The sequence below is a fragment of the Campylobacter concisus genome, assembly GCF_003048575.1.
Taxonomy (GTDB): domain Bacteria; phylum Campylobacterota; class Campylobacteria; order Campylobacterales; family Campylobacteraceae; genus Campylobacter_A; species Campylobacter_A concisus_U.
The window spans coordinates 230,687-288,357 of sequence record NZ_PIRZ01000002.1 but is presented as its reverse complement, the minus strand read 5'-3'; the positions used below and the strand labels follow the sequence as shown (position 1 = coordinate 288,357).

Annotated in this window: 50 protein-coding genes and 1 tRNA gene (2 of these 51 running past the window's edge); 32 read left to right on the top strand and 19 right to left on the bottom strand. The window is 36.6% G+C overall.

The genetic code is table 11. The features are described 5' to 3' along the window. Window positions 1–638, bottom strand: partial view of a phosphoribosylaminoimidazolesuccinocarboxamide synthase gene (gene purC, locus CVS84_RS03640; protein ID WP_107691198.1) — the 5' portion only. Its footprint begins 73 nt before the window's first position; the window shows 638 of its 711 coding nt (coding positions 1–638); it begins with the start codon at window positions 636–638; its stop codon lies off the left edge, out of view. 17 nt (window positions 639–655) lie between these two features. Next, a complete protein-coding gene (locus CVS84_RS03635) occupies window positions 656–1,972 on the bottom strand; it encodes a S41 family peptidase (protein WP_413784322.1) in 1,317 nt (438 codons plus the stop codon). Window positions 1,973–2,179: 207 nt separating this feature from the next. On the opposite strand from CVS84_RS03635, the gene CVS84_RS03630 reads away from it, so the two are divergent. Beyond that, window positions 2,180–4,753 carry an ATP-dependent Clp protease ATP-binding subunit gene (locus tag CVS84_RS03630; protein WP_107691196.1) on the top strand — a complete coding sequence of 858 codons (2,574 nt, stop codon included), beginning with the start codon at window positions 2,180–2,182 and terminating at the stop codon, window positions 4,751–4,753. A 105-nt stretch (window positions 4,754–4,858) separates the two neighbouring features. Here CVS84_RS03630 and CVS84_RS03625 read toward each other — a convergent pair whose 3' ends face one another. Continuing rightward, window positions 4,859–6,397, bottom strand: a complete 1,539-nt coding sequence (locus tag CVS84_RS03625; protein ID WP_107691195.1) for an inorganic phosphate transporter — start codon at window positions 6,395–6,397, stop codon at window positions 4,859–4,861. Window positions 6,398–6,527: 130 nt separating this feature from the next. Between CVS84_RS03625 and CVS84_RS03620 the strand changes: the two genes are divergently transcribed. Next, entirely contained in the window at window positions 6,528–7,430 is a 903-nt protein-coding gene (locus tag CVS84_RS03620) for a disulfide bond formation protein DsbA (RefSeq protein WP_107691194.1), read from the top strand. A gap of 30 nt (window positions 7,431–7,460) precedes the next feature. Then, the gene (locus CVS84_RS03615) at window positions 7,461–7,892 is read left to right on the top strand and encodes a GatB/YqeY domain-containing protein (RefSeq protein ID WP_107691193.1); all 432 of its coding nucleotides are present in this window, start codon (window positions 7,461–7,463) and stop codon (window positions 7,890–7,892) included. Window positions 7,893–8,392: 500 nt separating this feature from the next. Here CVS84_RS03615 and CVS84_RS03610 read toward each other — a convergent pair whose 3' ends face one another. Genes CVS84_RS03610 through CVS84_RS03590 form a run of 5 tightly spaced genes read right to left on the bottom strand, consistent with a single transcriptional unit; the run spans window position 8,393 to window position 15,446 of the window. Further along, window positions 8,393–8,884 carry a flagellar protein gene (locus tag CVS84_RS03610; protein ID WP_107691192.1) on the bottom strand — a complete coding sequence of 164 codons (492 nt, stop codon included), beginning with the start codon at window positions 8,882–8,884 and terminating at the stop codon, window positions 8,393–8,395. Between the two features lie 4 nt (window positions 8,885–8,888). Further along, window positions 8,889–10,235: a TolC family protein gene (locus CVS84_RS03605; RefSeq protein WP_107691191.1), complete on the bottom strand. Its 1,347-nt coding sequence runs from the start codon at window positions 10,233–10,235 to the stop codon at window positions 8,889–8,891. A gap of 1 nt (window position 10,236) precedes the next feature. Next, window positions 10,237–12,165: a MacB family efflux pump subunit gene (locus CVS84_RS03600; protein WP_107691190.1), complete on the bottom strand. Its 1,929-nt coding sequence runs from the start codon at window positions 12,163–12,165 to the stop codon at window positions 10,237–10,239. After that, window positions 12,166–13,359, bottom strand: a complete 1,194-nt coding sequence (locus CVS84_RS03595) for an efflux RND transporter periplasmic adaptor subunit (RefSeq protein WP_107691189.1) — start codon at window positions 13,357–13,359, stop codon at window positions 12,166–12,168. Window positions 13,360–13,412: 53 nt separating this feature from the next. Further along, window positions 13,413–15,446 (bottom strand): ATP-dependent helicase, encoded by a 2,034-nt coding sequence (locus CVS84_RS03590; protein WP_107691188.1) that lies wholly within the window; start codon window positions 15,444–15,446, stop codon window positions 13,413–13,415. 64 nt (window positions 15,447–15,510) lie between these two features. On the opposite strand from CVS84_RS03590, the gene pbpC reads away from it, so the two are divergent. The 8 genes from pbpC (at window position 15,511) to CVS84_RS03550 (ending at window position 29,801) form a co-directional block, all read left to right on the top strand. Next, window positions 15,511–17,679, top strand: a complete 2,169-nt coding sequence (pbpC, locus tag CVS84_RS03585) for a penicillin-binding protein 1C (RefSeq protein ID WP_107691187.1) — start codon at window positions 15,511–15,513, stop codon at window positions 17,677–17,679. A 1-nt stretch (window position 17,680) separates the two neighbouring features. Further along, the gene (locus CVS84_RS03580) at window positions 17,681–22,801 is read left to right on the top strand and encodes an alpha-2-macroglobulin family protein (RefSeq protein WP_107691186.1); all 5,121 of its coding nucleotides are present in this window, start codon (window positions 17,681–17,683) and stop codon (window positions 22,799–22,801) included. A 122-nt stretch (window positions 22,802–22,923) separates the two neighbouring features. Then, window positions 22,924–25,548, top strand: coding sequence for a valine--tRNA ligase (locus CVS84_RS03575; RefSeq protein WP_107691185.1), 2,625 nt, complete (start codon window positions 22,924–22,926; stop codon window positions 25,546–25,548). After that, entirely contained in the window at window positions 25,548–26,504 is a 957-nt protein-coding gene (locus CVS84_RS03570) for a methionine ABC transporter ATP-binding protein (protein WP_107691184.1), read from the top strand. The genes CVS84_RS03575 and CVS84_RS03570 overlap by 1 nt, the downstream gene beginning before the upstream one ends. Beyond that, a complete protein-coding gene (locus tag CVS84_RS03565; RefSeq protein ID WP_107691183.1) occupies window positions 26,504–27,178 on the top strand; it encodes a methionine ABC transporter permease in 675 nt (224 codons plus the stop codon). Before CVS84_RS03570 ends, CVS84_RS03565 begins: the two co-directional genes overlap by 1 nt. A 256-nt stretch (window positions 27,179–27,434) precedes the next feature. Then, window positions 27,435–28,217 (top strand): MetQ/NlpA family ABC transporter substrate-binding protein, encoded by a 783-nt coding sequence (locus tag CVS84_RS03560; protein WP_107691182.1) that lies wholly within the window; start codon window positions 27,435–27,437, stop codon window positions 28,215–28,217. A 76-nt stretch (window positions 28,218–28,293) separates the two neighbouring features. Next, a complete protein-coding gene (locus tag CVS84_RS03555) occupies window positions 28,294–29,073 on the top strand; it encodes a MetQ/NlpA family ABC transporter substrate-binding protein (RefSeq protein ID WP_107691181.1) in 780 nt (259 codons plus the stop codon). A gap of 137 nt (window positions 29,074–29,210) precedes the next feature. Next, window positions 29,211–29,801, top strand: coding sequence for a DedA family protein (locus CVS84_RS03550; protein WP_107691180.1), 591 nt, complete (start codon window positions 29,211–29,213; stop codon window positions 29,799–29,801). A gap of 73 nt (window positions 29,802–29,874) precedes the next feature. On the opposite strand, the gene murI is transcribed toward CVS84_RS03550, so the two are convergent. After that, window positions 29,875–30,663, bottom strand: a complete 789-nt coding sequence (gene murI, locus CVS84_RS03545; RefSeq protein WP_107691179.1) for a glutamate racemase — start codon at window positions 30,661–30,663, stop codon at window positions 29,875–29,877. A gap of 92 nt (window positions 30,664–30,755) precedes the next feature. On the opposite strand from murI, the gene CVS84_RS03540 reads away from it, so the two are divergent. Both CVS84_RS03540 and murG read left to right on the top strand, forming a co-directional pair. Then, a complete protein-coding gene (locus CVS84_RS03540) occupies window positions 30,756–31,916 on the top strand; it encodes an FtsW/RodA/SpoVE family cell cycle protein (RefSeq protein ID WP_107691178.1) in 1,161 nt (386 codons plus the stop codon). Continuing rightward, window positions 31,913–32,935, top strand: a complete 1,023-nt coding sequence (murG, locus tag CVS84_RS03535) for an undecaprenyldiphospho-muramoylpentapeptide beta-N-acetylglucosaminyltransferase (RefSeq protein WP_107691177.1) — start codon at window positions 31,913–31,915, stop codon at window positions 32,933–32,935. The genes CVS84_RS03540 and murG overlap by 4 nt, the downstream gene beginning before the upstream one ends. On the opposite strand, the gene CVS84_RS03530 is transcribed toward murG, so the two are convergent. Both CVS84_RS03530 and CVS84_RS03525 read right to left on the bottom strand, forming a co-directional pair. Next, the gene (locus CVS84_RS03530) at window positions 32,927–33,661 is read right to left on the bottom strand and encodes an imidazole glycerol phosphate synthase (RefSeq protein WP_103619260.1); all 735 of its coding nucleotides are present in this window, start codon (window positions 33,659–33,661) and stop codon (window positions 32,927–32,929) included. The genes murG and CVS84_RS03530 overlap by 9 nt on opposite strands. 71 nt (window positions 33,662–33,732) lie before the next feature. Then, window positions 33,733–33,809: transfer RNA gene (locus tag CVS84_RS03525), tRNA-Arg, on the bottom strand. 110 nt (window positions 33,810–33,919) lie between these two features. Here CVS84_RS03525 and CVS84_RS03520 point away from each other — a divergent pair. From CVS84_RS03520 to CVS84_RS03510, 3 genes are read left to right on the top strand one after another with little or no spacing between them, the layout of a single operon-like run. Beyond that, complete coding sequence (locus tag CVS84_RS03520) at window positions 33,920–34,105, top strand: hypothetical protein (RefSeq protein ID WP_054196631.1); 186 nt, start codon at window positions 33,920–33,922, stop codon at window positions 34,103–34,105. A 50-nt stretch (window positions 34,106–34,155) separates the two neighbouring features. Further along, window positions 34,156–34,986, top strand: coding sequence for an adenylosuccinate lyase (locus CVS84_RS03515; protein WP_107691176.1), 831 nt, complete (start codon window positions 34,156–34,158; stop codon window positions 34,984–34,986). A gap of 36 nt (window positions 34,987–35,022) precedes the next feature. After that, on the top strand, window positions 35,023–35,766 hold the full coding sequence (locus tag CVS84_RS03510; protein ID WP_107691175.1) for a hypothetical protein: 744 nt from the start codon (window positions 35,023–35,025) through the stop codon (window positions 35,764–35,766). Here the strand turns inward: CVS84_RS03510 and CVS84_RS03505 are convergent, their stop codons facing one another. From CVS84_RS03505 to CVS84_RS03480, 6 genes are read right to left on the bottom strand one after another with little or no spacing between them, the layout of a single operon-like run. Further along, complete coding sequence (locus tag CVS84_RS03505) at window positions 35,767–37,017, bottom strand: RNA polymerase factor sigma-54 (RefSeq protein WP_234411893.1); 1,251 nt, start codon at window positions 37,015–37,017, stop codon at window positions 35,767–35,769. Window positions 37,018–37,020: 3 nt separating this feature from the next. Next, window positions 37,021–37,749: an LPS export ABC transporter ATP-binding protein gene (lptB, locus tag CVS84_RS03500; protein ID WP_103600362.1), complete on the bottom strand. Its 729-nt coding sequence runs from the start codon at window positions 37,747–37,749 to the stop codon at window positions 37,021–37,023. Further along, window positions 37,742–38,140 (bottom strand): tRNA (adenosine(37)-N6)-threonylcarbamoyltransferase complex ATPase subunit type 1 TsaE, encoded by a 399-nt coding sequence (gene tsaE / locus CVS84_RS03495; RefSeq protein WP_107691173.1) that lies wholly within the window; start codon window positions 38,138–38,140, stop codon window positions 37,742–37,744. Before tsaE ends, lptB begins: the two co-directional genes overlap by 8 nt. Then, window positions 38,140–38,385 (bottom strand): RNA-binding S4 domain-containing protein, encoded by a 246-nt coding sequence (locus tag CVS84_RS03490; protein ID WP_072594226.1) that lies wholly within the window; start codon window positions 38,383–38,385, stop codon window positions 38,140–38,142. The genes tsaE and CVS84_RS03490 overlap by 1 nt, the downstream gene beginning before the upstream one ends. A 33-nt stretch (window positions 38,386–38,418) precedes the next feature. Further along, the gene (locus CVS84_RS03485; RefSeq protein WP_107691172.1) at window positions 38,419–39,246 is read right to left on the bottom strand and encodes an alpha/beta hydrolase; all 828 of its coding nucleotides are present in this window, start codon (window positions 39,244–39,246) and stop codon (window positions 38,419–38,421) included. Then, on the bottom strand, window positions 39,240–41,339 hold the full coding sequence (locus CVS84_RS03480; RefSeq protein ID WP_159070063.1) for a TonB-dependent receptor domain-containing protein: 2,100 nt from the start codon (window positions 41,337–41,339) through the stop codon (window positions 39,240–39,242). Before CVS84_RS03480 ends, CVS84_RS03485 begins: the two co-directional genes overlap by 7 nt. 201 nt (window positions 41,340–41,540) lie before the next feature. Here CVS84_RS03480 and CVS84_RS03475 point away from each other — a divergent pair, with 201 nt between their 5' ends. The 16 genes from CVS84_RS03475 to CVS84_RS03400 are packed head-to-tail and all read left to right on the top strand — an operon-like array spanning window position 41,541 to window position 57,108. Continuing rightward, a complete protein-coding gene (locus CVS84_RS03475; protein ID WP_107691171.1) occupies window positions 41,541–42,764 on the top strand; it encodes an argininosuccinate synthase in 1,224 nt (407 codons plus the stop codon). Between the two features lie 24 nt (window positions 42,765–42,788). Continuing rightward, window positions 42,789–43,235, top strand: a complete 447-nt coding sequence (gene rplI, locus CVS84_RS03470; protein ID WP_107691170.1) for a 50S ribosomal protein L9 — start codon at window positions 42,789–42,791, stop codon at window positions 43,233–43,235. After that, window positions 43,236–43,769: an ATP-dependent protease subunit HslV gene (gene hslV, locus CVS84_RS03465; RefSeq protein WP_021084582.1), complete on the top strand. Its 534-nt coding sequence runs from the start codon at window positions 43,236–43,238 to the stop codon at window positions 43,767–43,769. Between the two features lie 8 nt (window positions 43,770–43,777). Further along, window positions 43,778–45,100, top strand: a complete 1,323-nt coding sequence (hslU, locus tag CVS84_RS03460; RefSeq protein ID WP_107691169.1) for an HslU--HslV peptidase ATPase subunit — start codon at window positions 43,778–43,780, stop codon at window positions 45,098–45,100. Beyond that, complete coding sequence (gene era / locus CVS84_RS03455) at window positions 45,097–45,966, top strand: GTPase Era (RefSeq protein ID WP_107691168.1); 870 nt, start codon at window positions 45,097–45,099, stop codon at window positions 45,964–45,966. Before hslU ends, era begins: the two co-directional genes overlap by 4 nt. Before the next feature lie 59 nt (window positions 45,967–46,025). Then, window positions 46,026–47,546: a C4-dicarboxylate ABC transporter gene (locus CVS84_RS03450; RefSeq protein ID WP_107691167.1), complete on the top strand. Its 1,521-nt coding sequence runs from the start codon at window positions 46,026–46,028 to the stop codon at window positions 47,544–47,546. Then, complete coding sequence (locus tag CVS84_RS03445; protein ID WP_107691166.1) at window positions 47,543–48,190, top strand: pilus assembly protein PilO; 648 nt, start codon at window positions 47,543–47,545, stop codon at window positions 48,188–48,190. Before CVS84_RS03450 ends, CVS84_RS03445 begins: the two co-directional genes overlap by 4 nt. Next, a complete protein-coding gene (locus CVS84_RS03440) occupies window positions 48,190–48,603 on the top strand; it encodes a hypothetical protein (RefSeq protein ID WP_199906101.1) in 414 nt (137 codons plus the stop codon). Before CVS84_RS03445 ends, CVS84_RS03440 begins: the two co-directional genes overlap by 1 nt. Beyond that, on the top strand, window positions 48,581–50,101 hold the full coding sequence (gene mshL, locus CVS84_RS03435) for a pilus (MSHA type) biogenesis protein MshL (protein WP_107691165.1): 1,521 nt from the start codon (window positions 48,581–48,583) through the stop codon (window positions 50,099–50,101). Before CVS84_RS03440 ends, mshL begins: the two co-directional genes overlap by 23 nt. Then, window positions 50,094–50,921: an ATP-binding protein gene (locus tag CVS84_RS03430; protein WP_107691164.1), complete on the top strand. Its 828-nt coding sequence runs from the start codon at window positions 50,094–50,096 to the stop codon at window positions 50,919–50,921. Before mshL ends, CVS84_RS03430 begins: the two co-directional genes overlap by 8 nt. Continuing rightward, the gene (locus tag CVS84_RS03425) at window positions 50,914–51,792 is read left to right on the top strand and encodes a transformation system protein (RefSeq protein ID WP_107691163.1); all 879 of its coding nucleotides are present in this window, start codon (window positions 50,914–50,916) and stop codon (window positions 51,790–51,792) included. Before CVS84_RS03430 ends, CVS84_RS03425 begins: the two co-directional genes overlap by 8 nt. After that, window positions 51,789–52,328, top strand: coding sequence for a hypothetical protein (locus CVS84_RS03420; RefSeq protein WP_054196614.1), 540 nt, complete (start codon window positions 51,789–51,791; stop codon window positions 52,326–52,328). Before CVS84_RS03425 ends, CVS84_RS03420 begins: the two co-directional genes overlap by 4 nt. A gap of 9 nt (window positions 52,329–52,337) precedes the next feature. Then, entirely contained in the window at window positions 52,338–54,089 is a 1,752-nt protein-coding gene (locus CVS84_RS03415; protein ID WP_054196613.1) for a GspE/PulE family protein, read from the top strand. Further along, window positions 54,086–55,324, top strand: coding sequence for a type II secretion system F family protein (locus CVS84_RS03410; RefSeq protein ID WP_107691162.1), 1,239 nt, complete (start codon window positions 54,086–54,088; stop codon window positions 55,322–55,324). Before CVS84_RS03415 ends, CVS84_RS03410 begins: the two co-directional genes overlap by 4 nt. A 21-nt stretch (window positions 55,325–55,345) precedes the next feature. Next, window positions 55,346–55,846 (top strand): PAS domain-containing protein, encoded by a 501-nt coding sequence (locus tag CVS84_RS03405; protein WP_107691161.1) that lies wholly within the window; start codon window positions 55,346–55,348, stop codon window positions 55,844–55,846. 2 nt (window positions 55,847–55,848) lie between these two features. Further along, window positions 55,849–57,108 carry a methyl-accepting chemotaxis protein gene (locus CVS84_RS03400; protein WP_107691160.1) on the top strand — a complete coding sequence of 420 codons (1,260 nt, stop codon included), beginning with the start codon at window positions 55,849–55,851 and terminating at the stop codon, window positions 57,106–57,108. 9 nt (window positions 57,109–57,117) lie between these two features. Here CVS84_RS03400 and CVS84_RS03395 read toward each other — a convergent pair whose 3' ends face one another. Then, window positions 57,118–57,612, bottom strand: a complete 495-nt coding sequence (locus CVS84_RS03395) for a SixA phosphatase family protein (protein ID WP_107691159.1) — start codon at window positions 57,610–57,612, stop codon at window positions 57,118–57,120. Next, window positions 57,612–57,671, bottom strand: partial view of a ferritin-like domain-containing protein gene (locus CVS84_RS03390; protein ID WP_107691158.1) — the 3' portion only. It continues 750 nt past the right edge of the window; the window shows 60 of its 810 coding nt (coding positions 751–810); its start codon lies off the right edge, out of view; its stop codon occupies window positions 57,612–57,614. Before CVS84_RS03390 ends, CVS84_RS03395 begins: the two co-directional genes overlap by 1 nt.

Here is a 57,671-nt window from a genome sequence, read left to right as displayed (position 1 = left end):
TTGTCAAGTTTTTCATTAGTTTTAGCATCCCAGAATCTACAACTATCAGGGCTTATTTCATCAGCTAAAATGATATTGCCGTCTTTGTCGATACCAAATTCTATTTTAAAATCGACTAGCTTTAGATCTCTTTCGGCAAAAAATTTAAATAATATAGAGTTAATCTCTCTTGCTGTATGTCTTAGAGTTTGAAGATCTTTTTCACTCTTTACTAATCCCATGATAATACAGTGCTCATCTGTTACTAATGGATCGTGCAAATCGTCGTTTTTATAGTAAAACTCAACAAGCGTAAAAGGTAAAACTGTGCCTTCTTTTATGCCAAGTCTTTTGCTTAGTGAACCAGTTGCAATATTTCTAACAACGACTTCAAGAGGTATGATTTCACATTTTTTGACTACTTGCTCAGTGTCGCTGATAGTCTCAACTAGGTCAGTCACGATGCCTTTACTCTCCAAAAGCTTAAAAAGCTGTGTTGAAATTTTATTATTTAATGCGCCTTTACCAGCTTCGTTGCCTCTTTTTTGAGCATCAAATGCTGTTAGATCGTCTTTAAATTCAGCCACAAGCAAATTTGCATCATCTGTGGCATACATTTTTTTACCTTTTCCCTCGTAAATAAGTTCTCTTTTTTGCATGGAGATCTCCTTCTAATTTATTGTTTTATTTTTAAAATTTTGATCGTGTCAATTGCCGTTTTTAATTGAATATCTTCATCAACTTTTTTTTGCGTAATTATCTTTTTATCATCTTTTGCTTCAGTTTTATTGCCCTCGCTTGTAGGATTTATCTTGTTTAGCTCGCTTTTTAGGTGCGCTTTTAGCTCACTTTCTTTGATGCTAAACGCACTATCGTCGCTTTGTGGCACTTTACCAGGATGCACGACTACATCAGGTGTTACGCCAACTGCTTGGATAGTTCTGCCACTTGGCAAGTAGTATCTTGCGATAGTTAGTCTTAGTGCTTCGGTGTCGTCTATTGGTAGGATTACTTGAACGCTTCCTTTTCCAAAGGTATTTTCACCGATTATTACAGCACGTTTATGATCTTGAAGTGAGCCACTTACGATCTCGCTAGCACTAGCACTTCCGCCATTTACTAGTGCAACAAGTGGTAGTTTTGAAAGAGTTTTACTAGCACTTGCTTTATACTCTACATTTTCAGATGCGTCACGACCTTTTTGAGAGACTATGACGCCGTTATCTACAAAAAGATCAACTAGATCGACAGCTTGATTTAAAAGTCCGCCAGGATTGTTTCTAAGATCAAGTATGATGCCACTTGCTTTTGGATATTCTTTGATCGCATCTTTTACCTTTGTAACAACATTTTTATCAAAATTTGTAACACGTACGTAAAGAATGTTGTCATTTTCTATCATTTTTGCATAGACAGACTCAACCTTTATAAGATCTCTTATAATCTTTACATCAAATGGTTTTTGCTCACCTTTTCGTAAAATTGTGATAGTTATTGGAGTTTTTGGCTTGCCGCGCATTTTATTTACAGCTTCATCTATTGTTGTGCCGATAGTTGAGTTGCCATCTATTCTTAAAATAATGTCGCCTGATTTTATACCTGCTTTATCAGCTGGGGTATCTTCTATCGGTGAAATAACGGTTAGTGCGCTATCTTTTATGCCAACTGTTATGCCAAGGCCACCAAATTCTCCACTTGTTTGCACCTGCATATCTTTGTAAGCTTTTTCATTTAAAAAACTTGAGTGGGCATCTAAATTTTGCATTAACCCTGCTATGGCTTTATCAATGATCTCTTTAAATTTAATGTCATCAACATAGTATTTTTCAACAGTTGAAATTGTTTTTGTAAGCTTTGAAAGTGCTTCAAGCTTCGCACTTGCTTCGTCTTCACTCTTTGCAAAAAGTGCATTCACTGCTACGCTTGAGATAAGCAAAGCACCTGTAATTTTTAGTGCAAAAAATCTACTAAATTTATTCAAAATTTCTCCTATAATTTTTGGCTCAATTCTATTAGCTTTTGGCTAAAAAAAGTATAAATTTAAGCTTATATTTTTGCTTTTAGATAGTTTTTGATACAAATTTATAACAGCAAATTTTAGCAATTAAATAAAAAGAGTGACAAGCATTATAAAAATACTTGACAATATAAGACTAAAGTTATATAATGGCGACCATATAAAATAATCCAAGGAGATTTAATGGCTGACATAACAGAAAATTTAACAGCTCAGATGCAAGAAACTCTTGAAAAAGGTATTAGCTTAGCGATATTTTCTAAAAATCCACAAGTTGTACCACTCCATATTTTTTGGGCTTTAATTGCAGATAGTAACTCTATCTTAAATCAAGTATTTAATAAAATGAATGTAAGTAAAGATGCTGTCGAGCTTGAAGTAAAAAGTAAAATTTCTTCACTTCCAAGTAGCTCAAACGTTACAAAAGATAACGTTTCAGTTTCAAGAGAGCTTATAAATTCGCTTGAAAACGCAAAAGCTTTGATGGTAAGCATGGGCGATAGCTACATAGCTGTTGATACATGGATCATCTCATCTCTTGAGCTTAGTGAGATCAAGCAAATTTTGAGTAAATTTTGCGATATTTTAGAGGTTAAAAAGAATCTTGAGAGCATAAGAGGCGGCAAAAAAATAGATAGCCAAACTGGCGATGATACGCTTGATAGTCTAGAAAAATTTGGCATAGATCTCACGCAAAAAGCACTAAATAAAGAGCTTGACCCAGTTATCGGTCGTGATGAAGAGATCACTAGAATGATGCAAATTTTAATAAGAAAGAGCAAAAACAACCCTATCTTACTTGGTGAGCCAGGCGTTGGTAAAACAGCCATCGTTGAGGGTCTAGCTCAAAAGATAGTGGCTCGTGACGTGCCAACAAGCCTTGCAAACAAGCGTGTCATTGCGCTTGATATGAGCGCAGTTGTAGCTGGAGCAAAGTATAGAGGTGAGTTTGAAGATAGATTAAAAGCTATCATAGACGAGGTTAAAAAGGCTGGCAATATCATACTTTTTATAGATGAAATTCATACAATAGTTGGAGCAGGTGCGAGCGAGGGCGGAATGGATGCTGCAAATATTCTAAAACCAGCCCTTGCACGTGGTGAGCTACACGCTGTTGGTGCGACAACACTAAAAGAGTATAGAAAATACTTTGAAAAAGATGCAGCACTTCAAAGACGCTTCCAACCAATAGACGTCAAAGAGCCAAGCGTAAATGAGGCTTTGCAAATTTTACGTGGTATAAAAGAGCGTCTTGAAGTTCATCATGGCATCACGATAACAGATAGTGCGCTAGTTGCTGCAGCAAGGCTTAGTGATCGTTACATAGCAAACCGCTTCTTGCCAGATAAAGCGATCGACCTTATTGATGAAGCCGCAGCTGAGCTAAAAATGCAAATAGAAAGCGAGCCATACGAGCTTTCAAAGATAAAACGTGAGATCGTAACGCTTCAAGTAGAAAAAGAAGCTCTAAAGATGGAGGATGCGGAGAAAAATAAAGAAAGACTTAGCGAGATCGAAAAAGAGATAGCTGACCTAAATGAGAAAAAGCTAGCACTTGATACTAAATTTGAAAACGAAAAAGCTGTTTTTGGCGGAATTTCAAAAGCTACAAAAGAGATCGATAGCTTAAAATCACAAGCTGAGATAGCAAAAAGAAATGGCGATCTTCAAAAGGCTGCCGAGATAGAATACGGCAAGATAGCTGACGCTAAAAAGCACAAACACGAGCTTGAAGAAAAATGGGAGAGCATGAAAAAAGAGGGCGTGCTTCTTAAAAATCAAGTCGATGAAGAGCTTGTAGCTGAAATTTTGAGCAAATGGACTGGAATTTCAGTTAAGAAAATGCTAACAAGCGAAAAAGAGAAATATCTGCGCATCGAAGAGCATCTAAGAGAGAGTGTTGTCGGTCAAGATGACGCACTACACGCACTTGCACGTGCTGTTAAGAGAAACAAAGCAGGGCTAAATGAGGGTCAAAGGCCGATTGGTTCGTTTTTATTTCTTGGACCAACAGGCGTTGGCAAAACTCAGTCTGCTAAGGCTTTGGCTAAGTTTTTATTTGACGATGAGAAGGCACTTATCCGCTTTGATATGAGCGAGTATATGGAAAAACACAGCGTGAGCAGGCTTCTTGGTGCGCCTCCAGGATATGTGGGCTACGATGAGGGTGGTCAGCTAACAGAGGCAGTTCGCAGAAGACCATACTCAGTCATACTTTTTGACGAGGTTGAAAAGGCTCACAAGGACGTATTTAACATACTTCTTGGCATACTTGATGATGGACGTGCGACTGATAATAAGGGTGTAACGGTTGATTTTAAAAACACGATCATCATTTTAACTTCAAACATCGCTTCAAGTTTCATAATGGAGCTAAAGGGTGAAGAGCGTGACGTTGCTGTTAAAAATGAGCTTAAGAACTACTTTAAACCAGAGTTTTTAAACCGTCTTGATGATACCATCATCTTTAATCCTTTAAATGAAGAGGGCCTAATCTCTATCGTTGAAATCATGTTTAAAGAGCTTGAAAAAACCCTTCATAACCGTGGTATCAAAGCGGTTTTGAGTGAGGAAGCCAAGAAATTTATTGCAAAAGCCGGATTTGACATAGTTTATGGTGCAAGACCACTAAGAAGGGCGCTTTATGAGCTAGTTGAAGACAAGATAGCTGACATGATATTAAAAGATGAGCTTGAAACTGGCGATGAGATCACCATTGATAGCGATGGCGAGAAGATCATCATTAAGAAAAAATAACTTCAAATTTGCTTGGCAGGTTGGATCAACTTGCCAAGCTCTCATATAAAATTTATACAAAAAATATCTAAAAAATAGGGCGGTTTTTGCTACTTAAAAATATGACTAAACGCCTAAAAATTTAGCAAGGGCAAAATAAAATATAGCTGATGAGATAGCAGCTGCTGGAAGCGTGATGAGCCAAGCAAGAATGATTGGTCTTACCATTTTCCAGTTTGCATTTTTATTTACGATACCGATGCCTAAAACTGCGCCTATTAGGATATGAGTTGAGCTAACTGGTATGCCAAGCTTTGTGGCTAGAAGTATGACGATACTTGAGGCAAGCTCCGCGCTAAAGCCAGTTGTAGGCAAAATTTCAGCTAGTTTTGAGCCAATGGTTGTGATAACCTCTTTACCTAAAAACCAAAGTCCAACGACAAGTGAGATACCAAAGGTTACCATTGCGATGCTAGGTATCGGTGAGCTTTCGTTTATAGAGCCAGTTTTTAGCACGTCAAGTACAGCTGCAAATGGTCCAACTGCATTTGCGATGTCGTTTGCGCCGTGTGAAAATGCAAAAGATGAAGCTGTAAAAATTTGAAACCATGAAAAAATTCTATTGATGCTCTTTTCGCTATCGTTTTTGCTCATGACGTTTATGATAGCAAGGCTTGCAAGATATGCTAGAGCTCCGATAACAAAGATAATCCAGATAGTTTGGATGATGCTAAAGGCTAAATTTATATGCCCAAGCCCTTTAAAAAGCATCATCGATGAGATCACCATTGCGGCAAATCCAGCGATGATTGGGATATGTTTTTTCATTGCTTTAAAAGTGTCTATCTCTTTTTCACCATCTTTCATAATGCGAATTTTTGAACGGTACTCGCTGTATTCAGTGGTTTCGATCTCGTCCTCATCGATAACTGCGATCTTTGAAAGAGTAGCTATTTGCTCCTCAGCCGGCTTCGTTTTTAGTGCCTTTATAAAGCTTTCTTTATAAGCTTTTCGCTCAGCTTTTAGAGCTTTTAGATTCATTTTAAGTTCATGTGTTGGCTCAATAATCTTACTTTTTACGTAGCCAAATATAATGTAAGACATCACGCCGCCAAGCAGTGGTGAGATGACCCAACTAACGGCGATCCTACCGATCTCGCCCCAAGAGACCATGTTAAGTGGCTCAGGATCTTTTATCATAACCCCCATAGCAAGTCCTGCGCCAACGATGCCGCCAACGATCGAGTGAGTGGTCGAGACTGGTAGACCTTTTTTAGACGCGTAAAAGAGCCAAAGCCCAGAGCTAAGAAGGGCTGAGATCATGATGATGACAAATTTCATCGGATTTAGATCGCTTGGAAATTTCACGATCTCGTTTCTAATGGTATTAGTAACCTCAGATCCTGCAAATATCGCACCGCTAAGCTCAAAAATGGCTGCGATGATGAGAGCTTGCTTAAGCGTAAGAGTCTTAGCGCCAACGCTTGTGCCAAAGCTATTTGCAACGTCATTTCCACCGATATTAAAGGCCATAAAAAGACCAAACATGCCAGCGATCAAGAATAAAAAGTAGTTATTTGTCGGGATGTACTGATAGCCCCAAACGAAAAATCCAACGCTACAAATTGCAAAAATAACAAATGCCAATAAGTTATCTCGAAGCAATCAAGCCCCCTTATAAGGTTTTTGATAGGGATTATATCTTGAAAAATATTAAAGTTTTTAGAATTTTTCAACTTTAAATGATACTAAATTATCATATGTTAGAATCTACAAAAAATTTTAAGGATAAATTTTGGTTATAGCGATCGATCTTGGCTCAAACACATTTCGCGTAGCGCTTGTCAAAAAAGAGCAAAATGGCTTTAGTAATGAGCAAATTTATGAAAAGATAGTAGGAGCTGCTAGAGGGCTAAATGAAAGTGGCAAGATAGCAGATGAGTCCAAAAATAGGCTCTTTGAAGCGATAGCAGAGGCTAAAAATAAATTTGATTTTGATAAATTTACATGCGTAGCAGTCGCGACTGAGGCTTTTAGAGTGGCGTCAAATAGCAAGGAAATTTTTAGCGAGATAAGAGAGAAATTTGGCATAAATTTTCATATCATCAGCGGTAAAGCAGAAGCAAAGCTTACATTTTTGGGTGTTCAAAATGCTTTTAAAAAGCTTGGAATAAATGAAAATTTTAGCGTCATTGATATCGGTGGAGCAAGCTCAGAGATCGGCGAAGATGGAAATTTTATGAGTTTTAAATTTGGCATTATTACATTTTTTGAAAAATTTAAAACACTTGATTTAATGCAAGAAAATGCAAAATTTTATACAAAAGATGCAAGAGAATTTTTAAATAGCTTAAAAAATAAATTTATCGTACTGACTTCCGGTGTACCAACTACTATCGCAGCACTACGACTTGGACTTAACTACGAGAACTATGATCCAAAAAAAGTAAGCGGATTTGAGCTTAAAAACGACGATCTTGCTTGGTTTGTAGGTGAACTTTCAAAGATGAATGATAAGAGCGCTGATCTGGCGGTTGGAATAAGTAGAAAATATCCCCTCATCGCTGGAACCTTACTTTTAGAGGAGCTTCTAGGCGAGCAAGAAGCAAAATTTTTAGTTATTGACGATGGTCTTAGAGAGGGTATTGGGGTGGCCTATCTGCAAGGAAAATTTCAAGAAATTATCACAAATTTTTAGTTAATATTTCAAAAATTTAAAGGAGAGGAAATGAGTATAAGAGAGCAAATTTTAGCTGATATAAAAGAGGCTATGAAGGCAAAAGATGAGTTTAAAAGAGATACTTTAAGAACGCTAAATGCAGCACTTAAGCAGGTCGAAGTCGATCAAAGGGTTGAAATGACTGATGAAGTGGTACTTCCGCTACTTCAAAAGGAGATCAAAAAGAGGGCTGACTCGGTTGAGCTTTATATAAAAGGTACCAGAGAGGATTTGGCTAAAAAAGAGCAGGGCGAGATCGAGCTTATTAAGGCATATTTGCCAGTACAACTAAGTGATGAAGAGCTAAAGGCAAAGATCAAGACTATCATCCAAAAAACTGGTAAAAACCTTGGTGCTGTGATGAAAATGGCAAAAGATGAAATCGGAGCGAGTGCTGAGGCAAAGCGCATAAGCATGATCGCAAAAGAGCTTTTGGCTTAAAATCTATAATCTTATAAAACTTTTAATTTTGAAAACTTACTTGTAAGTTTTCAAAAAAACAAAATACGACTTTCATTTTAAAAAGATAATTTTAAAAGCATAATACTTATATGAATATGTTTAAGGGTAAAATACAAGCTTTTTTATATATTTGTATTGAAAACTATAATTTTCAAATTATTATTTTAATTTTCTTATTTTTTCTTTTAGATGAATTTAAATATTGATTTATAGGCTTATTTTGGATTTTATCTTTTGTATGATTATAATTTATCCATTAAATTTGACATAAAAATATTTGTAAGAAAATTAGTTAAATTTTACACTTTTCAAAAAATGTGAAATTTGTATTTATCTTATATATAACTTAAAATTTGATCTACCCTATTTTGAAAAAGTGAGCAAGAGCTATCTTTGGAGTTTGTGGTTCTTGCTTTTAAGCGCAGAGCACTAACCTTGCAAAAACTGCGATAAATGTACATAAAGCGCTCGCTCAAGAATTAAATTTTATCGTCAAAAAGTGTGCGGATATCCAGTGTGTAGTTTTTAAGCATAAAGATCGGCGAGTCTAAAATTTCAAGCAAGCCATCATCAAATGAGAGAAATTCCACTACTCTTTTGCGCCTATTATCAGTTTTTATGCTCATATCGGCTAGGTGCACTACCTTTACGATCTGCATTTTATCTGCCATCCATTCAGAAAAAGCTAGAAATTTAGAGTCCTCTGAAAACAAAAAGCAAGCAGTCGCCCTTTCGCTAAGTAAAATTTGAAGCGCATCGTCATCTTTAACTAAATTTTGATCAAAATTTGATAGTCTTTTTTCGTGGCTTGAAGGCTCATTTTTTAATTTTAGACAGTGCTTGCTATTTATAAAAAGTCGTAGCTCGCCAAGGGTTGGAGCGCCCATAGCGACATCACAGCCTTCAAATTTGGCGCTAAATTTGCCATCACTGCTACACGCATTTGCCTCATAGTCCCAAGCCGAGCTCATAAATTTACCTATTAAATTTGCCTGCCATGGCTTTGTAGATATTTAGCTCGTCTTGTAAAAGCGTGTATTTTGCTTTTAATAGCCCTATTTTAGCCTCTAGCTCACTATTTTTTGCCTCTAAAAACTGCTTTAACTCAACCTTGCCATAAGAGTATTTTAGCTCGTAAATTTTTGAAATTTCTTCGTAGTTTTTTATCTGTTCTTGGTAGTTAGCAAGCAGCACTTCATCGTTTAGGTAGCCTTTATAAAATGCGTCTACCTCGTTTAATGCGCTATTTAGAGTGCTTATGTAGTTTAGCTTTGTAAGCTCGAAATTTGCCTCGCTTACTTTTAAATTTGACTTTAGTTTGTGGTAGTTTAAAAATGGTAAATTTAAAGCGATGTTGCCATTTAGAAATTTAAGGCTAAATGCGCCCTCTTTTGTGCTTGAACTACTTTTGATGCTAGCTCCTAGCGTGATGCTTGGATAGAATTCTTTTTGACTAGCTTTATAGTTTAGGATGCCCTCTTCTATACGGTAAATAGCTGCTCTTAGGTCCGGACGGTTTGCTATGGCGCTTGTTGGCACTTCTAGATCAACACCCACTTTTTTTACAGGACTTAGCGTGAGGCCCTCAAATTTAAGCTCAAAATCCGGCCTCTCATTTAGCAAAATCCTAAGCATTTTCTTGGCTACGACTAGCTCTTTTTTGGCATTTTCTATCTTATTTTGAGCGCTTAAAAGCTGTGAGTTTATCTGTTTTAAGCTTAGCGCCTCCTCTTTGCCAAGCTCAAATTTAAGCCCAACTATCTCATTTAGTTCATTATAAATTTCTAAAATTTGCTCATAAGTTTTAATGCTCTCATTTAGATATAAGATCTGAAAATACGCGTCTGTTACGGAGTTTATCACGCTTAGCTTGCTAGCTTCCAGATCAAATTTAGTAGCCTCTGCCTCAAACATCGCTACGTCTTTGCTATTTGCTAGCTTTTGCCAAAGATCAATCTCGTAGCTAAGCCCAATGCTTGAGCCAAAATTCCTACTAGAAGCGCCGCCCTCTTTTATATTTTTGTTGCTTGATGCCTCAACGCCAGCGTTAAAGCTTGGGATTAAATTTGCCTCCAAAATTCCAGCTTGAGCGAGTGCTTTATTTACATTTATCGCAGCTTTTGTAAGGTCGGTGTTGTTTTTAAGTGCTAGATCAATGAGTTCATTAAGATAGTTTTGGTGATACTCTTTCCACCAAGAAGTGTTTAAATTTAGCTCCTGGCTAGCGTTATCTTCAAATAAAATTTGCTTATAGTTTTCATCTATATTTTTAATAGCGCAACCGCTTAAAACGAGCACTAAAGCTAGGCTTAGAAATTTCATATTACTCCCTTGAAAGCGCATCTATTGGATTTAATTTTGAGGCATTTTTGGCAGGCATGTAGCCAAAGATGATACCAATGGCCATCGATGTAACAAGCGCGAGCACGATCGAGCCATTTGAAAAGATCATGCTAAAACCGTCTAAAAAGTTGTTAAAGATGTAGCCTATAGCGTAGGAAAAGGCTATGCCGATAGTACCGCCTATTAGGCAAAGTAGCACCGCCTCTATCAAAAACTGCTGCAAGATGTTGCTCTGTCTGGCTCCGATCGCCATTTTGATGCCTATCTCTTTGGTGCGCTCGGTGACTGAGACAAGCATGATATTCATCACGCCTATGCCACCAACTACTAGTGAAACTACGGCTATGCTTGAGATGAGAAGGCGCATGGTTGAGATCGTCTCTTCGATAGTCTGCTTGATGCTATCAGAATTTCTAGTAAAGAAGTCTTTTTTCCCGTGTTTTATTGTTAAAAGATCAGTCAGGCTCTTTTCTGCGATTTGAGCATTTACGCTTTCATTTACTTTTACGGTTATTGAGCTAATAAATTTATCGCCCGTTATCTTGTTTATCACGGTCGTATATGGAGCATAAATTTTAAGTGAGCTAGCATCGCCGATTTTAAACTCATCTTTTTGCAAAACGCCTATAATGCGAAGTGGCTTTTTATTAAAAAGTATGATCTTACCGATCGGATCTTCGTTTTTAAATATGCTATTTTTGGTGTTTTGATCTATTAATGTGACAGAATCTGAGTTTAAAACCTCGTCGTCATCGTAAATTCTTCCTTTTTCTAGCTTTAGTCCATTTACGTCAAAGCTCCCTACTCCACCACCTTTTAGTGTCGCTGTTAAGGAGATATTTTCATATGTTAGTACGCCTGAAGTACTTGTGTTTGGAGTGACTGAGTCAAGAAATGACTGCTTTGAGAGCATATTTGCATCACTTATAGAGAGCGTTTTTACCCTACCTGAGAGCATATCGCCAAAGCCTTTTCCTGGCATGATATCGATCGTATTTGTGCCGATCTTTCTGATGCCAGCTAAAATTTGCTCCTGTGAGCCTTTACCAAGAGCTACGACGCTAATGACCGCCGTGATGCCAATAATAATGCCAAGCATGGTTAAGAGCGATCTTAGTTTATGAGCCAGCATCGCATTTACCGACATTTTAAAGCTTTCAATTAGCTGATCTTTATAGTAGGTAAATTTGCTCTTTTCTGGCTGGTTTTGCTTTTTGGCCTCAAAAATTTCACTATTTTTTACGTTATCATTTACGATGTTGCCATCTTTTATCTCGATCACACGACTCGCGTACTCGGCGATCTTTGGATCGTGCGTAACGATGATGATGGTGTGACCTTTTTTATAAAGATCCACTAAAATTTCCATCACTCTTAGCCCACTTTTACTATCAAGCGCTCCTGTTGGCTCATCAGCCAAGATGATCTCACCACCATTCATAAGTGCCCTTGCTATGGAGACCCTTTGCTGTTGTCCGCCTGAGAGTTTATTTGGTAAATTTTTAGCCTTTTCGCTAAGGCCAAGAGAGTCTAAAATCTCCATCCCTCTTTTTTCTCGGTCGCTCTTATTTGCCCCTGCGTAGATGCTTGGCAGCGCTACATTTTCAAGGGCATTCATCGTGCTAAGTAGGTTGTATCTTTGAAATATAAAGCCAAATTTATCTCGTCTAAGCTTGGCAAGCGAGTCGCTATCAAATTTAGATATATCTTTGCCATCTAGCAGGTACTGCCCGCCACTTGGGCTATCAAGGCAGCCAAGGATATTCATAAGTGTTGATTTGCCAGAGCCAGACTGACCGATAATGGCTATAAATTCGCCCTTTTTTATCTCTAAATTTATGCCATGAAGAATTTCTATCTCATTATCGCCTAGCTTAAAGCTTTTTGTGATGTTTTTTAGACTTATCACTTAAAACTTCTTATTTTCTTTTTCGATCATCTTGGCTATTTCGCTTGCTGAGCCTTGTGATGTGATGATCTCATCACCCTCATTTACGCCACTAATTATTTGCGTATCGAGGTTGTCTTTTATGCCAGTTTTTACCACTGTTTTTACCGCTTTGCCATCTTTTAAAACATAGACAAACGTGCCGTTTTCATCTCTTTTAATGCCGATGCTTGGTACGATGATAGCATCCTTTACGTTTGCTATTAAAAGCTCATTTTGCGTGGTCATGCCTATTCTTAAAATTTTATCTTTATTTTCAACTATGCTTTGCGCGTAATAATAAACAGCTGAATTACTTGAAGTGCTTGAGCTTGTGGATTTGCTACTACTGCTAGAGCCGTAGTTACCATCGCTTAATGTCGTTAAGCCAGGGTCGATTGAGCTAACCGTCGTTTGAAATTTTTTTGTTGGCTCAGAGAGGATCGAGTACTCAACTGGCGTGCCGACTTTTATCTTTGTGATGTCGCCCTCAGCTATTTGCATCTTCATCTTGACATAGCTAAGATCTGCGATCTTTACGATAGTTGGCGTAGTTTGATTGGCATTTACGGTCTGTCCCTCTTCGACCTGCACGCTTACTATTATGCCATCTCTTGGGGCGGTGATCTTTGTGTAGCCTAAATTTATCTTAGCAGTACTTAGCTCGATATTTGTCTGCTTGATCTGAGCTTCAAGCTCCTTTATCTTTGCGCTATTTGTGCTATAAGTATTTTTTGCACTTTCAAATTCTTGTTTTGAAGTGGCATTTTTGGCAAAAAGTGCATTTTCTCTATCAAACTGCGTTTTTGCAATGTCTAGAGCCACTTTTGCGCTTTCAAGCTGAGCTTTGTAGATGGCTAGTTGTGCCTCTTTATTATCGATGTTATTTTGCTGGGTCGAGCTATCGATACTTGCGATCATATCGCCTTTTTTGACCTGATCTCCAAGCTTAACGTAGAGTTTTTTTATCTGGCCGCTCACCTGAGCACCCACATCAACTAGCTCGGTGGCAAAAATTTCTCCGGTCGCATCGACCTTTTTGCTAAATGAACCTTTCTTTGCCTTTTTGGTGATAAATTCCACCTTTTCATCTTTTATCTTAAAAAAATTATCATAGATAAAATATCCACCGACGCCCAAAATAAGCAGTATTATTAAAATTTTAGACTTTTTCATCACTTCTCTTTGTAAAAAATTGGTAAATTCTACTTCACAAGAGTAAACACTCTTTAAGCTTCCTCTTTTGCCATGCCAGCCTCTATCAAAAACCTACTTGGTTGGTAGGTCACCTTCTTTATCTTGTCGTATTTTGCATAGCTAAGATATAGCTCGTCTTTAGCCCTTGTTACTGCTACGTAAAAGAGGCGCCTCTCTTCTTCTAGGCTGCCGCCCATGCTCATTAGCTTTAAATTTGGAAAGCGGTTTTGCGCAAGATCGACGATAAAGACTTGGTCAAACTCAAGCCCCTTGCTCGCATGCACACTAAGCAAGCTAACGCCCTGCCCTTCGCTCATCTCGTTGCTACCAAGGGCTAAGAAGTTGTAAAATTTACTGATATCTTGATACTTTTTAGCTAGCTCGCTTAGTACCACGCTCTTTGCCATTATGCGCTCTTTGACCTCTTCTTTGAGTGCTAGATCAACATTGCCGTTTTTTAGAGTTGCTCTTTTTGTGCTGAGATTTTCAGCGATTAACGAGTAAATTTTGCTAGTTTTTATCTCATTTATCATCGTGGCTGGCTTTGAGACGTTTCTCATGCCTCTTAAAAAGTTGTAAATTTCATATAAAAACTGCGCCCCACTCTCGCTTAGCTTTTGTAGTTTTAGCACAGGATGACCTAGAAATTTATCGCTAAAGCCAAGTTTAGAAAACCTTGAAACTTCGGCAAATTCATCAAGATCGTCAAAAAGACCAAGCTGGTAGTTTCGCCTTTTGTTTGATGAGATATTTACGCTCTCATCTGGCTCAACTATCCCTTTTATCAAATTTCCATGCCCAAGCTTAAGCAGCGCGTCAAAAATTTCTTTGCTAACTGCGCTGCCAACGCCCTTTGCGTATTCGCAGATGTGGATAAATGCCATTATATCTTTTGGATTGACATAAATTCCCATGATGTCGATGAGCGCCTTGATCTCACGGCTCTCAAAGAAGCTCACCCCGCCCTTTCGCTTTGAGCCGATGCCTCGCTCTTTTAGCGCGACCTCGATGCCATCAGCTGATGAGTTATTTCTAAAAATTATGGCGATATTTTCTCTATTAAATGGCGAAAGTGAGATGATATCGGCGATATTTTGATACTGATCAAAAAGCTCGTTATATACTAGCAGTCTTGGAGACTTGAAATTCCCCTCACGGCTAACTGTGAGGTGCTTTTCATAAAGCCTTGGATTGTTGTTTATCACCTTGTTTGCAAGGGCAAGTATGCTTGAGCTTGAGCGGTAATTTACATTTAAAGCGTAGATATTTGCGTTTGGAAAGCGGTCTTTAAATGAGCCAATGATCTCGATATTTGCACCGTTAAATGCATAAATGCTCTGATCAAAATCGCCCACACAAAATAGGCTCTTTGTCCTAAACGCGTCTATTAGGCTGCCTTGAAGCGTGTTTGTGTCTTGATACTCATCGATCAAAATTTCATCATAAGCTAAATTTGCCCCTTTTTTTAGCTCGTCGCGCATTTTTATGAGAAGGTCGTTAAAATCAGCGTAAGAAAATTTAGCCTTTTCAGCCTCAAACTCTTCTAAAATATCTTCATAAATTTCAGCATAAACGCCCTGCTCTTCGCTCTTATCGCTTATCCACTTGCCAAAAGTAGTGCCTTGCTCGCTATTTTGAAAGAGCGAGTAAAGGTCATATAGATAAGCCCCGCCATAAGGCTTGACATCGCTTAAATGGTAAAATTTACGCCTCTCAACAAGACTTTTTAAAAGCGTCTTTAGCTCGCTTGGCTGCTTTAGCGTGACGCCTTTATCAAGGCTTTTTAAAAGCGAAAATGAGACCGAGTGGAAGGTACCCGCGGTGATTTTTGAGGTAATTGATTTGTCAAAATATCTATTTAAACGCTCTATCATCTCGCTGGCTGCTTTGTTGGTGAAAGTTAGAAGCAAAATTTTCTCTGGTGCAACGCCTAAATTTAGTAGATGAGCGATGCGCGCGACTATGGTACTGGTTTTGCCAGTGCCAGCTGAAGCGATGATTAGATTGTGTCCAAAAGGCGCAGTTGCTGCGGTGTATTGTTCTTTGTTTAACCTAGATAAGGGCATTGTTTCCTCTTTTTAAAAAGGCCTAATTATAGCTACTTAAACTTTAACAGCTATAATCACGCCGATGAAAAAGTTTAAATTTCTAAAATTCCTTGCCCTATTTTTGGCTTTAATGGTCGGTGTTTTTTTGCTCTTAGATCAAATTTATCCACTAAATTTAGACGCACTAAAAAAAGACGAAGCCAAAATTTTGCTTGATAAAAATGGAAACATTATAAATATGAAGCTTAGCAGCGACGGAATTTGGAGATTTCACGAGCAAAGCTTCCCAAACTCGCTAAAACAATGCGTTGTGCTTTTTGAAGATAGATACTTTTACTACCATTTTGGAGTAAATTTTGCCTCCATTTTTAGAGCATTTTTCCACAACCTAAGAAGTGACAACCGCATAGGCGCCAGCACTATCACGATGCAAGTAGCTAGGATGCTTGAGCCTGGAGATAGGAGCTATAAAAATAAGATAAAAGAAATTTTTAGAGCATTTCAGCTCGAGCTTCACTTTAGTAAGGATGAAATTTTAAATTTATACCTAAATTTAGCCCCATATGGCGGCAATATCGAGGGTGCAAAGGCGGCAAGCTTTTTTTACTTTGGCAAAGAGCTAAACGAGCTTAGCTACGCTCAGGCTGCACTTTTAAGCACGATACCTAAAAATCCAAATAAAAATAGACTAGACCGCGTTTCAAACATAAACGCCCTAAAAAACAGGGTCATAAAGATGCTTTACAAAGCAAAGCTAATAGATCTTAGCGCCTTTAAAAGAGCGCAGGCTGAGCCATTTAAAAATGTAAGAGCAAAAGCTATCGTAACCGCGGAAGATTATGCAAATGTCGCTTTTAAAAACCAAATTTCAAAGGCGAGTTTGGATCTAAATTTACAAAAAGATATGCTTAAAATTTTAAAAGATACGATGTTTTCGCTAAAGGCTAAAAATGCAAACAACGCAGCAGCCGTGGTCATTGATAATAAAAAAATGAGTGTTGTTGCCTTCATCGGCTCGCATGATGAGCATGCGCGTGACGGTAAAAACTCAGCCCTAAATATGAAGCGAAATACCGGCAGCACGCTAAAGCCTTTTATCTACTCGCTTGCGCTTGATAGCGGGCTTATCACGCCAAATTCGCAGTTAATTGATACGCAAATTTATATAAAAGAGTATGCCCCAAAGAATTTTAGTAATGATTTTTTAGGTATCGTAAGCGCGAAAGATGCTCTAAATTTCAGCCTAAATATTCCGGTTATAAATTTAAACTTAAAACTAAAAGACAATTCGCTTTACGAACTACTTGAAAAGGTAAATTTAGTAGATGAAGATAAAGAGTATTATGGAGCTTCTATAACGCTTGGAAGTACTGAAATGAGCCTGCTTGATCTTGCTCATCTTTATACTATTTATGCAAATGACGGTATTTATAGACCGCTTGAGTTTGCTGGCAAAAACTACAAAAATGAAGAGAAAAATATAACTCTCATTTCACCTCAAAGTGCCTATTTGACCGCTAAAATGCTAAGCGAAGCCTCAAGATCATATCTAAAAAATGCTTGGCAGTACGCCCAAAATACGCCAAAGATCGCTTTTAAAACAGGAACAAGCGCAAACTCACGTGATCTTTATGCCATAGGCGTTGATGAAAATTACACAATTGCTATTTGGATTGGAAATTTTAATGCCAGCAAAACTGATAAATTAACAGGACTAAATGACGTATCAAAGAGTCTTTTTGATATGTTTAAGATAATCGCTCAAAAAGAGAAGTTAAGATTTATGAGTGAGCCAGATGGCATAGAAAAGCTGCCAACCTGCCTTGATGCCTTTAACTATGAAAAGTGTAAAAAAATGGCGCTTGATGATAGGATAAAGGGTGTAGATTTAAAAGATAAATGCGAAAGTTTAAGAGGCGAAGAGCTTGATTTTTTGGTTAAAAATGAGCTTTTGGATAAAGAAGAGATACAAAAAAGTCCTTGTGCTGAAATTTTTAAAGATAAAAAGCCAGTTTTTGCCTATCCGTATGACGGTGAAGAGATAGTGACAGATGAAAATATTACACAAGTTATGGTAAAATGCTACGCGTTTTTAGGCGATGAAATTTACCTAAAAATAGATGATTTGAACTTTTCTAAGATAGAAAATGCAAGTGAAAAAAAGTTTGATCTAACTCTTGGTGAGCACAGCATAAAATGCCTTGATCAAAACTCAAATCAAAGTGAAATAACAATAAAAATAAGGAGATAAAATGTGGCAAAAAGTAGCTCTTCTAGCACTTTTGGGAATGACAAATTTATATGCTTTGAGCCTAAATGGCACTGCGCAGATAAAATCGCCCCTAAGCGTAGAGTTTGGACTAGAAGATAAAGTCGATAAAAATTTTGTTGGTATGCTAAGTGATAAAAAGCTACTTTTGTGCCAACCAGCATTAAATGGTACGGTTAGATTTAATAGTCAAAGCTTGCTGCTTTTTACAAAAGATATGCATGCTGGTTTGGATTATAGCTGCAAGCTTGAAAATGGAAGCACTGCTAGTTTTGCCACGAAAGAATTTGAGCTAACAAAGATAGAAAAAATAAGCGATAGCAAATATATAGTTAAATTTAATGATGAAGTAAATATTGAAGCTATCAAAAATATTGCCGTAAAAGATGCAAAATTTAAAGTGATTGAGCTTTCTAACAATAGCTTTGAGCTTAATCTTGATAAAAATTTAAGCAATCCAGTTTTTGATTTTGGTGAAAAATTTGAGAGCAAATTTGGCGCAACGCTTTCAGGTGAAACGATAGTAAATTTTGCCGATGAAATAAGCGAAGAAAGCGTAAATATAAATGATAATGCAAAGAGTCTTGAGATACCAGAAATTTATCCAGTGAGCCTTGATAATGGTATCTTGGGCTTTAGAATTTATCTAAAAAATTGGCTTGATGACGACATTAACTTAAAGAAATTTATAAACATTAAAGGTGTAAAAAACTTTAGCATTAGTGACGTTAAATATAGTGACAACTATGAAGAAAACTCAGAACTTAGCGAGTATTATTACTACATTGATATTACAAGTGACGATTTTAAGCCACAAAATAGTTATGAAATCACCATTAAGCCAGGCTTTGGCGATGATAGAAATGTAGTAAGAGAAGAAAGTAGCTATGAAGTAGTAGCTAGCAATTTCACTCCATTTGCAAATTTTATAAATAATGAGCCATATATCTCAAGTGTTGGCGAAATCGGTATCAGAAGTGCAAATTTGCCTGAGCTAAATGTAAGCATTGAAAAGCTAAGCGATCAAAATTTTAGATATTTCTTAAATTTTAATGACAATAACGAAGAGTTAAGCAACTTCAGCACAAAAGTGGCAAGCAAAAGCTATAAACTTGATGGCGCATTAAATGAAATTTCTCTAAATAAAATCAAACTTGACTTTGCCGGAGCTGGAGACGGAGTTTATAAGATAAACTTAAACTACGGCAAGGATAAGAGCGTCTCAAAAGTAGTCTATCTAAGTGATATCGCCGTAAATGCAAAGCTTGGCAAGGATGAAATTTTCGTATTTGCAAATCGTCTTGGCGAAAATACAATGCTGCCAAACGCAAATGTAAAAATTTATGGCAAAAAGAACGAAGAAATCGCAGTTGGTGCGACAAATGATATAGGCGTTTTTAAATTTAACAAAAAAGATATTTATAAAGATATCTCTTCGGTAGTTGTCTCTCTTGGAAAAGAGCAAAATTTTCTTATTTTAAAAGAAGACGAAGCGTTAAATGAAGCGAAATTTATGAGCCAAAATGCCAGTGAGAGTATCGATGCTTACGTTCATTTTGCTTCAAATATCATAAGACCAAATGAGAGTTTAAAGGGTGCAATCTATCTAAGAGATAGAGATTTTAATCCTTTAAAAAATATGCCTATAAAGATAAAATTTTTCGATCCACAAGGCAAAAGTAGTGCTGAAATTTCAAAAAATACAAATGACGTTGGCATGGTAAATTTTGAAAAAGAGATACTAAGCGATCTAAGTGGTAGATTTAATATGCAAGTAATTTACGCAAGCAAAGTGATCTCAAATGTGCCATTTTTTGTTGAGAGTTTTATGCCAAATAGGATAAAGAATGAGATAACGCTTGAGAGAGATAAATTTTTCGCAAATGAGCTTGTTAGAGCCAATCTAGCTAGTAACTATCTCTTTGGTGGCGCTGCTAGCGAGCTTGATGGCAGCATGCAGGTGAGCTTTTTTGATGATGAATATAAAAATAGCGAGTTTAAAGAGTATAAATTTAAAAACAATACGCTAAAACCAAGCGCTTATCCATCTTTTGAAAACGATCTCACTCTTTCAAAAGATGGCAAATCAAGCCAAATGATAGATCTTAGCTTTAGCACTAAAAATGCCTCTTCTATCATAACAGGCGTGATAAATTTCAATGTAAATGATGATGGCAAAAATGTAAGCGATACAAAAAGCTTTACTCTCTATCCTTACAAAGATATGGTTGGTATCGCAGCAAGCACGACATTTGCTGAGCCAAACGAAGATGTAAAAATAAGAACGGTTGTGGTAGATATGTCAAGTCAAAAGGCCGTAAAATCAAATTTAAAATTTGAAATAAAGCGTGTTACTTGGCAATACCAAAGAGATGCAAATGGCTATATAAAGTGGTTTCAAACTCTAGAAGATGTGGATAATTTTTATAAAGATAATGGCGAGTTTAGCTACAAATTTACACAAAGTGGCTCATATGTGATCATCGCTACAAATCTAGTAAGTGGAGCAAGTACAAGCCTTGATATGGACGTAAGTGGCTACAACTACTCGACTCTAGCACCTACAAAAGAGCTTAGCAAATCTCAAATCAAACTAAATAAAAATATCTACAAAAAAGGCGATGAACTAAGTGCTGATATAAGCTCAGCTATAAAAGAAGGCATCGCCCTTGTTACACTTGAAGATGGTGGCGTGAAAGCTTACAAAGTTGTTAAGATAAAAAATAACTCAGCAAATGTGAAATTTAAACTTGACTTTGATTTTAGCGGACTTTACGTGAGTGCAAATATCTACCGCATGACAGATGGTGGATTAACTCCATTTAGGACTTACGGTAAGGTTTATGCTAAGGCCGATAAGTCATCAAGGATACTTAATCTAAGCCTTGATGCGCCAAATACAGCAAAAAGCGATGAAAATATAAAAATTTCACTAAAAACAAAGCCAAAAGCTTATGTAAATTTATTTATCACAGATGTTGGCGTGCTTGATATAACGTCACAAAAGCCAGCCGATCCACTTAAATTTTTTGACAAAATTTTACCAGATGGTGTCTTTGACTATGACATTTATAATATGCTCACAAACTATAAAGTCGAGGGCAAGACATTAAGCTTTGGTGGCGATATGGCAGCACTTGCTATGGAGGCAAAGATGGCAAAACATGCTAGCCCGGTTGATAGCAAAAATATAAAAACATACGCAAATTTAGTAAGCCTTCAAGCTGACGATAATGGTGAAATTTCATACGAGTTTAAAACGCCAAATGGCTTTAACTCTGCCATTAGAGTAGATGTCGTGGCAAATAATGAAACTGGCATGAACGCTGTAAATAAAGAAATTTTAGTAAAAGATGATGTGATTATTAAGCCAAGTGCGTTAGTTTATCTGTTAAAAGGCGATGAGCTAAATGCAAACTTAAGGCTCATAAACACAACAAATGAGGATAAAAATTTAACCATAAAAGTGGCTAGCAGTAAAAATTTAAACATCAAAACAAAAGAAAATGTGAATTTAAAGCCGCTTGAAAATAAAGCCTTTATATTTAAAATTTCAGCTCTTGAAGCTGGTGCGGCCGAGTATAACGTGACTATAAGCGACAAAAACAGTTCAAAAACTGTCCAAAGCTTGCTTGATGTAGTGAGCCCTTATACTATCAGCACCTATGCAAAAAGTAGTGTCTTTGACAAAGAGAGTGTGATCTCACTTCCAAAAGGCTTTCATAATATTAGTATAGATGCGTCAAGCTCTGTCTCAAGCGTGCTATTAGCAGCTTCTAAAAATTTAGTCGAGTACCCTTACGGATGTGCGGAGCAAAGGAGCTCAAGGCTACTTGCGCTTTTAAATTTAAAGCCAAAAGATGAGCTTGAAAAAAATGATCAAAAGAGATTTATTGCAAGCGGTATGAGTGAGCTAATTAAGATGCAAAAACCAGATGGTAGCTTTGGCTACTGGAGCGATCTGGGTAGTACTAATGCATTTGCTTCGATCTATGCAACTGATGTGCTGCTTGATCTTGAAGAGGCTGGATATGAGCTAAATAAAAATGTAAAGCAAAGAGCATTAAATTCGCTCTTAAAATATACAAACACAGACATTGAAGCTCTATATGCTATCTATGTAAGCTCCCGCGCAAATGTTGCTGATAAATCAGTGCTAAATAAAATTTATGACCACAAGGCTTACAATACGACTGCACTTAATAAATATCTAATGGCAGCAGCTCTAAAGCTAAACGGCTTAAATGACGAAGCAAAGGTGGCGCTAAAAGATATCAAAAAAGCTCAGATAGCTGATTACAGCAGGGATTATTCTAGCTTTGGCTCAAAGATGAGAGACAATGCCTTTATCTTGTACCTACACGCAAAATACTTTGAAAAAAACGACTACTCAGATGATCTTGCAAAATTCTTGATCACAAATTTAAATGAGCTAAGTTCAACACAGGAGCGTGCTTTTGCCCTTAGGGCGCTAAATGCCTACTTTGGCAAAGATGTTGGCGAGAAAAATAATAAATTTAAGCTTAGCTACAATGGCGAAAGCAAAGAATTTGACGGCCTTTTAAGCGTATCATTTACAGCAAAAGATGGAAATTTTACCATCACACCACTTGGTGAAAACAAGCTATATGCCACTATTTTAAGCTACGCTTATGTGCCGCTTGAGATTAAGCATAAAATAGAGCCAAAAGAGCTTGATATTTACCGAACATTTGTGGACGAAAAAGGAAAAGAGATTGATCTAAATAGCCTAAGAGTAAATGATGTTGTCTATTCAAAAATAGTGATAAATTCTAAAGCTATGGTTAAAAATGGTGCAATAAACGAGATCGTAAGCAGCTGCTTTGAGCCAATAAATGAAAATTTAAGTGGTTTTAGTAAGAGCCTTAAAGATAGCATTGAGCTTGAATATCAAAGCATAAAAGATGATCGCGTTTTAAGTTTTTATGCATTAGATAGTGACAAGAGAGAGGCTGTGCTTTACACACCTTATCGTGTAAGACTTGGCGGCAAATGCTCGCTTGGCGCAGTCACAACTGAAAATATGTATAACGAAAGACAAAACGACTACGACCTAGCTCAGCGAAGCTTTACTGTTAAATAAGCCATATAAATTTTGGGGCGTTTAACCGCCCCAAGCCCATATTTCCCCACTTTTGCAAAGATTTTTTTAAACAAATTTTAGATAACATTAAGCATTTTTTAAACGAAACTGAGGAGACAAAAGTGGCAGAATTTTACAATGCAAAAGAGATAGAAGATAAATTTTATAAAATTTGGGAAGAACGCGGATACTTCGAGATAGACGCGAACAAAGATATCCAAAAAGATGGACGTAAATTTTGCATTATGATGCCACCTCCAAATGTGACTGGCTCGCTTCACATCGGACACGCCCTAACCTTCACGCTCCAAGACATCATGACTCGTTACAAGAGGATGGATGGCTACAAGACACTTTGGCAGCCAGGCCTTGATCACGCTGGTATCGCTACTCAAAACGTCGTTGAAAAGCAGCTTTTGGCTCAAGGGATCAAAAAAGAAGAGCTTGGCCGTGAGAAATTTGTAGAAAAAGTGTGGGAGTGGAAGGAAAAAAGTGGTGGCATGATCGTCCATCAGATGCGAAAAATTGGCATCACTCCAGCTTGGTCACGCCAGAGATTTACTATGGATGAGGGCTTAAGAAGAGCTGTAAAAAAAGCCTTTGTAAATTTATACGACAAGGGTCTGATAGTTCAGAAAAACTATATGATAAACTGGTGTACGCATGATGGGGCGCTTTCTGACATCGAGGTCGAACATAAGGAGAACAAAGGCAAGCTTTATCATTTGAGGTACTATTTTACAGATAAGCCAAGCGAATTTGTTGTTGTTGCAACAACTCGCCCGGAGACCTACTTTGGCGACACCGCCGTAATGGTAAATCCAAACGACGAGCGCTATAAAAATTTAATCGGCAAAAAAGTGGTGCTACCTATCATAAATAGAGAGATCGAGATCATTGCCGACGAGCACGTTGATATGGAGTTTGGAACAGGTCTTGTTAAAGTCACACCTGCGCATGATCAAAACGACTATGAAGTTGGCAAAAGGCACGACCTTGAGTTTATCACTGTATTTGATGAAAAAGGTATTTTAAACGACAAGTGCGATAAATTTGCAGGACTTGAGAGGCTTGAGGCTAGAGATATCGTCGTGGCCGAGCTTGAAAAACTTGGCAATGTTGAAAAGATCGAGGACTATGAAAACCAAGTAGGATACTGCTACCGCTGCAAAAACGTCGTCGAGCCATATATCTCAAAGCAGTGGTTTGTCAAAAAAGAGATCGCAGACGAGGCGATACAAAAGGTCTCAGAGGGCCTTGCTAAATTTTACCCGCCGCACTGGATAAACAGCTTTAACGCGTGGATGAGAGAGTTAAGAGACTGGTGTATCTCACGCCAACTTTGGTGGGGGCATCAAATTCCAGTATTTTACTGCGATGATTGCGGTTATATGTGGGCTGACGAGGGAGAGCCATGCGAGTGCAAAAAGTGCAAAAGTAAAAATTTTCACCAAGACCCAGACGTGCTAGATACGTGGTTTAGCTCTGGTCTTTGGCCATTTAGCACGCTTGGTTGGGGTAATGAAAATGAGCTAAAAAATGAAAAATGGTTTGAAGGCGATTTGGCTGAATTTTATCCAAACAACCTACTAATCACTGGCTTTGATATATTATTTTTCTGGGTTGCTAGGATGATGTTTCAGGGTGAAAATGCCCTTGGTAAGTTGCCATTTGACGACATTTATCTGCACGCACTCGTAAAAGATGAATTTGGTAGAAAGATGAGTAAAAGCCTTGGCAACGTCATTGACCCGCTTGATAGCATCAATGAGTATAGCGCCGATATATTGCGCTTTACGCTAACTCTTTTAGCTGTTCAAGGACGCGATATCAAGCTAAGTGACGCTAAAATGAAGCAGGTAAGAAATTTCACCAACAAGCTTTATAATGCGAGCAAATACCTCATACTAAATGAGAGTAAATTTCCAAATTTAGAGGATATCAAGCTTCAAACAAAGCTTGGAATTTATATGAATAGCCGCTTTAACGAGTGCGTGAGAGAGGTGCGTGAAAACATCGACGCCTACCGCTTTAATGACGCAGCAAACACACTTTATAAATTCCTTTGGGATGAGTTTTGTGACTGGGGTATTGAGCTTAGTAAGGCTGATAAAGCGAGTGTAAAAGAGCTTGGAAGTATATTTAAAGAGGCGATGAAACTACTAAATCCTTTCATGCCATTTCTTTCAGAGTATCTATTTCAAGAGCTTAGCGGCACACAGCTTGAAAACGCAAAGTCAATAATGGTGATGAGCTACCCAGAGGTAAAAGAGCGAAATTTAGAGGTTGAGAAGAAATTTGAGCTAGTTATCGAAGCGATCGTGGCTATTCGCCGTGCAAAAGCGACCATCGATCTTGGCAACTCAAAGATAGCAAAAGCCTTTGTTAAATTTAATGAAAAAATCGACCTTGACGAGGTCAAAGAGTACATCAAGCTGCTTGCAAAATGCGAAGAGATCGGCTTTGTAGATGAGAAAATCGAAAATTCAATAAGAGACGTGAGTGAAAATTTAGAGTCATTTGTCCCGCTTGAAGGGCTTGATATGAGCGGTATCATCACAAGACTCAAGTCTCAAAAGACAAAGCTTGAAAAAGAGATAGCTAAGCTCTCAGGTATGTTAAATAATCAAAATTTCGTGGCAAACGCACCAAAAGAAGTTATAGAGACAAACAAAGAGGCGCTAGAGAGCGCTGAGGCTAAATTTAAAAAAGTATGTGAAGAATTAGAAGCTCTTGGAGAAAAATAGTGATAAAAATAGAGAAATTAAACAAATTTTATGGTGATACGCAGATCCTTTTTGATATAAATTTAGAGGTTAAAAAGGGTGAAATTTTTGCTATCGTGGGACATAGCGGTGCTGGTAAATCAACGCTTTTAAGGTGCATAAACGGGCTTGAAAGCTATCAAGATGGCAGCTTAAAAGTCTTTGATAAAGAGATAAAAAATTTAGATGAGATGCAGCAAAGACATTTAAGGCGGGATGTTGGGATGATATTTCAGCATTTTGCCTTGATGGCTAGAAAAAATGTCTTTGAAAACGTCGCTACTCCGCTTAAATTTTGGGGCTATAAAAGCGATGAAACCGAAAAAAGAGTGAGAGAGCTTTTAAATTTAGTCGGTCTTGAAAGCAAGGCAAAAAGCTATCCAAGCGAGCTAAGTGGCGGACAAAAACAGCGTGTCGCCATCGCTAGAGCACTTGCTTTAAATCCTAAAATTTTACTAAGCGATGAGGCGACTTCGGCTCTTGATCCAAACACGACAAATCAAATTTTAGAATTGCTTGAGAAGATAAACAAAGAGCTAGATATTAGTGTCGTCATCGTCACGCACGAGATGGAGGTTGTAAAATCGATCGCAAAACGTGCGATACTGCTTGAAGGTGGCAAGATCATAGGCTCTGGAAGCATTGAAGAGCTATTTTTAAAGCCAGATGAAAAGATGAAAGAATTTTTGGGTGAAGTTGAAATTCTGCCAAGCACTGGCACAAATATCAGGCTATTTTTTCCAAAAGAAGTGGCTCAAAACAGTGTGATCACACACATGGCTAGAAGCCTAAATATCGACTTTAACATAGTCTGGGGCAAGCTTGAAAAGCTAAACGACAACGTCCTTGGCTCGCTTGTCATAAACATAGATGAAGAAGATAAAGAAAACGTGCTTAACTACATCAAGCAAAGTGGCGTTTTATGGGAGGTTGCTTGATGTTTTGTATTGATTTTTCTAAATTTCCAGATGTATTTTCTAGGATACTGTTGCCAGCTATCGGCGAGACGCTATATATGAGCATCGTCTCTACCCTGCTCGCCTTTGCTATAGGCCTCATACCCGCGGTTTTGCTCATACTTTCAGATAAAGATGGATTAAAGCCAAACAAGCAGCTTTATTTTGTGCTAGATATCGTTATAAACGTGCTTAGAAGCTTTCCATTTATCATTTTGATCATCGTGCTATTTCCGGTCACAAAAATGATCGTAGGCACAAGTATTGGCACCACAGCTGCGATCGTCCCGCTAACTATTGGAGCGGCTCCATTTGTGGCAAGGCTAATCGAAAACGCTCTAAAAGAGGTTGATAAAGGCATAATTGAAGCCGCTCAAAGCTTTGGTAGCTCGAAATTTCAGATCATCTTTCGTGTCATGTTTGTAGAGGCACTTCCTGGCATTATCTCGGCATTTACACTAACGCTTATCGTAAATATCGGCTTTTCAGCGATGGCTGGAGCAGTTGGTGGTGGCGGACTAGGATCTGTCGCTATAAACTACGGATATCAAAGATTTCGCCCAGATATCATGCTCTACACCGTGGTTATTCTTATCATTATGGTTCAAATTTTTCAAGTTCTAGGTAACTACTTATATAAAATTTCTAAAAAATAGGCCTTTGTTTTTATCTGATTTTAAGCTTTTTTCCTTAAAATTGCCCGAATTAATTTTAGCTGAAAGGATAAAAGATGAAATCAGATATGTGCCACATGTGCCGCCTATTAAAAAACGCGTTGTCGAAAGACTAATCTCTAAGCACAAAATTTCTTTTTAAGTGCTTAGAACTAGCTTAAGCGCTTAAAAAGAAATTTAACACTCTAGCTTAAATTTATCCTTTTTTGGTGCTTGGCAAATTTTAAAAGGATAATAAATGAAAAAACTACTTCTCTCTTCTTTAGTTGCTCTTGGTCTTAGTGTAAGTGCAAATGCAGCTGATAAATCAAAAACAATAATCGTTGGTGCTACACCTATTCCACATGCTGAAATTTTAGAGATTGTAAAGCCTCTTTTGGCAAAAGATGGCTATACGCTTGAAATCAAAGAATTTAACGACTATACCACGCCAAACCTTGCAACAGAAGATGGCGATTTAGATGCAAATTTCTTTCAACACCTTCCATATTTGGACGAATTTAACAAAAACAAAGGCACTCATCTTATAAAAACAGTTGGCGTTCATCTTGAGCCAATGGGAGTTTATTCTAAAAAGATAAAAGACATCAAAGATCTAAAAGATGGTTCGACTGTATCTATCCCAAATGATCCAACAAATGAAAGTCGCGCTTTAGATATTCTTGCAAATGCTGGACTTATTAAGCTAAACGATAATCCACTAAAAACTCCGCTTGATATAGTTGATAACCCTAAAAAGCTTAAATTTGAAGAGATAGAGACTGCACAAGTACCAAGAACACTTGATGACGTTACTATCGCGGTTATTAACACAAACTATGCTCTAAATGCTAATCTTAATCCGGTAAAAGACGCACTTGTGCTTGAAAGCAAAAATAGCCCGTATGTAAACTACGTTGTAGTAAAGTCTGGTAACGAAAATAGCCCTAAAATAAAAGCTCTTGATAAAGCAATAAACTCATCAGAAGTTAAAAAATTTATCGAGATCAAATACAACGGCGCTATTCTTCCAGCATTTTAATTAAAATTTTTAAATAAGCGACGTAAAAGCTTTTACCTTTTTAGCGTCGCTTAAACCAAATAAAAAAGGAAAAACAATGAAATTTATCAAACTTTTAACCGCATCTTTAGTTGCTCTAAGCCTTCACGCAGCCGACAAGGACCACACTATCGTAGTCGGCGTCTCGCCAGTACCGCACGCTGAAATTTTAGAATTTGTAAAGCCAAAGCTGAAAGAGAAAGGCTACGACCTTGTTATCTCTGAAATTTCAGACTACTCTATCCCAAATGTCGCAACAGAAGATGGCAGTTTGGATGCAAATTTCTTTCAGCATTTGCCATATCTTGAGGAGCAAAACAAGGCTAGAGGCTTGCACCTTGTAAGTGTTGCAAATGTCCATGTCGAGCCACTTGGCTTTTACTCTAAAAAGATAAAAAACATAAAAGAGTTAAAAGATGGTGCAAAAGTTGCGATCGCTTACGATCCATCAAATGGTAATAGAGCACTTAGAATTTTAGAAAAAGCTGGTCTTATAGAGATCGATAAAAACGTAAAAGTTGCAACTATAAATGACATAACTAAAAATTCTAAAAATTTACAGTTTGTAGAGCTTGAGGGTGCTCAGATACCAAGAACGCTTGATGATGTCGATATCGCTGCCATTAGTACAAATTTCGTCCTTGATCTTGGCATGAGCGTGGCAAAAGACGCACTTTTACTTGAAGACGCTAATAGTCCTTACGCTAACATCATCGTCACAAGAGCTGGTAATGAAAACAGCCCTAAGATCAAAGCTTTAGTTGATGCGGTGCTTAGCCCTGATACTAAAAATTTCATCATCACTCGCTATAAAGGCGAAGTTATACCTGCATTTTAAAAACGGGGCGAGCTTTCGCCCTATTTTGTTTCTACTTTCATCTTGTTTTATAAGCTACAAACTCTCTTTATTTTTGTCAAAAAGCTTAAGCTATGCTTTGCTAAAATGGCTCACTTTAAAATTTTTCAGGAATTTAAATGCTGCATGATGTTATTGATTTTATAGTTGCGAGTGTAAGTAGCTGGGGTTATGCCGGCATATTTATCATGATGTTTTTAGAAAGCTCGTTTTTTCCATTTCCAAGCGAAGTGGCGATGATACCAGCTGGATATCTAGCTCACAAAGGCGATATGAGCTTAGCGCTTGCCTTTATCTCAGGCACGCTTGGTAGCTTACTTGGAGCCATTTTTAACTACTATCTTTGCTACTTTTTTGGACGTGAGATCATCTTAAAATACGGCAAATTTGTCGGCATCACCCACGAAAAGATGGATAAATTTGAAGCATTTTTCAATAAACACGGCGAAATTTCTACATTTAACTCACGTCTGATTCCTGGCATTCGTCAATACATCAGCCTACCAGCCGGACTTGCTAAGATGAACATTTTTAGATTTTGCCTATTTACCTCACTTGGAGCTGGGATTTGGTGTGCTGTTTTACTTGGAGTCGGCTATTTTATAGGCTCAAGCCCTGATAAACAGACACTTTTAATAATCACGATCGCTCTTTTAGCGGTGGTTGTAGTAATAAGTGTAGTCTATATAATAAAGCAGAGAAAAGCCTAAATACATATAAGAGTATATAAAAATTTAGTGTATTTTATAAAATTTTTATTTGTGGTATTTAGTTAGATTTAACCTAGCAGATCGCCCTCATCTTCTCTAATCTAGCTAAATTCCTTAAAATTTTATCTAGCTCAAATTTACTGAATACTTCATTGCCAGAATAGAAAAATCTAACTTTTGGGGCTTTATTTAAAGTAGAAATTTTTAGTCCAAGCTCACTTATGAGGCGGTTTATTGTCCCTTCGTTGCCATCAATTATGCTTATATTTGGCGGCAAAATTTCTCTTAGGCTATCTTTAAAATAGTTAAAGTGCGTGCAGCCAAGCACCAAAAAGCTAAATTTGCTTAGATCAAATTTAGCTAACTCTTCTTTTAGATATGATTTCACATTCTCGGTGTCAAATTCTTCATTTTCAGCAAAATTTACAAGGCGTGGTAGAGCGAGCAGCTCAGTCTTATCTTTTGCGTGTAAATTTATGATCAGCTCTTTTAGTTTTGCACCATTTACGGTGACTGGAGTGGCTATGACAAGCGTTTTTAAGGCATCATTATGACTTAAGTCATGAGCCCTTTTTACGGCTGGCTCCATGCCGATGATCGGTACGCTTAAATTTGCTCTAAGCTCTTTTATCGCTACGCTTGTTGCCGTGTTACAAGCTACTACAACGGCGTTTGCGCCATTTTCTATGAGAAATTTCACCGCATCAAAGCTAAATTTTAAAATCTCATCCCTGCTCTTTTGTCCATACGGGACATTTTTTACGTCTGCATAATATAAAAATTCATGCTCGCTAAGCTTGCTTAAAGCTTCATTTAAGACGCTCAGCCCGCCAAGTCCTGAGTCAAATATACCTATCTTCATGCCCTTCCTTAAAGCTTGCAATTATAGCAAATAATATCTTTGTAAGCCGTTTTTTATTATACTTTGGCACTTTTTAAACTTGGAGTTAAATTTTGGCAGTTGATAAGATCATTTTCTATCTTTGTTCGACTTTGATCGCTATAAGCATTATTTTTTCACTATCTTTGCCAGTTTTTACGGTTTTATTTTTTAATTACGACGAGTTTCACTTTTTTGTCCGCCAGTTTATTGTTGGTTGCATCGGAATTTTCATTATGTGGTGGCTCTCTAGGCTCAATCCTGAAAAGACGCTTGTTTGGATAGGGTTTGGCCTTCTTATATCTTGTGGTATCGCTATGGGGTTAATGCATGCATTACCAGCTTCTATGGTAACTGACGCTGGCGGTGCTAGACGCTGGATTAGACTGCCTGGCTTTTCACTAGCTCCAGTCGAGTTTTTTAAAATCGGTTTTGTCTACTTCTTAGCTTGGAGTTTTACTAGAAAATTTAGTGAAGGCAAAAGAACCTTGCTAGATGAGATTAAAATACTTATGCCTTATATTATTCTTTTTGGTGTTGCTATCTTTCTTATTGCTGTTATGCAAAATGACCTTGGTCAAGTGGTCGTGCTAGCACTTACATTTGTGACGATGGCACTTTTTGCAGGAGCAAGTGCGAGACTTTTTAGTATCGGTATTTTAGGGGCCGCTTTTGTTATGACAGTAGCGATAATCAGCTCTGAGCATAGAATTTTACGTATAAAATCATGGTGGGGCACGATACAAAATATGGTGCTTTCTTTCTTGCCTGACAGTGTTGCAGATGTATTAAGAGTAGCTGATGCGCCAGAGCCATATCAAATTTCTCACTCATTAAACGCTATAAAGCATGGCGAATTTTTCGGCGAAGGGCTTGGCGCTGGTATCTTTAAGCTCGGCTTTTTAAGTGAGGTCCATACTGACTTTGTATTAGCTGGTATCGCTGAAGAGGTTGGTGTATTTGGTATTTTGTGTATTGTAACTATATTTATAGCGCTACTTTATAGAATTTTTAGAATTTCAGCTAGAAGCGAAAATAAGGTCTATCATCTATTTACGCTTGGTGTCGGGCTTATCTTATCGTTTTCATTTTTAATGAATAGCTATGGTATCACATCGATCACGCCTATTAAAGGTATTGCTGTGCCATTTCTTAGTTACGGCGGTAGCTCTGTGCTTGCGATTTGTATCGGTATCGGTATGGTTTTGATGGTTAGTAAAAGGGCAAAATTATGATTGTTATTTGCGGTGGAGGTACTGGTGGGCATTTAGCTATCGCAAGAAGCTTTTGCGAGGAGCTAAATAGACGAGATATTAAGCCTATATTTATCGGCTCAACTAGTGGGCAAGATAAATTTTGGTTTGAAAATGACGAGAATTTTTTACAAAAATTTTTCTTACCAAGTAGTGGCGTAGTAAATAAGAGAGGCTTTGCTAAACTAAAATCACTAACAAATATCGTAAATCTTGCTTTAAAATGTAGAAAAATTTTTAAGCAAAATGACGTTAAGGTAGTCATTAGCGTTGGTGGCTATTCAGCAGCTCCAGCAGCCATTGCAGCCATTATCTCAAAAGTGCCACTTTTTATCCACGAACAAAATGCTGTAATGGGCAAATTAAATAAAATTTTAAAGCCTTATGCAAAAGGCTTTTTTAGCTCTTATGATAAAGCTTCGCCCTACCCTTATCCCGTAGCAAAGAAATTTTTCGATAGTGCAAGAGTGAGAGAGGAATTAAAGACTATTTTGTTTTTAGGAGGTTCGCAAGGCGCAAAAGCGATAAATGAACTAGCTATAAATTTAGCTCCATATCTTAAAGAAAAAGGCATAAATATAACTCATCAATGTGGTAAAAATGGCTTTGATGAACTTAAAAAAAGATATGATGAACTTGGCTTTAATGAAACGAATTTAGAAATTTTTGAATTTAGTAAAGAGATAGAAAATAAGATGAGCAAGGCTGACCTTGCCATATCAAGAGCAGGAGCTAGCTCGCTTTGGGAGCTTTGTGCAAATGCTTTGCCATCTATCTTTGTGCCATTTCCTTATGCCGCTGGCAATCATCAGTTTTATAACGCTAAATTTTTAAAAGATAAAGGCATTGCTGAAATTTGCTTGCAAAATGGAGAAATTTTAAACAAAGATGAAGTTATAAGAATGATAGAAAATTTTGATCTAAATAAAAGCAGCAAAGCTCTAAAAGAGATTCTTTTGCCAAATGGAGCAAAAGAGATAATTGATAAAATTTTAAACTAGCTCCTCACCTATCGCACAAGCTTTTAGTTCTTTTAGCTCAAAGATTAAGTAGTGATAAATAAGCTCATTTGTATTTAAAATTTTTGCACTAAAGACCGGTTTTATCATAGTTATTATCTTATCAGTTATACCCGCGATCTCCACTAGCAAAAGCTCATCTTTGCGTTGCTTTGCAGCCTTAATACAATTATAAAAGAACGTATAAATTATCTTAAAATTTTGCAAAATAACATTTGAAACTATCCTAGAATGAATATGCAAAACATTATGTATACGCTCTTGTAGAGTATTTAGCTCTGCAAGTAGTGATTTTATTTGAGTAGTATCTGTTGTCCTAGAAAAGAGATTTTTCGCTTTATTTTTGTTTTGTATTTGATACTCTGCTACTAAAATTTCTATTATATTTAAAATGGCAACATAGCTTTCTTGCAAATTTTCATTTGCCTTAAAGCTCACACCGTTTTTCTCAATTTTATAATTTAAGCTTCTCTTTATCTGCTCCAAATAAGTACTAATGTTTTCATAATAGTCCTCTGTGTTGAAGACACTTTTAAAGAAATCGCTTTCACCTTTTAGATTTGTAAGCTTTTTTTTAAGTTCGTCAGCGTTTTTATTAAACTCAACAACCCCAACTGCCAAGCCGATCTCGTGCTCACTATTTTGTTCTAATGCTGTCAAGCTCTCTTTTAGTACTAAAATTTGTTTTTGAATATTTTGAAAATCCATTTTTTCTCTTTTAATTTTTTTGCTTATTTTACTATAAAAATCATGAAGTTTGTCATTAAGAATTTAAAAGATGGTGCGCCCGAGAGAATTCGAATCTCTGACCTTTTGAACCGCAATCAAATGCTCTATCCAGCTGAGCTACGAGCGCACAAGAAAGTTAAGTCGAGATATTAGCCAAACTTTCCTTAAAGAAAAATTGTATTCATTTTAATTTTATAACTGTTTTAGTAAAATCCGATAAAAACAAAAGGAGCAAAAATGAATGATTTTTTCGATAGTTTAAAAGAGATAAAAAAAGAACTTACTAAAGAGCAAGGTGAGATCAAAAAAACTCAAAAAGAAGCCGTTTCTCATACAAAAGAAGAGGCGATCTCGTATAAAGAAAATAAACTAAAAAACGAATTTGCAGAGTACATTAAAGGCCAAGATATAAGAAAAATATAAATTTGGAATGCTTATTGCTAAAACATGTAATATTTTATGTGGAGTAGGCAATGAAAGTTACGCAAACATTAGAATCTCTAAGCATTTTAACTGATAATGACGCTTTGTTTCGTGAGCTTAGAGATATGATAAGCAGAAATTTTACAAAAATTTTATCTAATAAAAATAAGGTTATTTCGTTTTATGAAGAGAGCGAGATCCCACAACGCAAGTGCTTTTTAAAATTTATAAAAAAACTTTATGAAAAGCAAAGTGATGATAAGCTTGATATTCGTTTTGCAAACTATAAAACCATAAAGCTTGGCTTTGTTCAAAAAAATACCCTAACTCCAGTCATTAGCCTAAACGTAAATTTTGTAAAAAATGAAGTCAAATTTGAACTAAAAGATGCACTTTGCAGAGATTTTGCTAGCTACATCAGCGAGAGTCTGGTAAAAAGTAATGTTGCTTTTAGCAAAAATGATGATTTATTAAACATCACCATCTCAAATGACAACGACATAAACACATTAAACAAACTACTCTACAAAAGAAACTATCCAAAATTTAGCGTAAATTTTATCTATGATGAAAAAGACTACAAAGCCTTTAAACAAGGCATAAAAATAAAAAGCTCATCTAAATTTGTAAGCAGATTTTCTGTACTTGCAAATTTGCTTGAGGAAAATTTTGAGATTTTAGGTTGTAAAAAAGATGATGACTTTGAAACTATCAGGCAGAGCTATCTTTCACTCGTAAATATCTATCACCCAGACAGGCACGCCAACAAAAATCCTCTCATACAAGAAGAATATGCAAAGAAATTTAAAAATATTCAATCTGCTTATGAGAGCCTAAAACCATACTTTAAAAATCAAGAAAATTTTGTGATGGTCGGCTAGAGTACAGCTTGCCATAGAGCTTTAAAGAGAGCAAAAATGAATGGTGAAATGTTTAATATATGCGCCATTATTGTTGCCGCAAAGCAGGCCATAAATTCAAATTCTCCTATCCTGTATAATGACACTAGCTACGAAAATAGTATAAATTTTCACTTTCTCTCAGGCCATAGGGCAAATAGCGTAAATGAGTGGTTTGAGCACGCATTAAAGCTTGGATTAAGCAATGTAAGACTTACTGCAAATTTAATTGGCTCATCAGATGAACGTTTATTGCTTAGCTTTTCAAACTCTACCGCAAAATCGATCATTTGCATTTTTAAAGAGCACATAAGTTACTTCGTACCCTACTGGAAATACAACAAAGATCAAAGAGGCTGGGACATAATATATAAAGAATTCGGTCTTGAAAAAGATGTAAATTTAGAAAATTTTAGCGACAACACAGAGGCTTTTATGGCCATACTTACTAAGATAGCGGCCTTTGCAGATGAGATAGAGTGTGAGAATTTTGGTGAGTGTTTTCGCAGGGCTTTAAAATCACTTGGATCTTTAAACAATGATGATCAAAAGATATTTAATGCACCGCTTATGCCAAAGAAAAATTTAGCTCTTTTTGCTGCGGCAAGCTTGGCTGATGTCTTTGGCAGTATGGGCTCTTGGAACGACGATGCAGCGGGCATGGCACAATATAAAAAACGTGGCAAAGAGTACGAAGAGCTTAACAACGAGCTTTTTGCGCAGATACGCAAGACCATACTTTTTGCTGTAAATGAGTGGTAGTTATCCGTTTATCTGATAGACTCTTTTTCGCTGGCTTGAGCTACCGATGTTTAGAATTTTGCGGTATTTTGTGATGGTTCGGCGAACGATTTGGATGTTAAATTTAGCTTGGATTAGCTCTTGAATTTTTAGATCAGAAAGTGGCTTTTTGTGATCTTCACCTTTGATGAGCTCTAGTAAAAATTCTTTTATCGCAGCGTTTGAGGTCTCTTCGTCAAAGCCAGTTGAAAAGAAATTTTTAAGTGCGACCGTACCTCTTGAGCAGCTTAAATATTTATTTGCGATCGCTCTTGATATGGTTGATGGGTTACGCCCAAGCTCGTCTGCTAGGTCTTTTAGCTTCATGGGCTTTATGTCACCACCCAAAAAGTAGTCATACTGATACTCAACTATCATAAGCCCTATCTTATAAAGCGTTGCTTTTCTCATCTCAAGGGCGTCTATGAGCTCGCTCGCCTCTTTTATGCGTGAGCTCACAAAGGCCTCTTTCTCGTCTAATCCCTCGGTATCAACCAAAATTTCAGGATAATAATCGTCATTTATCTGCACGCTTATGCCACTGCTTGTGCTTAGCACGAAGATATCAGGCACCGCCTCTTTTTCATCTTCGAGATACTCAATGGCCGGGGGATTTTTAAATTTTTTTATGATCTTTAGCGCGTCGTCGTAAAATTTAAGCTTTCTAAGCTTTTCTATATTTTCAAAATTTAAGATGATCTTTTTCGCGCACTCTATGATCTCATCGCTTGCTTCTGCCTCGCTTAGCTGAAACAAAAAGCTCTCTTTTACATCCTTTGCACCCACGCCACATGGCTCAAGGTAGGCAAATCTCGCTCTAACCCGCTCTACTTCGCCCTCATTAAAGCCCGCAAAAATTTCATCATCATAAGAAAAATAGCCCTCATCATCTAAACACTCGATGATCTTATATGCGATATCTTGTGACTTTTGCGTGGGGAAAAGTGGTGGATTTATCTGGCTAACGAGCTTTTCATAGAGACTTTCTTTGTAAATGCTTAAAGCCTCAATACTCTCAGTAACAGAATTTCTACTAACCTGCTCAAAAAAATTTCGTTTTTTTTCGCTTTTTTCTAAATTTTTATGTTCGATCGTGGCAAATGGATTGTCTTTTATAAAAGGCTCAAGCGTCTCTTTTAGCTCATCAAGCCCGCTTTGAAGGATGGGAAGCCAGCTTCTTAGCGTTTGATTTAGTTTGATCTTTGGCGCTAAAGTTTGCTTTTGCCTTAGCATCATCTACTCAAGCAGCTTAAATTCTTCGCCAAGATAGTGCGTTCTAACGAGCTTGTTGTTTGCCACTTCGCTCGCACTGCCGCTTGCTAGTAGCGAGCCATCTTTGATGACGTAGGCCCTGTCGCAAATGGCTAGTGTCTCACGGACGTTGTGGTCAGTTATCAAAACGCCGATACCTAGCTTTTTAAGGTCTCTAACGATGCTTTGGATGTCGCTAACTGCGATAGGATCGACGCCTGCAAATGGCTCATCAAGCAGCAAAAATTTTGGCTTTATGATGAGGCTTCTAGCGATCTCACAGCGTCTGCGCTCGCCGCCACTTAGACTAACGCCCTTTCTTAGGCGGATAGGCTCGATGTTTAGCATATTTAGCATCTCATTTACTCTTTTAGAGATCTCTTCTTCGCTTTGATTTAAAATTTCAGCCCCAAGAAGTAAATTTTCTTCTACGCTTAGCTCTTTAAATATGCTTGATTCTTGCGGCAAATAGCCAATACCAAGGTGCGCTCTTTTGTGAAGCGGGACGTTTGTGATCTTTTCATCGTTTAAAAAAACATCTCCGCTAGTTGGCGAGATGAGCCCGCAGATCATATAAAAAGTGGTCGTCTTTCCCGCACCATTTGGACCAAGAAGCCCCACGACTTCGCCACTATTTACCTCTAAAGATATACCTTTTATGATCTCAGTTTTTTTAATCGTCTTTTTTAGATCTTTTACTTCTAGTTTATGCACTTATAACCTCGTATTTTCTGCCATTTTTGCTAGGAGAAATTTTTATCATCGTATAGCTCTCGCCGTTTTTCTTTAGAGCTTTTTCTAAATTTTCATCGCCCCACTCTACCAAGTGAAGCCCCTCTTCAAATAAATTTTCAAAAAGACCGTTTTTGGCCATCCCGTCAAATCCGATCTGGTAAACGTCATAGTGGTAGATATCTTTACCATAAATTTGCATCAATGAAAATGTCGGAGATGTCACGCTCTCATGGATGCCATGAGCCTTGATGATCGCCTTTACAAGCGTCGTTTTGCCACTTGCTAGATCGCCACTTAGTAGCACCACACCACTTTTTGGCAGCACTCGCACAAGCTCGTCAAGCTCATTTTCCAAAAGCTCAAAAACCATCAAAGCTCTTTTACATATTCGCTCTGGGCGCTTTTTGGTATGCTTTTTGTAGTTGGGATCGCTAGCACCTCGTATCTCGCCTCGCGCGTTAGAAATTTGATGCTAACCACATCGCCAACCTTAACATCTTTTGCCGCTTTTGCCTGCACTCCGTTGATGCTCACAACGCCACTTTTGCACATATCTTCGCTAACGGCACGCCTTTTGGTGATATTTACTACGTTTAAAAATTTATCTACTCTCATGAGGCGGATTTTAACAAAAATAGCCTTAAATTTTTAATCCTTTAGATATTTTAAAAGCTCTTTTAAATTTAGAGGTATGACGCTGCCATGGGTTTCATTTTTATAAAACTCAAAGTGAGAATTTATGCCACTTTGTTTTAAAATTTCAGCCAAATCGCTCGCTTTTAAAACGCCAGCTTTGTCAGTTTTGCCCTTTCTCTTTTCAAGCTCGCCAACGCTAAGAAAGACAAATTTAGCTTTTAGTTTCTCTTTAAATTTACCCTCGCTAACGTTTTGCTTTAAAATTTCAGATTCACCCCACCAAAGAGATGGTGAAGCGATAAAGAAATTTGAAAAGATGCCCTCATCTTTAAGCAAGGCATAAAGCGTGAAAAGCCCGCCAAAAGAGTGGCCATAAAGGCTTTTTTGGCTATTTTGCACGTTAAATTTCTCATCTATTAGCGGCACTAAATTTCTAGTCAAAAAGTGGTAAAACGCATCTGCGCCACCACCTTTGCTAAACTCCTCGCCATCTGCCTTTGGCGTGAGATCTCTTGTGCGTTTTTCTACTTCGTAGCTTTTGTCTGTGTCATATCCTATGCCTATTATTAGTGGAGCAGATGAGCCATTAAATTCATTTAAAAGCATATTAAACTGGGCATTTGCATCAAGCAAGAAAAGCACGTTTTTAAACTCATTTTGCCCCTTTAGCTTGGCTGTGAAAATTTTATAAATTTCATCATTCGCGCTTATTTTAAAGGTCGAAATTTCAAATTTACTAGCAGCTTTTTGACTAAGTGGCTCAGGTGTTTGGCTAGGCCCTGCGTGCAAAGTCTGTGTCAAGCCAAGCGTAAAAAGCAAAAATTTAAACGCTCTTACCATTTTGCAGCGACCTTAAACCAAAATCTCCTGCCCTCTTGCGGATAAAAGTAATATGTATTTCCCACAAGCGCCTCATCGTATCTTACTTTATCAAAGATATTATAAGCATTTAGGCTAAGTGTTAGGTGCTTGTTTGCGTCCCAGCTTACGCCTGTATCGAAGGTGAGTAGGTCCTTTGTGTTCTCTCTTATGCTGTTGCCAGCACCAAAATTTACACTTGTTAGCTTACTCTCATAGTTTGTGGTGAAGAATGTTTTTACACTCTTAATTGGTTTATAAGCAAGTGTTGCATGAAATGCATGCTCTGGCGTTGCCGTAAGGCTTTTGCCGTCAAGTCTGGCTAGATTTGTCTCACTAAATTTCATAGGTCCTCTTGGCGTATTTATAGTTGGGTTGCCAGTTTTTATCTTTGACTTATTATAGGTGTAGTTTGAGCTTAGATTTAGATTTGAAAGGATGTCGTAGTCGCCACTTAGCTCCACGCCCCAAACAGTCGCACCTTCTATGTTAAAGTAAGTTCCCCAGCCAGGACAATTAACGTGTGGTGCACCTGCGCAAGTGCCAAAGGCAGGAATTTTATTAACGTTACTGCCATCAGTGTCTAAGATCTTATCTTTAAACTCATTTCTAAAAAGCGTTACCGAGCCTCTAAAATCAGCCTGATTGTCATAATATGCCCCAACTTCGTATGTTGTGCTCTTTTCTGGTTTTAGATCTTTGTTGCCAAAATCAACTATTCTCCAGCCACCCTGGATAGTGCCTACTTCTGGGGAGATTTGATTGACATTTGGCGTTTTATAGCCAGTCGCTACGCCACCTTTTAAGCTTAGCGTATCTGTGGCATTATAGACTAGGTAGGCTCTTGGCGAGAGGTGGTTACCAAAAAATTCGTTGTGCGTGAGCCTTGAACCAAGCGTTAAAAATAGCTTCTCTTCTAAAATTTGCCACTCATCCTCGATAAATCCTGCATGCTCGCTCATCGAGTAGGTCTTTGGATCTTTTAAGCCGTTTCTTGAGGCGTTTGAGACGATGAAGGTCGTGCCGACATTTTGTTTGCTAAAGTCATAGCCAAAAGTTAGAGTGTGTGCGCCAAAAAACGTTGTAAATTTAGAGTTAAAGTTGTGATTTTTGGCTTTTGCTGGTATAAATTTGTCAAAAAGGCTCGTTCTTTGCGTCTCATCATAAATGTAGCTGATATCGGCATTTAGGCTATCAAATTCACCAAGATAGCCCACGCCATAGCTCTTTTTCTCGTAGTCATAATTATCTAATGGTCTTTTTCTTGGGTCTGGATCGGCTGATTTGCCAACCGTTTTTGAATAATCATGCCTTTCGTTTGAGCCAAGGATAAAAAATTTATTATGTTCATCTGGCGTGATCCAAAGCTTTGCACTTAAATTTCTCTTATCGCTCTTTTGATAGCCACCGATGTAGCCATCTTCATCTCTTAGCTTTTTATATCCCCAAAGCTGAAGTGCAAAAAGATCTTTATAAAGAGGTAAATTTAGATAAAAGTCGCCTTGCCTGCCATCGCCAATGCCTTTGTGAGTGTTTATCGTGGTTGAGATGCTGACGTTGCCACTAAATTTTGAAAAATCCTTTTTAGTGATGATATTTATCACGCCACCAACCGCATCACTACCATAAAGCGAGCTCATAGGACCACGGATAACCTCTATACGCTCGATTGCTTCAGCTGGTGGGATGAAATTTGAGTTCATATCCCCTGCTCCGCCCTTTGGATTTGCGCTGCTTGAATTTACTCTTTTACCATCAATTAAAACTAGCGTTTGAGACTTCTCCATGCCACGTATCGAGATACCACTAGCTGCTCCGTCCTCTCCGCCAACGACATTTACGCCTGGCACCTTTTGAGCGATTGAGTGAAGTGATGTAAAGCTATCTTTTGTTAGCTCATCACCACCTATCACGCTTATGCTTGCGGGAGCTTCTTTAATCTGCTGCGAAAAGCCACTAGCACTTACTACAACGCCATCAAGCCTTGTTTCGTTATTGTCTTTATGCTCTGCTCCAAAGAGCGAATTTGCCACGCAAGCGCTAAGGCAGATGGCAATAAATTTTGTTTTTCTCACGACTATCCTTTTAAAATTTAATTTGAAAAAGTTTGAAATTTAGCGAAGTATCTTTTAAAACAATATTAATTATCATAATTTTAAATAGTAATCTTTTTTATAAAATTTTCTAAGAAAAAACTTACATTATTTATTAAATTAGTTTATTAAAAATTAATCAATTTAGGCTAAAATACGACCATTTTAACAAAAGGAAGAGCTATGAAAAAAGGCGTAAAAAAAGTGGTTTTAGCATACTCTGGCGGACTTGACACAAGTATCATTTTAAAGTGGCTCCAAGATGAATACAAATGCGAAGTAGTCACATTTACAGCTGATATTGGCCAAGGCGAAGAGCTAGAGCCTGCACGCAAAAAAGCCCTAGCACTTGGTGTGAAGCCTGAAAATATTTTTATAGAAGACTTAAGAGAAGAATTTGTACGTGATTATGTATTTCCAATGTTTAGAGCAAATGCCATCTACGAGGGCGAGTATCTACTTGGCACATCGATCGCACGCCCACTAATAGCAAAACGACAAAGCGAGATCGCGAGACTTGTTGGCGCTGATGGCGTGAGCCATGGAGCAACAGGTAAAGGTAACGACCAAGTTCGCTTTGAGCTTGGATACTACGCGCTTGGCGACAACCTAACTATCATCGCTCCATGGCGCGAGTGGGATCTAAATAGCCGCGAAAAACTTTTGGCATATGCTGAAAAAAATGGCATAGATATCACTAAAAAACCAGGCAAAAGCCCATATTCAATGGATGCAAATTTACTTCACATAAGCTACGAAGGTCTAGTGCTTGAAGACCCAAGCCATGCACCAGAAGATGATATGTGGAGATGGACAGTAAGCCCAAAAGATGCTCCAGATAAGAGCGAGATCATTGAGATTGGCTATAAAAAGGGCGATCCAGTGAGCATAAACGGCAAAAAAATGAGCCCAGCTGAAATTTTAACCGAGCTAAACCGCCTTGGTGCAAAACACGGTATCGGCAGACTTGACATCGTAGAAAACCGCTCAGTTGGTATGAAGAGCCGCGGCTGCTATGAAACTCCAGGCGGCACGATAATGCTAAAAGCTCACCGAGCGATCGAGAGCATCACGCTTGACCGCGGTGCGGCTCACTTAAAAGATGATATCATGCCAAAATACGCCGAGCTAGTTTACAACGGCTACTGGTGGTCACCTGAGCGAAATATGCTTCAAGCTCTCATTGACAAGAGCCAAGAACACGTAAATGGCACTGTAAAAGTTGAGCTTTATAAAGGCAATGTGATCATTCTTGGTAGAAACAGCAAAGATGATAATCTATTTAGCGAGGCGTACTGCACGTTTGAAGAGGATAGTGTTTATGACCAAAAAGATGCGGAAGGATTTATCAAACTAAATGCACTTCGCTTTATAATCGCACGAAAAAACGGGCGGAAATTTGACTAAAAATAAAATTCAAAAAGGAAAAAAATGAAAGTATTATTAATAAAAGATGTAAAGGGTCTTGGAAAAGCTGGCGAGATAAAAGAGGTAAAAGATGGTTACGGCAACAACTTCTTAATCGGCAAAGGCTTTGCAAAAGCAGCCACTCTAGACGTGCTTCGCCAATATGAAGCAGCTCAAAAAAGAAAGGCCGAAGAGCTAAAATATGAGATCGCAAATTTAGAAAAGCTTAAAGAAGAGCTTGCAAAAGTAACAGTCGTCATCAAAAAAACTCTTGGTGCAAATGGCTCGCTTTTTGGTTCAGTTTCAAAAGAGGAGATCGCAGCAGAGCTTGAAAAAACTCACCATTTAGTAGTCGAGAAAAGAGCGATCGACATGGACACTCACTTAAAAGCAGTCGGCCTTTATGACGTTCATGTAAAGCTTGGACACTCGATAAATGCAAGCTTAAAGGTTGATGTGCAAGGAGAGTAGATGTTTCATGCGACAACCATATTAGCCTACAAAGGCAAAAACAAATCAGTCATCGGCGGCGACGGACAGGTAAGCTTTGGCAACACTGTCTTAAAAGGTAATGCCGTAAAAATTCGCAAAATTCACAACGGCAAAGTCCTAGCTGGCTTTGCTGGCAGCACCGCTGACGCGTTTAACCTCTTTGATATGTTTGAGAAAAATTTGGAGCATACAAAGGGTGATTTGCTAAAGGCAGTGATAGAATTTAGCAAAGAGTGGCGCAAAGACAAGTATCTAAGAAAGCTTGAAGCAATGATGCTTGTGCTTGATAGGGATAAAATTTTCTTACTTAGTGGCACTGGGGATGTGGTCGAGCCAGAAGATGGCAAGATAGCAGCGATCGGAAGCGGCGGCAACTACGCTCTTTCAGCAGCCCGTGCCTTAGATAAATTTGCCGATATCGACGAAGAAGAGCTAGTCAAAGAGAGTCTCAAGATCGCCGGCGAAATTTGCATCTATACAAATACAAACATTAAAACTTATGTTTTAGAATAAGAGAGAAAATGAACTTAACACCAAGAGAAATTGTTAAATTTTTAGATGACTATGTAATCGGCCAAAAGGATGCCAAAAAGATCATAGCGATCGCGCTTCGCAACAGATATCGCCGCATTAAGCTTGAAAAAAGCCTGCAAGATGACATCATGCCAAAAAATATCTTGATGATCGGCTCAACTGGCGTTGGCAAAACCGAGATCGCAAGGCGCCTTTCAAAGATGATGGGACTGCCATTTATAAAGGTCGAGGCTAGCAAATATACTGAGGTTGGCTTTGTCGGCCGTGATGTTGAAAGCATGGTTAGAGACCTTGCAATGGCCTCATATAATCTCGTAAAAAACGAGCAAAGCGAGAAAAATCAAGATAAGATAAATGCCTACATCGAAGAAAAGATCGTCTCAAAGCTACTTCCGCCACTGCCAAAAGGTGCAAGTGAAGAGAAACAAGCAGAGTACGCAAAGAGCTATGACAAGATGCTAAATAGGCTAAGAAACGGCGAGCTTGACGAGCTAAGCATAGAGATAGAAGTACAGCAAAACCCACTTGAGGCGGGCTCAAATGTGCCACCTGATATGGCGCAGATGCAAGAGAGCTTTATAAAAATAATTGGCATCGGTGGTAAAAACATCAAAAAAGAGATGAAGGTAAAAGACGCTAAAAAAGCCCTTCAAAGCGAGGCAAATGATAAAATTTTAGACCTTGAGAGCGTAAAAACAGAGGCTTTAAGAAGAGCTGAAAACGAGGGCATCATCTTTATAGACGAGATCGATAAAGTAGCCGTTGGCTCAGGTAGCTCAAACAGGCAAGACCCTAGCAAAGAAGGTGTACAAAGAGACTTACTGCCAATAGTTGAAGGCTCAAATGTAAATACTAAATTTGGAAATTTAAAGACAGACCACATTTTATTTATCGCAGCTGGCGCTTTTCATATAAGCAAGCCAAGTGATCTCATCCCTGAGCTACAAGGCCGCTTCCCGCTAAGAGTCGAGCTTGATAGCCTTGATGAGGACGCGCTTTATCAAATTTTAACTCAGCCAAAAAATTCGCTTTTAAAACAATACATCGCCCTACTCTCAACCGAAAATGTTGAGCTAGAATTTGACGATGAAGCGATAAAAGAGATAGCAAGGATCGCTCATGCAGCAAATGAAAAGATGGAAGATATCGGTGCTAGACGCCTTCACACAGTGATCGAGCGCGTGATAGAAGATATCAGCTTTGAGGCTAGCGAAAAGAGCGGCGAGAAGATAAATGTGACAAAAGAGCTCGTAAAAGAGCGTCTAAAAGATGTTGTCGAAGATCAAGACCTAGCGAGGTATATACTTTGAAATCAGGCTTTGTTAGCATCATAGGGCGCACAAATGCTGGCAAGAGCTCGTTTTTAAATGCTTTGTTAAACGAAAAGATCGCCATCGTCTCGCACAAGCAAAATGCAACTCGCAGAAAGATAAATGGCATAGTTATGAACGGCGAAGATCAGATCATCTTCACCGACACGCCAGGGCTTCACGAGAGCAACAAGGTGATAAATCAACTACTAATTAGCCAAGCGATAAAATCGATGGGAGACTGCGATCTCATCGTATTTTTAGCGCCTATTCATGATGATACAAGTGACTATGAGAAATTTCTAGCTCTAAATCCTGAAAAACCACACATCTTAGTGCTAACAAAAGTCGATGAGAGCTCAAATGCGAAAGTCTTAGAAAAGATCACCCAGTATCAAAAATTTCAAGATAAATTTGCAGCACTTCTTACTTTTAGCACCAAGCAGCCAACCTATAAAAAGCCGCTTCTTGATGAAATTTGCAAGCTTTTGCCAGAGCATGAATATTTTTACGATCCGGAATTTCTAACTTCAACAAATGAAAAAGAAATTTTTAGAGAATTTATACTGGAAGCGATATATGAAAATTTAAGCGATGAGATTCCATATCTTAGCGATGCTATCATCAAAAGCGTCAAAGAAAAACCTGGCATTACTGAAATTTTTGCAAGCATCATCACTGAGCGTGAAATTCATAAAAGTATGATCATCGGTAAGAATGGTGAAACGATAAAACGAATAGGAATTTTTGCAAGAAAGTTAATACAAAATTTAACTGGATCAAAGGTCTTTTTAAAACTCGATGTAGTCGTTAAGAAAGGCTGGAGTAAAGAAGAAAAGAGCCTTAATAAAATAATTGGATATTGATTTTTTATTTTAAAAATATTAAAATGTAGCCCAATTAGAGCATTATGAGGTAAATTTTTATGTTAAAGCTTAGAAAAATTAACGATAATTCAATCGTTACGCTAGATCCTTATGAATATGAAGGTTTTAGATTTTCTAATAGCAATGTCGATACGCTAAGTCTTTCAAAGAATATTCTAAAGCGAGACTTTTTTATATCTTATATCGAATACAAAGATATAATAACAGCTACTATAAACATCTCAAGAACAATAGATGATGAGGATATTGAAAATAATATCTCGATCAAAATTTACGAAGAGCTCTCTCTTGATCCTGTGATTGACTATAAAATAGTTTATTTTGAAAGCAATGTTGAAAAAGAAGATAGAATTTTTAATGTTTTTATTGCTACAAATGAAACGATAAATAAAATTTTTAAAAATATTTCTAAAAGAGTACCTTTTATAGATTATGTCGTTGTAGAGCCGCTTTTATATAGTGCTATATATAAAAAAGGCTTACTTCCTAGCACTCAGAGTGATTGTTTTTTGACATTTAGGGCCGATGAAGCATTTATAAGTATTTATGTAAATGGAGAATACCTTACATCAAGGGGCTTAAGATACACACTAAATTATCTAAAAGATAAATTTATAGAGCAAAGCGGCGAAAGAGTAAGCCTAGAAAGCTTTTTAGATATCCTAAAAACAAGAGGACTTTTAGATAGCAATGAAGAAGGCTTTAGCTACGATCTAAATACTGTTTTTGAGGACTATATATTTTACGTAAATGACACGATAAATGTTGTCAATAGAATCTATGGCATAAATATAAAAAATATCTATATTGACTGCGACTATAAGATAGAGCGTTTTGAGAAATTCATCAATACAAAGCTTGGCACAAATGCTACGAAATTAAATACAAGCACTGTAATAAATTCTAAAAATTTAGCCATTAGCGAACGGTATAACATGATGGTTTTGTATGCAAATTTTTACAAAAAAGAGGCCTTTAATGCTGATTTTAACTTCTCAAATTTGCTTAGACCTGATCCGTTTACAAAGAGAAAAAGCGGTAAATTTATACTGACATGTGCCGCTGCTTTTTGCCTAAGCATGTCCTATCCACTTTATAATTATATAGCTGGCAGTATTTTAGAGGCAGATTCGCAAAGACTAAGCGATGAGCTTGATGTGCTTAATGCACAAGCAGAACAAATAAGAAGTACTCTTGAAAAACTAAAAAAAGAGCAAAATGATATAAAAGGATTAACTGATAAAGAGGAAGAGAAGTTAAATTTTAGAAAAGGGTTGCTTCAAGAAATTGAAAACAAAAAAGATCATTACGTAATGAAAGGTTTAAATCTTTTTGAAATTACCGATATGATAAACAACAATAGCATTTTTATAACAAATATTAAAAATAACGATAAAAATTTAACAGTAACAGTTGTTAGCGATAATGAAAAAAGGATTACGCAGCTAATAAAAGATATTAGCAAGATGCCTAAATATTCAGTAAATACAAAAAAAATTAAAGAAGATAGGCAAAACAACGAGTATGAAAGTAATATAAGTATAGAGATTAGACAATGAGACAAGACGTTTTAAGTAAAATAGATAAGTATTTTGACGCAAAAAAACAAAGCGAAACAAATATAATTTTTTTGGGTTCAGCCTTAATTATTATTTATATTGTTTATATGCTTTGCTTTGATCCGTCGCAAGATTTTTATGATGAAAGATTTAATTCGCATACTAAAATTAGCAATGATCTTTCAAGAACAAGAGATTATTTAAGATCGACTAGCTCACCTAGTGGGGATAAAAATTTTAAAATAAATAAAGAGTCAAAAATACTTGAAACGCTTAAAGGCAAATATTCTAGCGTTTTAAAATTTAATGCTCATTTTGACTCAAAGCTAAAAGAACTATCGTTTTTATTATTTAACGATCAAAATTGGGCAAATTTCTTAGACAATATCGTATCTTTAGCGAAGCAAAATAATATAAAAATTTTAGAGTTAAAAAGTGATATAAAAGAGCCAAATTTCCAAAAAATTGAGCAAATTTTAAATATTGACTTGACATTTTTGGGAGGTTTTAAAGATATGCTTTCATATATAAATGGCCTTGAAGAATCAAAGCTAGTGGTTGATCTTCATAAAATGGATGTAAATTCTACCCAAAAAGAGCTTGGCGCTAAGATCTCGATATCTGTTTGGGGGATGAAATACTAATGAAAATAAAAATTTTATTGGCTCTTTTATTTTTAAATATTGCTTTTGCCAATCAGCTTCAAGAGGAAATGGACTCTTATGATAAAATTTTTGAAAAAATAAAGGAAAAAAGAAGCGGTCTTAGTGATATTGAGCTTTCGAGCATAAAAAATCCTTTTAAACAAGAACCTATCAAGACGATAACAGATCAAAATTCATCAATTATCACTCAAGCTTCAAAAGGACTTAGTTTAAAAGCAATTTTATTAAACAAAGCAAATATTGATTCCAAATGGTATGCTGTCGGTGATATTGTTGATGGTTACAAAATAGCCAACATTACTAAAAATAGTGTTTTTTTAGTAAAAGGTGATGAAAAACAAGAGCTAATTTTAAAAAATGGAAGTAAAAATGTTGAGATTAAGATTAAGTAAAATATTAATAATGGGTGCACTCATTTGCTTGAATATGAATTATGCTAGTGCTAATGAGAGTAGTTGTTTAAGCAAGAATTTTAATATGAAAATTTCAGATGATGTTGCGCTAGTAGATGTGTTAAATCAGCTTTCAGAGATGTGTAACTTTAGTATTGTTGCAAAGGACACTTATAGCAAAACAGAGCTAAAAGATAAAGTTTTTGGTGTTAATATCAGAAATATGAGTCTTAGCGAAGTTTTTGACCTGCTTTTAAGTGAGAAAAATTTAAGCTACGAGTTTTCAAATAATGTATTAAAAATTTCATCTTTAAAAACTCAAATTTTTAAACTAGATTATATAACTTCTATTAGAGAAGGAACTGCTGTCACCCAAGCTTCAGTGGATGCTACTCCATCTGAAATTTCTAGTGGTTCAAGTAGTAGCGATAATTCCCAAGATGATAGTTCTCAAGGCTCAAGCAACCTTATAAAAACTACTGAAAGGTTTGACTTTTGGGAAAAACTAGATGCTGAGCTTAAAGCTATTTTAAATAATAGTAGCGAACATATCACAGCGCCTGATCCTATCATAAATCAAAACGCAGGCCTTATCACTGTTACGGCCACTCCTTCTCAGCTTAAGCGTGTCGAAAAATATATAGATGAAATGCAAAAAAGACTAAAAAAACAAGTAATTATTGATGTTTCTATTATCTCAGTTGAATTAAATAATGAATACAAGCAAGGTGTTGATTGGAGTAAATTTGAACTTGGGTTTAATACATACATTGGTAATTCAAGAAATAATCCGAGCTCAAGTGCTACTTGGACAAATAAAGGAAATAGCCTAAGTGATGGATTTGGACGCACATTAAATATTGCAGCTAATTTAAATTTTAGCCTTGATGGAATGATAAATTTTCTTGAAACAAATGGAAAGACAAAGGTTATATCAAGCCCAAAAGTAACAACACTTAATAATCAGCAAGCGCTAATCTCAGTTGGTGATAACATAAACTACCGTGTTCAACAAAAGACTGACAATGGAAACAGCAATAGCGATAGGCTAACAACTACCTACAAACAATACTCTGTTTTTATTGGCATATTATTAAATTTACTACCAGAAGTCTCTGATAATAACAAAATCATGCTTCGAATCAATCCATCGCTTAGTAACTTTAAATACGCTGAAGACGACACAAGACAAAATGCGTTAAGAGAGATTGCTCCAGATACGGTGCAAAAGAAGCTATCAACTGTTGTTCAAGTTGATAGCGGTGATACTATTATTCTTGGTGGATTAATAGGCCAGACAAAGGGTAAAAATAATACTTCTGTACCTCTTCTTTCTGATATCCCCTTTATAGGCGGAGTCTTTAAAAGCACAAGAGACAATATAAAAACAACAGAGCTTATCTTTGTCATCACTCCTCATGTAGTTGATTTTGACAAAAAAAAGCCACTTAATCAATCACTAAAAGACTTAGGTTTTTCTAAAACGATCTATGAATAACAAGAATATTTATACAGATATAAAAGATATCTTTATCAACGAAGACGAAGTAGCTGATTTTGTTAATCTAGATAACTCAATCACTTGTTACAATAAGATCGTCTCGGCTCTAAAAAAGCCATTAAAGCTTATACTTTTTTATGGCAAGCCTGGTAGTGGAAAGACCTTTTTGTTAAACAAGATAGCCTCTGATCTTCAAAAGGATAAAAAATTAATTTTTTTTCCACATCCTTTTTTTAGCGAGGCTACATTTATAGAAGCTCTTTGTGAGGATATATACGGAAATAAGCTTGATAATATAAATAATTTTGAAAGTTTTGTTGCACACTACTCAAAAGAATTTAGAAATAAAGATGAAATTTTACAAAACCAAATAGTTGTCATCCTGGATGAAGCACAACTTTATCCTACTGAACTGATCGAAAAAATAAGGCTAATGGCCGATACAAGATTATTTAAATTTCTATTTACGATTCATAAAACTGAAAATGAAGATGTGTTAGCAAAAGACTATTTTCAAACTAGAATTTGGGAGAGTATAGAGCTTGGAAGTGCAAACACGAATGAAATTATAGTTTATTTGCAAAGAAAAATAGGACAAAAGGGCTACGATAAATACCTAAATTTTCAGAAAAAAGACTATGACAAAGCCTATGAGCTTTGTTGCGGAAATCTACGCACACTAAATAAAATTATGTATAAATTTTATGAAATTTGTGAATATTATGAACAAAATCAGCCGTCAAAATTAAGTAGCGAGGATGCAAATATTAAAATTTTGACAATGTCTGCACTTGATACAGGAATAATTCATGCTTGAATTACAAGAAATTCAAAGGCTAGAAAAGCTTTATGAAGAGTACGAAAAAAAGAATAAAAATAGCTTTTTAAAATTGTTATCACATAAAAAGCTAGGCCTTTTAATAATTACGATCTTGCTAATTGCTTTTATCTTTGGTGCTTTTTTATTTTTCTCAAATGCTAAAAACAAAAAAGAGACAACCAATACTCCAACTTTAGTTGAGAAAAATTTGACAATACAAACAGATATAAAAGAAAAAAATATAACCTTTGCTGAAACCAATATCAGCAAAAATATTTTAGAAGATGGCAAACAAAAAAGTGAGCAGGCAAAAGAGAGGTTTGAATCAGATAAGAAACAAGATGAGCTCGCTGAGAAAATAGCTAAAAAGCTAGAACAATCCATAAAGCTAAATGAAGATAATAAAGAGCAGACACCAGATAAAAAACAAAGAAGTGGTGGCGGTTGGCTAAAGCTAAATTTACCAACTGAAAATGAAAATATACAAAATGAACAGCCTCTACCAAATGAAGAGGTAATAGAACTAGAACCAAAGACAAAGCCAAAAATTGATATTCAAATTTCAAGTGAAAGCAATGAAATATCTATGCTAAAAGAAAATTTTAATAAAAATAAAAATCCAGAAATCGCCCTTAAAATAGCAAGAAAATGCTATCAAGATAAAAGATATAGCGACACTATAAAATGGGCACTATCGGCAAATAATTTAGATAGTAGCATTGAGGAGTCTTGGGTCATGTTTGCTAAGGCAAAATATATGCTAAAGCAAAAAGATGACGCATTGCGTGCATTAGAAGAATATAATAAAAATAAAAATAAGCCAGAGATAAATGAGCTAATAAATAAGATAAAAAGTGATACGTTGTGAAATTTTTGCTTATTATATTTTTATCATTAAATGCCTTTGCGCTTGGAACGGCTGACATTAAAAGTTATTTTGAAAAAGCTGAATATCCTAAAATTTGTAATCAAAAAATACAAGATCTTTTAAAAGATTCACAAAATGAAGAATTTCTTAATATCTTTGGCATATCTTGCTTAAAAACAAATGATATAGATAGGCTCGCTCTTCCAGCAAGCAAGCTATCAAAAACACAAAGCTCAAGAGAGAACGCAGCATATTTTGCTGATATATTACTTAAAAAAAAGCTATTGCTTCATGCTATCTTGGATGGGGCTGATATAAGCTATATTAGGCTTCCAAAGAGCGATTACATTCTTTCATTTATATTTGATAAATTTGTCAAAAAAGAATACGTTGAGGAGCTTGGCGTATTTATTTTTGAAGAGCCAAATTCAGATACAAGATATGAGCTTAGTGCAATCGCTGGCTCAAATTTTGCAAAAATGATTTTAAAAATTTTTAAAAATGACGATCTTACTTCGCAAATTGAGTATAGATAAAGAGAAGAGATGAATAATTTAGAAAATTTAACGCTAAAAACATTAGAGCAACTTAATAAACTAAATGATGAGCAAATTTTAAAGATTATAGAGATAAAAAAGATAAACGAAAAAAGTCTTTTGGCTATTTTGCTTGAAGAAAATATGCTAGAAGAAGAGATTTTTTTTGAAATTCTATCTGATATTTATAGAAGAGGACACACTGACATTGATGAAATTTCGACTAGTCTTCAGATAGATCAAAAGCGCTTTATTCAATATGTATGTGATAAATTTAAAATCACATTTTTTGATCTTGATGATATAGATATCGACTACCGTATCAGTGAAAAACTAAGCACCTCGCAGCTAAAATCATATAACGCCATACCCGTAAAAGAAGACGAGATAAGCGTTTATGTTGCTTTTAAAAATCCTTTTGACGTGATCATTCAAGATAAAGTTCAAAATTTATTTAACAGAAAGCTATTAAAAGTAGCTTGCGCCGATCCAGCCCAGATAGAAAAATATATAAACAAAATAGCTCTTAATGAAAGCATAAAAGATGTTATTACAGAGATCAGAAAAGAGCTTTCAAGCTCTAGCAGCCAAGGGCAAAGCACAGAAAGCTCTGGAATTTTAAAGCTAATTGAGATAATTTTAAAAACATCTATTCAAAGCAGAGCGAGCGATATTCACATCGAGCCAACCGAGACAAACTGCATCGTAAGAAGCAGGATAGATGGCATGCTAAGCGAGACATTTATATTTGATAAAGATATCTATCCGCCGATGGTAAGCCGAATGAAGCTACTTTCAAATATGGATATCGCAGAGCGCCGTCGCCCACAAGATGGTAGATTTTCAGCTCAAATTTTAGATAAAGAGTACGATTTTCGTATCTCTACGCTACCTATTTTAAACGGCGAAAGCATAGTTTTAAGAATTTTGGACAAATCAAAAGTTATCATAAACATTGAAGACCTTGGTATGCATCCAGATAACTTTGCTAAGTTTAAAAAGAGCATGAAAGCACCTTACGGTATCATCCTAGTTACTGGTCCGACAGGATCTGGAAAAACTACTACGCTTTATGGTGCATTAAATGATATAAAAAGTGTAAAAACTAAGATTATTACCGTTGAAGATCCGGTTGAGTATCAGCTAAATATGATCCAACAAGTACATGTCAATGAGAAAGCCGGGCTTACTTTTATCTCGGCTCTTCGCTCTATTTTAAGGCAAGATCCAGATATTATTATGATAGGTGAGATCAGAGATCAAGAGACGCTTAGAATCGCGATTCAAGCGGCACTAACTGGCCACTTAGTTTTTTCCACGCTTCATACAAATGACGCTATTAGTGCTTTACCTCGTATGGTTGATATGGGCATTGAGCCATATCTAGTAAGTGGTGCATTAGTTTGCATTGAGGCTCAAAGGCTTGTAAGAAAGCTTTGTCCGTATTGCAAACAAAAAGTCACGCTATCTCAAAAAGCTCTTGATGAGATTAAGAAATTTCTCCCTGAAGATTATCAGTTTTATAAAAGCGTGGGTTGCCAACACTGCTCACAGACTGGATATCTAGGGCGTGAAATGATAAGCGAAATATTATCTATCAGCGATCATATAGCAAGTATCGTAGCAAATAACGCTTCAAAAGAAGAGCTTAAAAAGGCTGCCTATGACGAAGGCTTTATAGATATGTTCCATGATGGCGTTATACGCGCAGCAAATGGTGTAACAACCATCGAAGAAGTATATAGAGTTGCCAAGATATGAAATTTTACGAAATAGAATATATAAAAGATGGCAAACGCCAAAAGATGAGCCTAAAGGCCAATAGCAAAAATGATGTAAAAAATCGTGTAAATATTCAAGGCATGATAGTAAAGATAAAAGAAACTCAGGTCTCAAGTATCAACAATGATTTTTTGGACTTGCAAGAAAAATTTAACAAAATTTTCTCTTCTTCGAAAGTAAAAATTCCAGCTCTAGTTGCTACCATAAGGCAACTTAGCGTTATGACTAATGCTGGTATATCAATACATGATGGCATAAAAGAGACAGCAAATGCTACCGAGGATAAAAGGCTAAAAACAATATTTCAAACGCTAGATGAAGACCTAAATCAAGGTGCGAGCTTAACGCAAAGTATAAAAAATTTTCAAGAAGAGCTAGGCGATGTCACTGTTGCCATGGTGAGGCTTGGAGAGAGTACTGGTAATATGGCCGATGCATTATCAAAGCTAGCTTCTATCTTGCAAGAAGTCTGGGATAACCAGCAAAAATTTAAAAAAGCCATAAGGTATCCAATAACCGTAATATGCTCTATAATTTTGGCTTTTATTGTGCTTATGACATCAGTTGTTCCACAATTTCGAGAAATTTTTAGCCAGCTTAATGCCGACCTACCACTTCCTACTAAAATTTTACTAAACATTGAATACATAATGAGCAATTACGGCATATATATAATAGTTGTTCTTGTCGCATTTGCTTTTTTGCTAAAAAGGCAATATTCAAATGATGAAAATTTTAGGGATAAGGTCGATAAATATCTACTAAAAGTCTATCTTGTAGGTAAGATAATATTTTTTGCAAATATGAGTAGATTTAATCTAATATTTACAGAGCTTGTTCGTGCAGGACTTCCTATCGCTGATGCGCTAGATACCGCCGTTGTAACTGTTTCAAATCAAGATATAAGAAATAAGCTAACTGCTGTAAAAGTACTGGTTGGCCGTGGCATAAGCTTAACCGAGGCCTTTAGGCAAACTGGACTTTATGAGGGTATGCTTATACAGATGATAGGTGCTGGCGAACAAAGTGGTAGCTTAGATGACATGACACAAAAAGTTACTGATTATTATAGAGTGAAATTTAATGATATTATTGATAATATTTCAAACTATATTGAGCCGATACTACTAATATTTATCGCAGCTATGGTGCTTTTGCTCGCCCTTGGTATATTTATGCCAATGTGGGATATGGCGAAAGCTGTTAAAAATTAAATCAACATTTAAAGGAGTAAAATGCCTATAGAAAGAGAATATGGCGTTGATGAGAACGCATTTTTAGTTTCAAAAACGGATACAAAAGGAAGGATCACTTATTGCAACGAGCCTTTTTTAAATATCGTAGGAGTAAAACAAGGTGATCTCTTGGGAAAACCGCACAATATAATAAGACACACTGATATGCCAAGAGTTATTTTCAAGCTACTTTGGGAACGCATACAAAATAAAGAGGAAATTTTTGCCTTTATTAAAAATAAAACTCTCAATGGTGGATTTTACTGGGTATTTGGCAACATCACAGCTTCGCTTGATCAGCAAGATAATATCGTTGGCTACTATTCTGTTAGACGTAAGCCAAATGCAAAAGCGATAGAAACCATAAAACCACTTTATGCAAAATTACTTGAGCTAGAACGAGATGGCGGTATTGAAGCGTCTAAAAAATATTTATTTAAATTTTTGGAAGAAAAATCAACAAGCTATGATGAATTTATAAACAACTTACAAAGGTTCTAGATATGTTTAAGAAAAAATCAAATGCAATAAATGAGATTTTAAATGTTGTCAAATCGGCAAGAAATGGCATACTAGAGCCTCGCATTGTAAATGTTGGAGAAAAGGACGAGATGTATGAAGTCGCCCTTGGCATAAATGATCTATTAGATCAGGTTGAGGCGCTTCAACGTGAAATTTCAACCTCAGTCCAAGCTGCACAAAACTCAAAAACATATAGAAATATATTTGTAGAAGGGTTTAGGGGTTTATTTAAACGAAATGCCATATCTATGAGCAAGGGTGTCACAGGCATAAAAGACGGCCAAAAAAGCAAGGTTAGAGGTCTTCTATCAAGCGAGCTTGACAAACTTGGAAACGGTATAAATGGTATAAATTATGTAAGAGATGATCTAAATGAAAGTATCAAAAATTTAAGCCAAACAGCAACAGATGCTAGACAAACTGCACAAATAGCAAAAGAAAATATGTCAAATATCGTCGAGCTTAGTCAAAACATGGGAGAGCTTGATGGTCTAGTACAAAGCTGCTCGAATGCTACTGGCATGCTAAGCACTAGGGCTTCTGAAATAAGCTCTGTTTTAAATTTAATAAAAGATATTGCCGATCAGACAAATCTACTTGCTCTTAATGCTGCCATTGAAGCTGCTCGCGCAGGAGAGCATGGACGTGGTTTTGCGGTAGTCGCTGATGAAGTAAGAAAGCTAGCTGAAAACACACAAAAAGCCGCAAGCGACATAGAAGTCAATATAAAAACACTTCAGCAAGAGGTAAATGATATTGATGAAAATTCTAAAAAAATCGATGAAATTTCTAAACTAACAACACAAAATGTAGAAAATTTCAAAAAGGTATTGAGCGAGTTTAATGCAAACGCACAAAATACCGCTCAAACATCAAAATATGTCGAAAATAAAACCTTTGCCATAATCGCAAAAATTTCGCAAATTGTCTACAAAACTAAAGTGTACTCTGACCTTATAAACGAGCAAGGATACAGCGAGGAAATACGTGATTTAGCGCAAAGTCTGCTAGATTGGTATGAGAACGAGAGTATAAGCGAACACAAGCAAAATAAAAATTTTGATAAGTCAAAAGAACTTACAACGTCGCTAAATAATGAAATCAAACTCTTGCTCGAGAAGTCAGCCTCTGGCTATAATGAACAAAATTTAAATTATTTTGTTGATAAGTCTAAAAAAATAGAAGATCTAAGCGAGCAAATTTTTACTTCATATAACGAAATTTTTAAAGATAAAAACTAAAGTGTTAAATTATCTTTGATGTTTTTTGGGGTGGTCAAAAAATAATGCTTTTGTGCCGCCCTCTTTCAACTCACTAAATTTACATCCAAACTCAACGCAAAATATTCCAGAAGTTGGGATATTATCTATTGACGAATCGCTTAAATACTCACAAATTTCAGTTATACTTGGATTGTGCGTGATGATAAAAATTTCATCCAAACTCTCATTTATATTTTTAACAAATTTTAAAAGATCTTCAAAACTTATATCATAAAGCTCATCTATAAGATTGATCTCTTCTTTAAATTTTAAAGTTTTAGCAATAATCTTTGCTGTTTGCTCGCACCTTTTAGCACTGCTTGAAAAGATGACTCCTGGCATCACATCATACATTTTTAGCCTATTTGCCATAAATTTAGCGTCCTCTTTGCCTTTTTGACTAAGCTCTCTTAAGGCATCTTTTGCTCCATCCTTATTCTCATCAACCGCTTTTGAATGTCTTATGAAATAAATTTTACTCACTATCTCTCCTTTGAGAAATTCTTTATCAAGCAAAGCTCTTTTTTACTAAATCCAGCTTT

Coding starts and splice junctions, on each gene's coding strand:
- CVS84_RS03605 (WP_107691191.1), bottom strand. CDS start 10,235: ATGAAATTTCTAAGCCTAGCTTTAGTGCTCGTTTTAAGCGGTTGCGCT.
- CVS84_RS03430 (WP_107691164.1), top strand. CDS start 50,094: ATGAATAACAAGAATATTTATACAGATATAAAAGATATCTTTATCAAC.
- CVS84_RS03440 (WP_199906101.1), top strand. CDS start 48,190: ATGAAAATAAAAATTTTATTGGCTCTTTTATTTTTAAATATTGCTTTT.
- CVS84_RS03485 (WP_107691172.1), bottom strand. CDS start 39,246: ATGGTAAGAGCGTTTAAATTTTTGCTTTTTACGCTTGGCTTGACACAG.
- CVS84_RS03405 (WP_107691161.1), top strand. CDS start 55,346: ATGCCTATAGAAAGAGAATATGGCGTTGATGAGAACGCATTTTTAGTT.
- CVS84_RS03400 (WP_107691160.1), top strand. CDS start 55,849: ATGTTTAAGAAAAAATCAAATGCAATAAATGAGATTTTAAATGTTGTC.
- CVS84_RS03415 (WP_054196613.1), top strand. CDS start 52,338: ATGAATAATTTAGAAAATTTAACGCTAAAAACATTAGAGCAACTTAAT.
- CVS84_RS03550 (WP_107691180.1), top strand. CDS start 29,211: ATGCTGCATGATGTTATTGATTTTATAGTTGCGAGTGTAAGTAGCTGG.
- mshL (WP_107691165.1), top strand. CDS start 48,581: ATGTTGAGATTAAGATTAAGTAAAATATTAATAATGGGTGCACTCATT.
- CVS84_RS03490 (WP_072594226.1), bottom strand. CDS start 38,385: ATGAGAGTAGATAAATTTTTAAACGTAGTAAATATCACCAAAAGGCGT.
- murI (WP_107691179.1), bottom strand. CDS start 30,663: ATGAAGATAGGTATATTTGACTCAGGACTTGGCGGGCTGAGCGTCTTA.
- CVS84_RS03505 (WP_234411893.1), bottom strand. CDS start 37,017: ATGCTAAGGCAAAAGCAAACTTTAGCGCCAAAGATCAAACTAAATCAA.
- CVS84_RS03595 (WP_107691189.1), bottom strand. CDS start 13,359: ATGAAAAAGTCTAAAATTTTAATAATACTGCTTATTTTGGGCGTCGGT.
- CVS84_RS03515 (WP_107691176.1), top strand. CDS start 34,156: ATGAAAGTTACGCAAACATTAGAATCTCTAAGCATTTTAACTGATAAT.
- hslV (WP_021084582.1), top strand. CDS start 43,236: ATGTTTCATGCGACAACCATATTAGCCTACAAAGGCAAAAACAAATCA.
- CVS84_RS03555 (WP_107691181.1), top strand. CDS start 28,294: ATGAAATTTATCAAACTTTTAACCGCATCTTTAGTTGCTCTAAGCCTT.
- CVS84_RS03445 (WP_107691166.1), top strand. CDS start 47,543: ATGAGACAAGACGTTTTAAGTAAAATAGATAAGTATTTTGACGCAAAA.
- CVS84_RS03610 (WP_107691192.1), bottom strand. CDS start 8,884: ATGAGCTCGGCTTGGGACTATGAGGCAAATGCGTGTAGCAGTGATGGC.
- pbpC (WP_107691187.1), top strand. CDS start 15,511: ATGAAAAAGTTTAAATTTCTAAAATTCCTTGCCCTATTTTTGGCTTTA.
- CVS84_RS03580 (WP_107691186.1), top strand. CDS start 17,681: ATGTGGCAAAAAGTAGCTCTTCTAGCACTTTTGGGAATGACAAATTTA.
- CVS84_RS03475 (WP_107691171.1), top strand. CDS start 41,541: ATGAAAAAAGGCGTAAAAAAAGTGGTTTTAGCATACTCTGGCGGACTT.
- CVS84_RS03425 (WP_107691163.1), top strand. CDS start 50,914: ATGCTTGAATTACAAGAAATTCAAAGGCTAGAAAAGCTTTATGAAGAG.
- CVS84_RS03520 (WP_054196631.1), top strand. CDS start 33,920: ATGAATGATTTTTTCGATAGTTTAAAAGAGATAAAAAAAGAACTTACT.
- CVS84_RS03450 (WP_107691167.1), top strand. CDS start 46,026: ATGTTAAAGCTTAGAAAAATTAACGATAATTCAATCGTTACGCTAGAT.
- CVS84_RS03560 (WP_107691182.1), top strand. CDS start 27,435: ATGAAAAAACTACTTCTCTCTTCTTTAGTTGCTCTTGGTCTTAGTGTA.
- CVS84_RS03530 (WP_103619260.1), bottom strand. CDS start 33,661: ATGGATTTTCAAAATATTCAAAAACAAATTTTAGTACTAAAAGAGAGC.
- CVS84_RS03630 (WP_107691196.1), top strand. CDS start 2,180: ATGGCTGACATAACAGAAAATTTAACAGCTCAGATGCAAGAAACTCTT.
- tsaE (WP_107691173.1), bottom strand. CDS start 38,140: ATGGTTTTTGAGCTTTTGGAAAATGAGCTTGACGAGCTTGTGCGAGTG.
- hslU (WP_107691169.1), top strand. CDS start 43,778: ATGAACTTAACACCAAGAGAAATTGTTAAATTTTTAGATGACTATGTA.
- murG (WP_107691177.1), top strand. CDS start 31,913: ATGATTGTTATTTGCGGTGGAGGTACTGGTGGGCATTTAGCTATCGCA.
- CVS84_RS03510 (WP_107691175.1), top strand. CDS start 35,023: ATGAATGGTGAAATGTTTAATATATGCGCCATTATTGTTGCCGCAAAG.
- CVS84_RS03615 (WP_107691193.1), top strand. CDS start 7,461: ATGAGTATAAGAGAGCAAATTTTAGCTGATATAAAAGAGGCTATGAAG.
- CVS84_RS03410 (WP_107691162.1), top strand. CDS start 54,086: ATGAAATTTTACGAAATAGAATATATAAAAGATGGCAAACGCCAAAAG.
- CVS84_RS03590 (WP_107691188.1), bottom strand. CDS start 15,446: ATGCCCTTATCTAGGTTAAACAAAGAACAATACACCGCAGCAACTGCG.
- rplI (WP_107691170.1), top strand. CDS start 42,789: ATGAAAGTATTATTAATAAAAGATGTAAAGGGTCTTGGAAAAGCTGGC.
- CVS84_RS03565 (WP_107691183.1), top strand. CDS start 26,504: ATGTTTTGTATTGATTTTTCTAAATTTCCAGATGTATTTTCTAGGATA.